The organism is Vibrio sp. Vb2131, from assembly GCF_033338535.1.
Classification (GTDB): domain Bacteria; phylum Pseudomonadota; class Gammaproteobacteria; order Enterobacterales; family Vibrionaceae; genus Vibrio; species Vibrio alginolyticus.
Map to the genome: position 1 here is coordinate 1 of NZ_JAWOSW010000005.1, position 57,671 is coordinate 57,671.

The 57,671-nt window shown below is 44.2% G+C and carries 56 protein-coding genes, 3 pseudogenes and 2 riboswitches (1 of these 61 running past the window's edge); of the genes and pseudogenes, 34 read left to right on the plus strand and 25 right to left on the minus strand.

From position 1 onward, the window contains the following. The first annotated feature begins 271 nt into the window (after window positions 1-271). The 8 genes from R7E38_RS07395 (at window position 272) to R7E38_RS07430 (ending at window position 6,921) form a co-directional block, all read left to right on the plus strand. Window positions 272-910: an HD domain-containing protein gene (locus tag R7E38_RS07395; RefSeq protein WP_065275174.1), complete on the plus strand. Its 639-nt coding sequence runs from the start codon at window positions 272-274 to the stop codon at window positions 908-910. Beyond that, window positions 911-1,669 (plus strand): helix-turn-helix domain-containing protein, encoded by a 759-nt coding sequence (locus tag R7E38_RS07400; protein ID WP_213910133.1) that lies wholly within the window; start codon window positions 911-913, stop codon window positions 1,667-1,669. Between the two features lie 146 nt (window positions 1,670-1,815). Beyond that, window positions 1,816-3,669 (plus strand): MFS transporter, encoded by a 1,854-nt coding sequence (locus tag R7E38_RS07405; protein WP_226083443.1) that lies wholly within the window; start codon window positions 1,816-1,818, stop codon window positions 3,667-3,669. A gap of 117 nt (window positions 3,670-3,786) precedes the next feature. Continuing rightward, on the plus strand, window positions 3,787-4,404 hold the full coding sequence (locus tag R7E38_RS07410) for a hypothetical protein (RefSeq protein WP_005373653.1): 618 nt from the start codon (window positions 3,787-3,789) through the stop codon (window positions 4,402-4,404). A 104-nt stretch (window positions 4,405-4,508) separates the two neighbouring features. After that, a riboswitch (FMN riboswitch) is annotated at window positions 4,509-4,649 on the plus strand. 113 nt (window positions 4,650-4,762) lie between these two features. Further along, complete coding sequence (gene ribB, locus R7E38_RS07415; RefSeq protein WP_226083442.1) at window positions 4,763-5,419, plus strand: 3,4-dihydroxy-2-butanone-4-phosphate synthase; 657 nt, start codon at window positions 4,763-4,765, stop codon at window positions 5,417-5,419. A gap of 104 nt (window positions 5,420-5,523) precedes the next feature. Then, the gene (locus tag R7E38_RS07420; protein WP_005373657.1) at window positions 5,524-6,069 is read left to right on the plus strand and encodes a glutathione peroxidase; all 546 of its coding nucleotides are present in this window, start codon (window positions 5,524-5,526) and stop codon (window positions 6,067-6,069) included. Window positions 6,070-6,079: 10 nt separating this feature from the next. Next, a complete protein-coding gene (locus R7E38_RS07425) occupies window positions 6,080-6,523 on the plus strand; it encodes a DUF3429 domain-containing protein (RefSeq protein ID WP_005396352.1) in 444 nt (147 codons plus the stop codon). Window positions 6,524-6,675: 152 nt separating this feature from the next. Then, window positions 6,676-6,921: a hypothetical protein gene (locus tag R7E38_RS07430; RefSeq protein WP_226083431.1), complete on the plus strand. Its 246-nt coding sequence runs from the start codon at window positions 6,676-6,678 to the stop codon at window positions 6,919-6,921. 70 nt (window positions 6,922-6,991) lie between these two features. Here the strand turns inward: R7E38_RS07430 and R7E38_RS07435 are convergent, their stop codons facing one another. Both R7E38_RS07435 and R7E38_RS07440 read right to left on the minus strand, forming a co-directional pair. Beyond that, window positions 6,992-7,591 carry a thiol:disulfide interchange protein DsbA/DsbL gene (locus tag R7E38_RS07435; RefSeq protein WP_005373667.1) on the minus strand — a complete coding sequence of 200 codons (600 nt, stop codon included), beginning with the start codon at window positions 7,589-7,591 and terminating at the stop codon, window positions 6,992-6,994. Window positions 7,592-7,674: 83 nt separating this feature from the next. Further along, the gene (locus R7E38_RS07440; protein WP_005373669.1) at window positions 7,675-8,055 is read right to left on the minus strand and encodes a hypothetical protein; all 381 of its coding nucleotides are present in this window, start codon (window positions 8,053-8,055) and stop codon (window positions 7,675-7,677) included. Between the two features lie 278 nt (window positions 8,056-8,333). On the opposite strand from R7E38_RS07440, the gene R7E38_RS07445 reads away from it, so the two are divergent. The 10 genes from R7E38_RS07445 to R7E38_RS07490 all read left to right on the plus strand — a co-directional run bounded on the left by R7E38_RS07445 (window position 8,334) and on the right by R7E38_RS07490 (window position 17,370). Continuing rightward, window positions 8,334-8,630 (plus strand): isoamylase early set domain-containing protein, encoded by a 297-nt coding sequence (locus R7E38_RS07445; protein WP_005373671.1) that lies wholly within the window; start codon window positions 8,334-8,336, stop codon window positions 8,628-8,630. A 213-nt stretch (window positions 8,631-8,843) separates the two neighbouring features. Beyond that, entirely contained in the window at window positions 8,844-9,557 is a 714-nt protein-coding gene (locus R7E38_RS07450; protein ID WP_005373673.1) for a response regulator, read from the plus strand. After that, window positions 9,557-10,855 (plus strand): ATP-binding protein, encoded by a 1,299-nt coding sequence (locus R7E38_RS07455; protein WP_005373675.1) that lies wholly within the window; start codon window positions 9,557-9,559, stop codon window positions 10,853-10,855. Before R7E38_RS07450 ends, R7E38_RS07455 begins: the two co-directional genes overlap by 1 nt. A 119-nt stretch (window positions 10,856-10,974) precedes the next feature. Continuing rightward, on the plus strand, window positions 10,975-11,367 hold the full coding sequence (locus R7E38_RS07460) for a hypothetical protein (protein WP_005385575.1): 393 nt from the start codon (window positions 10,975-10,977) through the stop codon (window positions 11,365-11,367). A 160-nt stretch (window positions 11,368-11,527) separates the two neighbouring features. Beyond that, complete coding sequence (locus R7E38_RS07465) at window positions 11,528-11,851, plus strand: diacylglycerol kinase (RefSeq protein ID WP_005385571.1); 324 nt, start codon at window positions 11,528-11,530, stop codon at window positions 11,849-11,851. Window positions 11,852-11,872: 21 nt separating this feature from the next. Further along, a complete protein-coding gene (locus R7E38_RS07470) occupies window positions 11,873-13,528 on the plus strand; it encodes a phosphoethanolamine transferase (RefSeq protein ID WP_170890196.1) in 1,656 nt (551 codons plus the stop codon). A 123-nt stretch (window positions 13,529-13,651) separates the two neighbouring features. Continuing rightward, window positions 13,652-14,584 carry a Gfo/Idh/MocA family protein gene (locus tag R7E38_RS07475; protein WP_042522689.1) on the plus strand — a complete coding sequence of 311 codons (933 nt, stop codon included), beginning with the start codon at window positions 13,652-13,654 and terminating at the stop codon, window positions 14,582-14,584. 218 nt (window positions 14,585-14,802) lie between these two features. After that, the gene (locus tag R7E38_RS07480; protein ID WP_005373685.1) at window positions 14,803-15,234 is read left to right on the plus strand and encodes a YccF domain-containing protein; all 432 of its coding nucleotides are present in this window, start codon (window positions 14,803-14,805) and stop codon (window positions 15,232-15,234) included. A gap of 692 nt (window positions 15,235-15,926) precedes the next feature. Then, complete coding sequence (locus tag R7E38_RS07485) at window positions 15,927-16,265, plus strand: hypothetical protein (protein WP_017635147.1); 339 nt, start codon at window positions 15,927-15,929, stop codon at window positions 16,263-16,265. 256 nt (window positions 16,266-16,521) lie between these two features. Beyond that, complete coding sequence (locus R7E38_RS07490; RefSeq protein WP_238852361.1) at window positions 16,522-17,370, plus strand: patatin family protein; 849 nt, start codon at window positions 16,522-16,524, stop codon at window positions 17,368-17,370. A 142-nt stretch (window positions 17,371-17,512) separates the two neighbouring features. Here the strand turns inward: R7E38_RS07490 and R7E38_RS07495 are convergent, their stop codons facing one another. Next, window positions 17,513-18,361 (minus strand): pirin family protein, encoded by an 849-nt coding sequence (locus R7E38_RS07495; protein ID WP_170896905.1) that lies wholly within the window; start codon window positions 18,359-18,361, stop codon window positions 17,513-17,515. 401 nt (window positions 18,362-18,762) lie between these two features. Between R7E38_RS07495 and R7E38_RS07500 the strand changes: the two genes are divergently transcribed. The 5 genes from R7E38_RS07500 (at window position 18,763) to R7E38_RS07520 (ending at window position 21,656) form a co-directional block, all read left to right on the plus strand. Next, window positions 18,763-18,972 carry a cold-shock protein gene (locus R7E38_RS07500; protein ID WP_005373691.1) on the plus strand — a complete coding sequence of 70 codons (210 nt, stop codon included), beginning with the start codon at window positions 18,763-18,765 and terminating at the stop codon, window positions 18,970-18,972. A 240-nt stretch (window positions 18,973-19,212) separates the two neighbouring features. After that, window positions 19,213-19,422, plus strand: a complete 210-nt coding sequence (locus R7E38_RS07505; protein WP_005373692.1) for a hypothetical protein — start codon at window positions 19,213-19,215, stop codon at window positions 19,420-19,422. A 50-nt stretch (window positions 19,423-19,472) separates the two neighbouring features. Beyond that, window positions 19,473-19,613: a PA3496 family putative envelope integrity protein gene (locus R7E38_RS07510; protein WP_017633782.1), complete on the plus strand. Its 141-nt coding sequence runs from the start codon at window positions 19,473-19,475 to the stop codon at window positions 19,611-19,613. A gap of 237 nt (window positions 19,614-19,850) precedes the next feature. Further along, window positions 19,851-19,950: riboswitch (purine riboswitch) on the plus strand. Between the two features lie 89 nt (window positions 19,951-20,039). Beyond that, on the plus strand, window positions 20,040-21,056 hold the full coding sequence (locus R7E38_RS07515; protein WP_017819853.1) for an adenosine deaminase: 1,017 nt from the start codon (window positions 20,040-20,042) through the stop codon (window positions 21,054-21,056). 126 nt (window positions 21,057-21,182) lie between these two features. Continuing rightward, window positions 21,183-21,656, plus strand: a complete 474-nt coding sequence (locus tag R7E38_RS07520; protein WP_054577743.1) for a peroxiredoxin — start codon at window positions 21,183-21,185, stop codon at window positions 21,654-21,656. A gap of 50 nt (window positions 21,657-21,706) precedes the next feature. Here the strand turns inward: R7E38_RS07520 and R7E38_RS07525 are convergent, their stop codons facing one another. From R7E38_RS07525 to yghU, 3 genes are all read right to left on the minus strand, one after another. After that, entirely contained in the window at window positions 21,707-22,114 is a 408-nt protein-coding gene (locus R7E38_RS07525) for an SPOR domain-containing protein (RefSeq protein ID WP_005373701.1), read from the minus strand. A 212-nt stretch (window positions 22,115-22,326) separates the two neighbouring features. After that, on the minus strand, window positions 22,327-23,496 hold the full coding sequence (locus R7E38_RS07530) for a D-alanyl-D-alanine carboxypeptidase family protein (protein ID WP_318081740.1): 1,170 nt from the start codon (window positions 23,494-23,496) through the stop codon (window positions 22,327-22,329). Between the two features lie 1,183 nt (window positions 23,497-24,679). Beyond that, the gene (gene yghU, locus R7E38_RS07535; RefSeq protein ID WP_053349291.1) at window positions 24,680-25,537 is read right to left on the minus strand and encodes a glutathione-dependent disulfide-bond oxidoreductase; all 858 of its coding nucleotides are present in this window, start codon (window positions 25,535-25,537) and stop codon (window positions 24,680-24,682) included. Between the two features lie 259 nt (window positions 25,538-25,796). On the opposite strand from yghU, the pseudogene R7E38_RS07540 reads away from it, so the two are divergent. Next, a pseudogene (locus R7E38_RS07540) lies at window positions 25,797-25,910 on the plus strand (dihydrofolate reductase); the annotation flags it as partial. A 64-nt stretch (window positions 25,911-25,974) separates the two neighbouring features. Here the strand turns inward: R7E38_RS07540 and R7E38_RS07545 are convergent. The 3 genes from R7E38_RS07545 to R7E38_RS07555 all read right to left on the minus strand — a co-directional run bounded on the left by R7E38_RS07545 (window position 25,975) and on the right by R7E38_RS07555 (window position 29,989). Next, window positions 25,975-27,429, minus strand: coding sequence for a sucrose-6-phosphate hydrolase (locus R7E38_RS07545; RefSeq protein ID WP_226083426.1), 1,455 nt, complete (start codon window positions 27,427-27,429; stop codon window positions 25,975-25,977). Between the two features lie 31 nt (window positions 27,430-27,460). Further along, window positions 27,461-28,384 (minus strand): aminoimidazole riboside kinase, encoded by a 924-nt coding sequence (locus R7E38_RS07550; protein ID WP_226083424.1) that lies wholly within the window; start codon window positions 28,382-28,384, stop codon window positions 27,461-27,463. Between the two features lie 165 nt (window positions 28,385-28,549). Then, window positions 28,550-29,989, minus strand: a complete 1,440-nt coding sequence (locus R7E38_RS07555) for a sucrose-specific PTS transporter subunit IIBC (RefSeq protein WP_226083422.1) — start codon at window positions 29,987-29,989, stop codon at window positions 28,550-28,552. Between the two features lie 235 nt (window positions 29,990-30,224). Here R7E38_RS07555 and R7E38_RS07560 point away from each other — a divergent pair, with 235 nt between their 5' ends. After that, a complete protein-coding gene (locus R7E38_RS07560) occupies window positions 30,225-31,211 on the plus strand; it encodes a LacI family DNA-binding transcriptional regulator (RefSeq protein WP_045546242.1) in 987 nt (328 codons plus the stop codon). Between the two features lie 63 nt (window positions 31,212-31,274). Here R7E38_RS07560 and R7E38_RS07565 read toward each other — a convergent pair whose 3' ends face one another. The 7 genes from R7E38_RS07565 to R7E38_RS07595 form a co-directional block, all read right to left on the minus strand. Further along, window positions 31,275-32,648 (minus strand): carbohydrate porin, encoded by a 1,374-nt coding sequence (locus R7E38_RS07565; RefSeq protein ID WP_226083446.1) that lies wholly within the window; start codon window positions 32,646-32,648, stop codon window positions 31,275-31,277. Between the two features lie 1,004 nt (window positions 32,649-33,652). Further along, on the minus strand, window positions 33,653-34,228 hold the full coding sequence (locus tag R7E38_RS07570; protein WP_053349296.1) for a hypothetical protein: 576 nt from the start codon (window positions 34,226-34,228) through the stop codon (window positions 33,653-33,655). Then, the gene (locus R7E38_RS07575) at window positions 34,225-34,776 is read right to left on the minus strand and encodes an AHH domain-containing protein (protein ID WP_198556874.1); all 552 of its coding nucleotides are present in this window, start codon (window positions 34,774-34,776) and stop codon (window positions 34,225-34,227) included. Before R7E38_RS07575 ends, R7E38_RS07570 begins: the two co-directional genes overlap by 4 nt. A gap of 440 nt (window positions 34,777-35,216) precedes the next feature. Beyond that, window positions 35,217-35,936 (minus strand): 3-oxoacyl-ACP reductase FabG, encoded by a 720-nt coding sequence (gene fabG / locus R7E38_RS07580; protein ID WP_226083419.1) that lies wholly within the window; start codon window positions 35,934-35,936, stop codon window positions 35,217-35,219. A gap of 300 nt (window positions 35,937-36,236) precedes the next feature. Continuing rightward, a complete protein-coding gene (locus tag R7E38_RS07585) occupies window positions 36,237-37,031 on the minus strand; it encodes a metal ABC transporter permease (RefSeq protein WP_206970364.1) in 795 nt (264 codons plus the stop codon). A 3-nt stretch (window positions 37,032-37,034) separates the two neighbouring features. Beyond that, window positions 37,035-37,961: a metal ABC transporter solute-binding protein, Zn/Mn family gene (locus R7E38_RS07590; protein ID WP_206970366.1), complete on the minus strand. Its 927-nt coding sequence runs from the start codon at window positions 37,959-37,961 to the stop codon at window positions 37,035-37,037. After that, window positions 37,951-39,093, minus strand: a complete 1,143-nt coding sequence (locus R7E38_RS07595; protein WP_017633595.1) for a hypothetical protein — start codon at window positions 39,091-39,093, stop codon at window positions 37,951-37,953. The genes R7E38_RS07590 and R7E38_RS07595 overlap by 11 nt, the downstream gene beginning before the upstream one ends. A 208-nt stretch (window positions 39,094-39,301) precedes the next feature. Here R7E38_RS07595 and R7E38_RS07600 point away from each other — a divergent pair, with 208 nt between their 5' ends. Continuing rightward, the gene (locus R7E38_RS07600; protein WP_226083417.1) at window positions 39,302-39,973 is read left to right on the plus strand and encodes a cupin domain-containing protein; all 672 of its coding nucleotides are present in this window, start codon (window positions 39,302-39,304) and stop codon (window positions 39,971-39,973) included. A 73-nt stretch (window positions 39,974-40,046) separates the two neighbouring features. Here the strand turns inward: R7E38_RS07600 and R7E38_RS07605 are convergent, their stop codons facing one another. After that, window positions 40,047-40,286, minus strand: a complete 240-nt coding sequence (locus R7E38_RS07605; protein ID WP_005373737.1) for a YdcH family protein — start codon at window positions 40,284-40,286, stop codon at window positions 40,047-40,049. A 228-nt stretch (window positions 40,287-40,514) separates the two neighbouring features. Between R7E38_RS07605 and R7E38_RS07610 the strand changes: the two genes are divergently transcribed. After that, a complete protein-coding gene (locus R7E38_RS07610; protein ID WP_025767963.1) occupies window positions 40,515-41,318 on the plus strand; it encodes an SDR family NAD(P)-dependent oxidoreductase in 804 nt (267 codons plus the stop codon). A gap of 77 nt (window positions 41,319-41,395) precedes the next feature. On the opposite strand, the gene R7E38_RS07615 is transcribed toward R7E38_RS07610, so the two are convergent. Both R7E38_RS07615 and R7E38_RS07620 read right to left on the minus strand, forming a co-directional pair. After that, window positions 41,396-42,298, minus strand: coding sequence for a LysR family transcriptional regulator (locus R7E38_RS07615; protein WP_206970368.1), 903 nt, complete (start codon window positions 42,296-42,298; stop codon window positions 41,396-41,398). Between the two features lie 80 nt (window positions 42,299-42,378). After that, window positions 42,379-43,248 carry an AraC family transcriptional regulator gene (locus R7E38_RS07620; protein WP_033906341.1) on the minus strand — a complete coding sequence of 290 codons (870 nt, stop codon included), beginning with the start codon at window positions 43,246-43,248 and terminating at the stop codon, window positions 42,379-42,381. 124 nt (window positions 43,249-43,372) lie between these two features. Here R7E38_RS07620 and R7E38_RS07625 point away from each other — a divergent pair, with 124 nt between their 5' ends. Further along, entirely contained in the window at window positions 43,373-44,521 is a 1,149-nt protein-coding gene (locus R7E38_RS07625) for a PLP-dependent aminotransferase family protein (protein ID WP_318081721.1), read from the plus strand. 411 nt (window positions 44,522-44,932) lie between these two features. Then, window positions 44,933-45,961: a hypothetical protein gene (locus R7E38_RS07630; RefSeq protein WP_206970369.1), complete on the plus strand. Its 1,029-nt coding sequence runs from the start codon at window positions 44,933-44,935 to the stop codon at window positions 45,959-45,961. A gap of 79 nt (window positions 45,962-46,040) precedes the next feature. Here the strand turns inward: R7E38_RS07630 and R7E38_RS07635 are convergent, their stop codons facing one another. Further along, on the minus strand, window positions 46,041-46,367 hold the full coding sequence (locus R7E38_RS07635; RefSeq protein ID WP_206970370.1) for a DUF4156 domain-containing protein: 327 nt from the start codon (window positions 46,365-46,367) through the stop codon (window positions 46,041-46,043). Between the two features lie 225 nt (window positions 46,368-46,592). On the opposite strand from R7E38_RS07635, the gene R7E38_RS07640 reads away from it, so the two are divergent. Next, entirely contained in the window at window positions 46,593-47,303 is a 711-nt protein-coding gene (locus R7E38_RS07640; RefSeq protein ID WP_226083415.1) for a biotin/lipoate A/B protein ligase family protein, read from the plus strand. A 59-nt stretch (window positions 47,304-47,362) separates the two neighbouring features. Here R7E38_RS07640 and R7E38_RS07645 read toward each other — a convergent pair. After that, window positions 47,363-47,440 (minus strand): annotated as a pseudogene (locus R7E38_RS07645) (VOC family protein); the annotation flags it as partial. A gap of 148 nt (window positions 47,441-47,588) precedes the next feature. On the opposite strand from R7E38_RS07645, the gene R7E38_RS07650 reads away from it, so the two are divergent. Then, window positions 47,589-49,157: a DEAD/DEAH box helicase gene (locus R7E38_RS07650; protein ID WP_226083413.1), complete on the plus strand. Its 1,569-nt coding sequence runs from the start codon at window positions 47,589-47,591 to the stop codon at window positions 49,155-49,157. 106 nt (window positions 49,158-49,263) lie between these two features. On the opposite strand, the pseudogene R7E38_RS07655 reads toward R7E38_RS07650, so the two are convergent. Next, window positions 49,264-52,143, minus strand: a pseudogene (locus R7E38_RS07655) (MGH1-like glycoside hydrolase domain-containing protein). A 220-nt stretch (window positions 52,144-52,363) separates the two neighbouring features. On the opposite strand from R7E38_RS07655, the gene R7E38_RS07660 reads away from it, so the two are divergent. Further along, window positions 52,364-53,275 (plus strand): LysR family transcriptional regulator, encoded by a 912-nt coding sequence (locus tag R7E38_RS07660; RefSeq protein WP_171342633.1) that lies wholly within the window; start codon window positions 52,364-52,366, stop codon window positions 53,273-53,275. On the opposite strand, the gene R7E38_RS07665 is transcribed toward R7E38_RS07660, so the two are convergent. Continuing rightward, window positions 53,228-54,163, minus strand: coding sequence for a LysR family transcriptional regulator (locus R7E38_RS07665; RefSeq protein ID WP_318081722.1), 936 nt, complete (start codon window positions 54,161-54,163; stop codon window positions 53,228-53,230). The two genes, R7E38_RS07660 and R7E38_RS07665, sit on opposite strands and share 48 nt — an antisense overlap. A gap of 198 nt (window positions 54,164-54,361) precedes the next feature. Between R7E38_RS07665 and grxB the strand changes: the two genes are divergently transcribed. Both grxB and R7E38_RS07675 read left to right on the plus strand, forming a co-directional pair. After that, a complete protein-coding gene (gene grxB / locus R7E38_RS07670) occupies window positions 54,362-54,991 on the plus strand; it encodes a glutaredoxin 2 (protein WP_226083412.1) in 630 nt (209 codons plus the stop codon). A 10-nt stretch (window positions 54,992-55,001) separates the two neighbouring features. Further along, window positions 55,002-56,126 carry an alkene reductase gene (locus R7E38_RS07675; RefSeq protein ID WP_005392746.1) on the plus strand — a complete coding sequence of 375 codons (1,125 nt, stop codon included), beginning with the start codon at window positions 55,002-55,004 and terminating at the stop codon, window positions 56,124-56,126. 83 nt (window positions 56,127-56,209) lie between these two features. Here the strand turns inward: R7E38_RS07675 and R7E38_RS07680 are convergent, their stop codons facing one another. Continuing rightward, window positions 56,210-57,268 carry a zinc-binding dehydrogenase gene (locus R7E38_RS07680; RefSeq protein WP_226083409.1) on the minus strand — a complete coding sequence of 353 codons (1,059 nt, stop codon included), beginning with the start codon at window positions 57,266-57,268 and terminating at the stop codon, window positions 56,210-56,212. Between the two features lie 4 nt (window positions 57,269-57,272). After that, window positions 57,273-57,671 carry the 3' portion of a 2,4'-dihydroxyacetophenone dioxygenase family protein gene (locus R7E38_RS07685; RefSeq protein WP_226083407.1) on the minus strand. 114 nt of this gene lie beyond the right edge of the window, so only the last 399 of its 513 coding nucleotides appear in the window; its start codon lies beyond the right edge, outside the window — the gene reads right to left on this strand; it ends in the stop codon at window positions 57,273-57,275.

The following is a 57,671-nucleotide window of genomic DNA, read 5'->3' on the forward strand; positions in this document are numbered from 1 at the left end:
CTTTAAAATACAAAACGCCCGATGAAGTACATCGAGCGTTTTAGTTAAAAAGTGTCAACCCATATCAGGACGGGTCAGGTAAACATCACTGCTCGCTCTGTCTATTCTTGTCTCATAAACCACTGAACACATTGAAAGGCCATATAAAACGGCTCAGTACCAAACGTTGCACAAGGTTCTGGTGGCTGAATCTCAATTACACCATCGCACTTGGAAATTATTCTAAGCGTTGGGCATACTTCTGACTTCATTTTAGTTGTAGATATGAACCATGACGTCATTAAACCAGATAGAACCGCAATTTTTGGAATTTATGCAGCAAGAGATGCAAGTAGATGCAGCTCATGATCTTAAACACGTAAAACGCGTGGTCAAAACAGCGAAACAGCTCTGCAAAGAAGAAAATGCAGACATCGCGATTGTATTACCGGCTGCCTATTTGCATGATTGCTTTACTTACCCGAAAGATCACCCAAATCGCAAAGAGAGCTCAATCATCGCAGCCAAAAAAGCGGTCGCATTTTTAGAGAGTATCGATTATCCGCAGCAATATCATGATGCCATTGCTCATGCGATAGAGGCACACAGCTTTAGCGCAAACATCAGGCCAAATACGTTAGAAGCCAAAATCGTCCAAGATGCCGACCGTCTGGACGCTTTAGGCGCAATTGGCGTGACGCGATGCATTCAAGTCAGCACTCAATTTAACGCGCAACTTTACAACGACAGCGATATATTTGCCGAAGAACGTGAACTTAACGATAAACAATTCACTCTGGATCACTTTCAGACCAAGTTATTCAAAATCGCCGAAACTATGAACACAGAGTCAGCAAGACGCGAAGCGCAAAAACGCAAAACCTTTATGCAAACGTACCTAGAGCAGTTACACGACGAGGTAACAGCGTAAATGTCAGAAAGCTATACGTTAATTAAAGAGCTTAAACGCCAACTAAAGTTAGCTGGGCTGCATTATGCGGATGTTGCACAACACCTTGATTTAAGTGAAGGAAGCGTCAAACGTTTACTCGCTGAAGGTCAACACATTAGTCTTGAACGCTTAGAACGCATTTGCCAATTGATTGGTTTAGAAATGGCGGACCTGTTTAAGCTTGCGGCTGCGCACAATAAAGGTCTAGAGTCGCTAACGTTAGAGCAAGAAAAGCAGTTGGTTGATGATAAAGCCCTGCTACTCGTGGCAATCTGTGTTGTAAATGGCTATCAGTTTGAGCAAATCGTTCAGCAATACACCTTCAATGAGTTGGAACTGGTGCAAAAGCTTGCTCATTTGGATCGTCTGAACATCATCGACTTGCAGCCAAATAACAAAATTCGTTTGCGTATATCTCCGACATTTAAGTGGCAGATGGGCGGCCCTATTCAACGGTTCTTCCAACAGCAAGTTCAAGACGCCTTTTTCCAAAGCTACTTTTCTGGTGAAGATGAAAAGTTCTCCATGGCAACAGGACTGATGAGTGTACCAAGCAACAAGAAGCTACAACAGAAACTGCAAAAGGTCATCGATGAGTTTTATCAGGCTTGCCAAAATGATAGCTCTCTCGATATGGACGAAAAGCACGGCACCTCTCTGATTATTGCGATGCGTCGTTGGACGTTCCCTTTGTTTGAACCATGGGAAAGAAAACCTGCTCAGAAGTCTCGGAATTAGTAACTCAATAAACGAATGAAAATGAAAGTAACGAATTTCGTTACTTTTGGTGGCATACAACGTCACTTGAAAGAGAAAGCTGGTTTAATCGTTCATTGAGCATAAAGTGCTCCCATCTCATTCGACTTTGTTTAATCGGAGCCAGCATGTTTTTCTCAAAACGCTTTTTTCCTTACTTTGTGACGCAATGCCTTGGCGCACTCAATGACAACATCTACAAAAACGTTCTGTTATTGATGGTGACATACAGCCAAATTGATAACCTACCAATATCCGTCAATCTATTCGTTAATTTGGCGGCAGGCTTATTCATCCTACCTTTCTTTCTATTCTCAGCGCATGCTGGTGCCGTCGCTGACAGCATGGACAAAGCCAAATTAATCCGACGTCTAAAGCTCATCGAACTAGCTATCATGTCTTGCGCAGCAACCGCTATTGCCACCCAAAGTGCCATGCTGATGCTGGTTCTGCTGTTTATGACAGGCACTCAATCGGCCTATTTTGGTCCCGTGAAATACGCCTTGCTACCACAAGCGCTCAAACCAAATGAGCTTGTTAAAGGAAATGCTTGGGTTGAAATGGGCACGTTTCTTTCGATTCTTATAGGTACGCTTAGCGCAGGCCTGCTGCTAGCCATTCCTAATGGTACCTTGATTGCTTCTTGTACCGTGATTGCCTTGTCTTTGCTTGGGTTCATGAGCAGCGTGAATATTCCAACGATGCCTAGCCAATCGAATGACAAAGCGAAATTTGAACCGATTTCTGGTTTAAAGAACACGTTAAAAGTGGCAAAAAAACAGAGAGGCATCTGGATGTCTATTCTTGCCATCAGTTGGTTCTGGTTCATGGGTGCGACTTACCTAACTCAATTCCCTAACTTCGCACGCGAACATTTGTTCGCAGATAGCACTGTCGTTTCTTTGCTGTTGGCATTGTTTTCCATTGGTATCGCTACAGGCTCTTGGTTGTGTGAAAAACTTTCTTTCAACCACGTTGAGCTTGGTATTTTGCCATTCGGTATCCTTGGACTGACAGTGTTTGGCGTCGACTTGCTATGGGCAGTCCCGAGTTATCCATCGCTTCCGGTGCACTTTTATGATGTGCAAAGCTTCGTTGCTGAATCCAAACATCTGCGCGTCATGATTGACCTGTTCCTTGTTGGTGTAAGCGGCGGTGTCTTTATTGTTCCTCTTTATGCGTTCATCCAATCGCGTTCAAACAAAGGGGAGTGTGCACGTGCCATTGCTGCTAACAACATCATGAATGCGTTGTTTATGGTGGTGTCTGCTTTGGTTTCGATCGTTGTACTCAGCGTACTAGAGCTTTCTATTGTGGAACTGTTTGCCATGATGGCAATAGGTAACTTCTTCGTGGCAGTCTATGTCTATCGTCAAGTACCGGAATTCACACAACGCTTTATCAGTTATTTACTCAGCCATTGTATGTATCGTGTGTCCGTAAAGGGGCGCCAACATATTCCTGAACAAGGTGCTGCGTTAATCGTGGCTAACCATGTTAGCTATGTCGATGCATTGATTTTGATGGGAACCTCTACTCGCCCGGTTCGTTTTGTGATGGACAAGTCCATCAGCGAGCTACCTGTTCTTAAATATGTATTCCGTCATGCAGGTGTTATCCCGATCTGTTCTCCACGTAAGTGTGCCGACACTTACCGACGAGCATTTGAGCAGATTGAACAAGCACTTAACGACGGTGAGGTTGTCTGTATCTTCCCTGAGGGTCGTTTAACGTCTAACGGTCAATTGGGTGAGTTTCGCCCTGGTGTAGAGAAAATCCTTGAACGTAACCCTGTTCCTGTCATCCCTATGGCGTTAAAAGGGCTTTGGGGTTCTTTTTTCAGCCACAAAGGCGGACATGCTCTCACAAAACGACCGACTCGTTTTTGGTCAAAAGTGGATGTTGTTATCGGTGAAGTGTTAAGTCCTGCGTCTTTAAATCGTCATCAATTGCAACAACAAGTACAGGATTTACTGGGCTGAGTCGCTTGCTACAGCAATCAAACTTTGCAGCAAAACGTAAATATGCACCACAAAGCACAAGTAGTTTCTTGTCAATTAGAGTAGGATATCTACGACGTCATAAATCTAGGAGGTATTATGAAAATCATCATCTTACATGGTCTTTATATGCATGGGCTGGTCATGCAGCCTCTTAGCCAAAAGCTGAGAAAACTCGGATACGAAACGCAAGTACTCAGCTATAACACTGTTGCTATCGATGAGTCTTCACTGTTTGATTCTATTGATCACTCGCTTAATCCACTGACCACAAACGTGCTCGTGGGACACAGCTTGGGAGGCTTGATGATTAAGCGCTATCTCGCCAACAGAAAACCGAGCACTAACTTAATCTCTCATGTTGTCGCTATCGGTTCGCCTCTTAAAGGCGCGTCCATTGTAGGTCGAATTCAAGATCTCGGATTGGGTGCAATTTTAGGCAATTCGCCACACCACGGATTAAACAAACATGATGACGCCTGGGATTTCCCTCAAAAACTCGGCAGTATCGCAGGAACGATGCCGATTGGCGCTCGCCCATTGTTGATCCGTAATGACAACACCATGTCGGACGGTACCGTTACCGTAGAAGAGACAAGACTGGACGGTATGCAAGATCATATCGAAGTGAAGCAAACGCATACGAGCCTGATTTACAACACCTTCGTGCCGCAGCAGATTGATCACTTTATTCGCACAGATTATTTCCGTCGATAGCACACTTTTCCATCATACAGATGGAATCGACTTTCCAAGCTATTCAGTTCGCAGTACTATCCTAGCTCCACTTCTTCACAACTTGGATGAAGTGGTACATTTTTAATTGTTCTCAGGGCGGGGCGAAATTCCCCACCGGCGGTATACTTTTTCAAGTGAGCCCGCGAGCGCTCGATTCGTCGAGGTCAGCAGATCTGGTGAGATGCCAGAGCCGACGGTTATAGTCCGGATGAAAGAGAATAAGAATACACCAGCATAGCGAGTCAGATCGCTAAGAATGCTGGTGCACTTCTTTTTGATCGTATTTTACGGCGATCTCTCATACCGCCCTGATTCTGGTGAAATTTAGGAGTTAACCATGAATCAGTCATCACTACTTGCCGAATTCGGCGGCCCAATTACTCGCGTTGAAAACGCACTTATCGCTTTAAAAGAAGGCCGTGGCGTACTGCTTCTTGATGATGAAGATCGCGAAAACGAAGGCGATATCATTTATTCAGTCGAGCACCTCACTAACGAGCAAATGGCATTGATGATCCGCGAATGTAGCGGCATCGTTTGTTTGTGCTTAACAGATGCTCAAGCAGACAAACTGGAACTGCCTCCAATGGTGGTAAACAACAACAGCGCAAACCAAACCGCATTTACGGTTTCTATTGAAGCGAAAGTTGGTGTAACAACGGGTGTTTCAGCAGCAGACCGCGTAACGACCATTAAAACGGCGGCAAACCCGCACGCAAAACCGGAAGATCTTGCTCGCCCGGGTCACGTATTCCCTCTGCGCGCACGTCCAGGTGGTGTAATGACTCGCCGTGGTCACACAGAAGGTACGATTGATCTGATGCAAATGGCAGGGCTTCAACCCGCTGGCGTACTGTGTGAAGTGACCAATCCAGATGGCACGATGGCAAAGGCACCGGAGATCGTAGCATTCGGTCGCCTGCACAACATGCCGGTACTGACGATTGAAGATATGGTAATGTACCTGAACCAGTTCGAGTTGAAACTGGCATAGTCAGATCTCAGCTCTTGAAAAAGCCGCGCATTTGTGCGGCTTTTTTGATCGATCCTCTTTGCACTTAAGTAGTTATACTTATTGAAAACAAGGGGAACAACACCATGAAAGGATTACTGAACTTCGCCGCTCTCGTTAGCTTTCTCTCCATGAATTCGCTTGCTCTTGCATCTGAGTGCCCTGATATTCTTCAAGGTAAGCAAAGGTTGTTAAACTCAACGGAAGAAGTCGATCTATGCGAAAGCTTTAAGGGAAAGACACTACTAATCGTCAATACAGCAAGCCAGTGCGGCTTCACTCCTCAGTTCGAACAGTTAGAAACCCTCTATCAAACTTACAAAGACCAAAACTTCACCGTTATCGGTTTCCCGAGCAATGACTTTCGACAAGATAGAGGAAGCGAAACGAACACTGCGAAAGTCTGTTATCTCGATTACGGGGTAACCTTTCCAATGATGGCTCGCTCTTCAGTATTAGGTGTAGATGCGAACCCAGTCTTCAACCAGATTACTAACCAAGCAGGCATAAAACCAAAATGGAACTTCTACAAGTTTCTAATTAGCTCTGAAGGTAAAGTTATTGCTACTTTTCCAAGCTCCACATCACCGACAAGTACTACGCTTACCAATATGATAGAGCAACAATTATAAGGTGACGACCATGACAACACGCTCAACCATGCTACAACTCGGTTACTTAGGCCTGGTTCCATTTGTGTTTAGTTTAGGGCTGATTTTCACTGACATCTCACTCTTCAATTTAAGTGGTCAGCAATTTTTCATCGCATATAGCGCCGTTATATTAAGTTTTTTATCCGGCATCCTTTGGGGTAATGGCATTGAGCATTACTACCATCGCCTTAGCCGAAATATATTAATTCTCAGCAACCTTTTTGTCTTACTGGCTTGGGGCGCATTACTGCAGGGCCACAAACATTACGCAGTCGCAACCCTACTCTTAGCAATTGGGTACCTTGCTGTTTGGTATGCAGAAAAGCTCGTGAGGAAAGTCGAACAAGACGCCGAGCCCAAGGGATATCAAGGAATGAGGAGCAAACTGACCTTCGGCGTAATCGTAATGCACGGATTGGCTTTAGTTTCATAACCTGGTCTGTCCAGTACTAAGATCACAAAAAAACGTCTTTTTATAAAACAATGTTCATTTCGTGAATGCACACATATTTTGAACACTGTTTTGTTTCATTTATGAATCAATCCACATATAAGTAATTCAAAGCATTCACAAAGGATATGAATATGTTTTTTCGCAAACTTTTGTTTAGCACTGCGATGATCAATGCAACGACAGGTTGCGTGTCTTACCAGGTACAGCAAGCCGCCGCTCAAACAGTAAATAATACAGGTGCTGTGCTTACCAATGTGATTAAAACTACGATTGCTCAGCCATGTAATGTTGCAATCACTGCTGCTAGCTTGTTTTATCCGCATGCCATATTTATGACTAGTGTTCCGACTCAAGCATGTACAAGCGTTCTTAGATAATACGAGTGTGATAAGCATAAAAAATGGCGACTCTACTGTCGCCATTTTTAAGTATCGATGCTATTTATAGTTACAGCGTCAATAAGTAATTAACTAATTGATTGTACTCGTCGTAAGTACGAATTTCGTTGGCCAAAACAATGTATTTATTGTTCACAACCACACCCGGAACCCCTCTTAACGTGCTGGCAGAGAATTGCTTATCAAAACCTTTCTGCATTGAGTTTACGGCGAAACTGTTGTACGCCGCATCAAACTTCTTACCTTCTACGCCATTATCAACGAAGAGTTGTTTCAGCTCAGCTTCGTCTTTTGGCGCTTGTCGCTTTTGATGAATTTGGGCAAACATGGCAGGAATCATTGTATCTTCAACACCGAGCGACACCATCGTCGCGTAGGACTTGGCCATCGGAATCGCCATATCTCCGCCCATGAACCCCACATGCACCTTTTCAAACTTTGCCTCTTTTGGCAGAGCAGGTTTTAAACGCTCAATAAGCGACTCAAACTTGTAGCAATGTGGGCAATAAAAAGAAAAGAATTCCGTCACAACAGGTTTCGATGCTTTCTTAACATCCAGAACTTTGTAGTGCTTCCCTTCTTCAAATTGCGCTGCATGAGCGGTAAAAGTCAGTAAAAGTGCACTACATAAGGCAAGTAGTTTTTTCATTGTTTATTTCCTTGTGGCATTCAAATGCCAAATCATTTCATTTGGTAAAAAAGGGTAAACCCCAAGTAATTTGAGATGAGGAATTAAACAATCGGAGGACGATAAAGCTTGGTGATCACTGTCACTACTTTTTCGACTAGAGGCCTATCAATCAAGGCAAGGCTATAAGGAAGAAGCAGTAAGTCGTTTTGAGATAAGTTGGCGGGAATTTTGACCATGCAGGAAGAGCTACAACTCGTGTGAGATTGTTGTGCCTTATTGATGGCTGACTCATCGTGATGTGATTCTACGCAGTCGTCATTGACGCCAAGTTGTTTGTGCAGAGCAGCCTGTTGAACAATAAGATCGCGTACTTCAATTGTTTTCATCGGAGCGGAAGCCTGCGCCACAGGAGCGACACTACTCAAAAGCATAGCAACTAAGCAAACTATCGCAGTCAACAATGTACGGTTAAACTTCAACATAGCTACATCAAGGAAAATGGTGATTTAAGATAATACATGATAACGGTTTGACTTCAAGATACGGACTCTCGGCTCGCTAACAAACTCTGTTCTTTGACCATTTTAGGCTAGTGAATTTTCTCTCTAACGATCCCTCAGTACACGAAACCAGCACAACGAACTATTCACCGTTCGGATACTCCCCTCATCAGATACCAGCAACAATTCGATAAAACTTGAAATCATTATGAAACACGAGTAATAGTTAGAACAGTTTTTGTACGAACAAGGAAAGATCAATGCTTAAAAAGAGATTCTTTAAGACAAAAGATGAAGTCGAAGTCACGTTCGAGCTAGATAAAGATCAGTGGGACTCGGTCCAAATTGCTGGAGACTTCAACAACTGGCAACCAGAACCGATGAAATTAGTGAAGAAAAGTCGTCAGTTTAAATTTAAAACCCGCTTACCTAAAGCGCAGAATGTTCAGTTCCGTTACTTGCTCGATGACGCGAAGTGGGAAAATGACCCACAAGCTGATGCTTACGTTCCAAATGCATTTGGCAGCGACAACAGCGTCGTATGTACCACCGAATAAGCGGTAATTTCGCTTTAAGATTCCATACCTAGGCGCAAACGTTGCGCCTTTTTACATCTCTCGAAATGTGATTGGTGATTAGATTTAAATCATTAATTGGCAATTTTATCCAGTTAACTCATCCGATAACCTTATTCTGAGAAAGCTTTATTTGAAATAATTCGTAAATTTGTTTAAGTTCCATTGATATTAAATATTGTATACATCACTTAAATGAACGCACAACAAATCAAACCATCTCTAATCATTGTGGAAGACGATCCCAAATTACAAACTATGTTGGGAGAGTATTTTGTTGAACAAGGTTTTCAGGTCAAATGTATCGACAATGGGACGGACGCACCCAATGCGATTATTGACACACAACCAGACGTGGTGCTGTTAGATTTGATGCTACCCGGGCAAGATGGTCTGAGTGTATGTCGTCAAATCCGAGAATGCTACAAAGGCAAAGTGTTGATGCTGACAGCAAGTGATGATGACTTCGATCATGTCGCCGCATTAGAAATAGGCGCAGATGACTTTGTTACTAAACCCATCAAACCTCGCGTATTGCTGGCTCGTATTCGCATGCTATTAAGAAGAAAAGAGGCGGCGCCTACCGAGTCCGAAAACGGCCTACAAATTGGTGTTCTGTGTTTAAACCGATTGCGTAAATCGTGCGTAATGAACCAAGAAGAAATTGCGCTGACAGACGGCGAGTTCGATTTGTTGTGGGTTCTTGCAACGCATGCTGAAAAAACACTATCACGCGAGTGGCTGACCAAAACACTGCGTGGTATTGAATACGATGGAACAGACCGCACCATTGATAATCGCATAGTGACACTGAGAAAGAAGCTAGGCGATGCTTCTTGCTCACCACAAAAAATCATTACCGTTCGCGGCAAAGGCTACCTATTTATGCCTGATGCATGGAATGAATAATGAGACGGATTTATCTGGAAAGCTTTGTTGGCCTTATCATTCTGTTTATGGCTAGCTTGTGGGGATACGAGTTCTTAGTTTATGAGATCAACACAGATTATGACTACCTGTTACAAGAGCATGAGGGTCAAGCTTTTCACGATCTGATCTACCCTATCTATAAAGAACACGGATTAGAATATACTCAACAACAGTTGGAACAATTTGCCACATCAAGCCATCGTTTGTTGGTGCCTCATACGCTTGAAGAGCTTCCAACAGACATCAAAAAGGCGTTTGAAAGTGATACCTCCGTTAACGTCGCTTACGATGAAGAAAGGGATATCTGGTTCCGCCTAGATGCGAGCACGCCTATCTTTAAAATGAGCGATAATCCGAATAGCCCTGTGGTTAAAGCTGCCAACTTTGATGACAATATCGTTTGGTTGTTCTTTTTAGCTGGATTTGCTCTGTATTGCATATTGTTGATCTGGTTCTTAAGCCGTCGGATTCGAGAGCTAGAGAGAGTGACCGTTGAGTTTGCCTCAGGTAACTTCAAGGCTCGAGCTAGTACCTCAAGCGCTAAGTCTGTTGGGACGTTAAACAAAAGCTTTAACACGATGGCCGATAAAGTATCTCGCTTGATCACTAGCAATAAAATGCTAACTAACGCCGTTGCACATGAATTGCGTACCCCAATCTTCCGCTTACAATGGCAAGCAGATTTGTTATCGGATTCAACCTTAACTGAACAACAGAAAAAGTATGTTTACAGTATCGTCGAAGACATTGACGAGATGGAAGAAATGGTTGAAGAATTGCTTTACTACGCAAAGATGGAGCGTCCTGACACAGCATTACAAACTCAAGAAGAAGTCGTCCTATTCAACTTAGTCAAAGAATTACGACAGAGATGGCAAAAAGAGACTACGCTCGCTATCTCGCTTCAAGAAGTAAACTCAGAAAACGTTCTCGCGTTTGCTGACCCAAAATTGTTAAAGCGAGCCTTAGATAACTTGCTGCGCAATGCAATGCGGTACGCGGATAAGCAGATTTTAGTAGAGATAAAACACGATCAGCACCGCTGCTTCATCAATGTTCATGATGATGGCATAGGTATTGAAGAAAAGCATTGGCCTCATCTATTCGAACCATTTTACAGCGCGGATGAATCTCGCAACAAAAAGACGAGCGGGTTTGGGCTCGGTTTGGCGATTGTCAGACAGATAATGGAGCTTCAACGTGGAGAAGTTTCGATTTGCCATAGCCCACTTGGAGGAGCTTGCTTCACACTTAGCCTCAAAAAATCAGACAGTTAACTTAACCTTCCTACCCCATTTACAGAAGACGACACTTCAATACACTCAAGCGACAGAGCCCAACAATAAAACAGTGTACATTTAATCCATAAGATTCACACACTAAATGGATAGTACTCATGTATAAATCTTTTATCCTGATTATGGCGCTTACTTCTACGCTTACAGCTTGCGCCTACAACCAAAAACCTGTCGTCGACATGACCAATGTCGACCCTAGTACATATGAACAAGACTTTCTTTACTGCCAAGGCTATGCAGAAAATGTCGACAAATCAGAGGCAGCGAAATCTGAAGCCACTAATGGGGCAGTTACAGGCGCATTGATCGGCGCAGCTGCTGGTGCGCTAGAAGACGGATTAGGTGGAGCGGCTGTCGGTGCTGCTGCCGGCGGTGCTGTAGGAGCTGGAGCTGGTGCTTTGAGTGGAACAAATGATTCAACCAAAACTCAATCTCTCGTATTGCGTAAATGCCTCCAGCACAAAGGCTATACCGTCTACGATCTTGATTAAATAAGCACTTTTCTTAAATTATCGCGCGATGGATTCTATTCACAAATGTTTCACGCTGTAACGATTAATCTCGTTACCTCTCTGGGATATGTGTTCCATCCCAATGCTTAAATAGTAAGGTCATATTTTGAAGCCAGGTAAAACAGGTATACGCCGTGTCATGGATGCGACCGGCTATTCATTTCAAGGATTGAAAGCCGCATGGACACACGAAGCCGCTTTTAGACAAGAACTGATTCTCGCCTTGGTGCTTTCCGTCTGTGCTTTTTTCCTTCCTGTCACCACATACGAAAGAGTGCTGATGATCAGTAGCCTGTTCTTGGTATTGATCGTCGAACTCATTAATTCCGCCGTAGAAGCGGTTGTCGACCGTGTTAGCGATGACTGGCACGAGCTCAGTGGTAGAGCCAAAGATATTGGTTCAGCAGCAGTATTTGTTGCGTTAACTCTTGCCCTTTTTATTTGGGCTTCGTTCTTGCTCTAATTTTTATTCAAGACACTCATTATGAAGACACATGATTTACAACAGAGAGGTATCTCTTACGTTACCTTTACTTTCCTGTTGGCGCTGTATTTCGCTCTCGTCGTAAATATCCCTATTTATAAAGAACTGATCGGCATCTTTACACACTTAGATAATGTCAAGATTGGATTTATTATCACAATACCAATTTTCTTTCTTGCCGCGCTCAATTTCCTTTTTAATTTATTTAGTTGGCCTTGGATCGGCAAGCCGTTCTTTATAATTTTAATCATTGTTTCAAGTATGGTGAGCTACGCAAGCTATAACTATGGCACACTTTTCGATTCTGGAATGATTGCCAATATTGTTGAAACCGATTCGAGCGAGGCGAGTTCTTACCTGAGTGCTCACTCTGTAATTTGGACGCTGATTATGGGAGTTATCCCAGCGATGATTGTCTTTAAGGTCAAGCTGCAATCTCAACGTCACCAATTACTGTACTTCTCTGTTACCAAATTAGTATCGATGCTGTCGTCGCTAGCTGTCATCGCCGTCATTGCCAGCGTGTACTATCAAGACTACGCATCTGTAGGGCGCAACAATAGCCACCTAAAAAAAATCATCATACCCACCCAGTTCGTTTACAGCGCGACCGGGTATGTGAAGGAGAAATATTTCACCACGCCACAGCCATATCGAGAAATCGGCACAGATGCAAAGCAGTCAGATAGCGCCGTACAGCAAGCACAGCACAAACCAACACTACTGGTTTTTGTCGTAGGAGAAACCGCTCGAACGCAGAACTACCAACTCAATGGCTATACACGAGAGACAAACCCTTATACTAGTAAATTGGATGTTATCTCATTTCAAGACGTCGCATCTTGTGGCACCGCGACTGCTGTATCTGTGCCTTGTATGTTTTCACAGCTCACGCGAAACGAGTTTGAACGCACCAAAGCGGATAACCAGGACAATGCTCTCGATATAATGCAGCGCGCCGGGGTTGACCTCATTTGGAAAGAAAATGACGGTGGGGATAAAGAAGTAGCCCACAAGATCAAGAAAATCGAAGTGGATCGAAAGCAAGTAAGCCCTATGTGTAATGGCCAAACTTGTTACGACATGGCGCTATTAGATCATTTTGATCAGGAAGTCGCGGATATGCACGGTAACCGAGTGGTCGCCATGCACCTTATAGGAAGCCACGGTCCGACCTACTTTCAGCGTTACCCAAGAGACAACGCCTTCTTTAAACCAGACTGTCCACGTGCAGATATCGAAAACTGTAGCATCGAACAAATAGTGAACACATATGACAATACAATACGCTACACCGATCATGTATTGGCAGAAACCATCAAAAAACTTAAAGCGTTAGAGTCTGAGTATAATACCGCGCTAATTTATATATCGGATCACGGTGAGTCACTAGGCGAAAACGGATTGTTCTTACATGGTATGCCTTATGGCCTTGCACCAGATTTCCAAAAACGCGTTCCTTTGATTATGTGGCTGTCTTCGGGCTTTAAACAAGCGAAACAGATCAATACCGACTGTTTGTATAAACAAGCACAGAATGCAGGCCAATACTCACATGATAACGTGTTCCACTCTTTATTAGGCATTATGGATGTACAAACTCAAGCCTACGATAGCAAGTTAGATATATTCAAAGCCTGCCGAGCCGTTTCCTAAATCATTCAATAAAGCCTGGCTCAAAGTGTGAATCAGGCTTTTTCTAACAAGGTATTTAAACTCATCGCCGCGCCAAGCGTTATACTGACAGTCCGCGACCCATACATCGAGATAAGGACTAGGATGAAAATTGGTATTATTGGTCTAGGGGATATCGCTCAGAAAGCATACCTTCCTGTTATCACTCAGCTTCCAAATATCGAACTTGTATTTTGTACCCGCAACCCAAACACACTTGAGAGCCTGGCTAAGCAGTATCGAATCTCAGAGATCTGCCAAGACTACCAGCAACTTCTACACTTTGGCGTCGATGCCGTCATGATTCATGCGGCAACAAGCGTACACCCTCAAATAGCGGCATTTTTTCTGCAGCATGGAATTCCAACCTTTGTCGACAAACCATTAGCGAACAGTGCTGATGACGTGGAAAAGCTGTACGACATTGCCGAAAAAGAGAGACAGCCACTCTATGTGGGCTTTAACCGTCGTCACATTCCACTTTACAACCAACATATGCCACAAGTGCAGCAAGGCAACATATATGACTTAAAGTCGCTACGCTGGGAAAAGAACCGTCACCAACTACCGGGGGATGTTCGTACCTTTATATTTGATGATTTTATTCACCCATTAGACAGCGTTAACGTCACAGCCAAAGCCGATCTAAAAGATGCTTATGTAACTCATCAACTTGAAGGTGGTCAGTTGGCGCGTTTAGATATTCAGTGGCAACATGGAGATACTTTGCTCCACGCCTCGATGAATCGCCACTTCGGTATCACTACAGAGCGCGTTCAAGCTTGTTATGCAAACAAGGCAGTTGAGTTCGACTCCTTCGTTGAAGGCAAACTATGGCAAGCTAACCAAGAGCAAAAAATCAATTTGAAAGACTGGACGCCAATGCTGACGAGTAAAGGTTTCCATTCGATGTTGCTCGATTGGTTTGGCGTCGTTGAGTCTGGAAATATTGCTGATGAAGTAGTAACACGCAACATTGCCAGCCATCGATTGGCAGAGCAAATTTGTCAATATCTCGAGAAAGTTGTCTCTAGATAATGCGATTCTTGGCTATATGCTTGATTGAGTATTACGCTCTATACTAAAAAGACTTGCATTAAGGAAGGCATTCATTCTCTGTTAAGACTACGGCGATTATTCTATCAATCAGGTGAATGAGGGCACAAAAGCACACATTGACAAAACAGACGGTTTAGATTTGTTTTACGGTGCTCTCAGGTATCTGAATCATCACATTCAAGAATAAAGGAAATAGAATGAGAACACTTGGTAACATCATTTGGTTTGTATTTGGTGGCGTATTTATGGGGTTGCTATGGTGGTTTTTTGGTATTTTGGCCTTTATTAGCATCATCGGAATACCTTGGGGGCGTGCGTGTATCGTTATGGGTAATTTTTCCTTTTTCCCATTCGGTAAAGAGGCCATCTCACGCGATGAATTGACCAATGAAATGGACATTGGCACGAGTCCGCTCGGCGTTATTGGTAACGTCCTTTGGTTTGTGTTTGCAGGCCTTTGGTTAGCTATCGGTCACGTACTTTCTGCCGCAGCATGCTTTGTCACCATAATCGGCATTCCGTTTGCGCTCCAACACCTCAAGCTAGCGGTTATTTCACTCGCACCAATTGGTAAAACGGTTGTATCGTCAGAAGAAGCTGCAATGGCTCGATACAACATCAATCGTTAGCAAAAAGCTAATGCGCTTTCTATCCTCTGGGCAGTCATGCTCAGAGGGTAACGCCCGTCAAAAGTAAGCCTATAATCGCTATCGCATATTCAATAATGGCTGATTGTATATTCATACCGTCACCTTTACGTTGAAGTTTATCCTAGCTCAGCACTGCTTTACTTTTATAATTAATCAATACACCCAAGTGAGTTCAAGATGCTAGACTCATAGCGTCGTCACTGATTCAAACTCCAAGAACGACGTAACGAAAAAGCGAGCTATCCTATGCTCGAAATATGGGTTCTTTCCCCCTCGAAGTAGAGTTCAACAACAAAAAAGACGAACTATAAGCATAGCCAAAATTAATGCTTTTCGACCTAAAATATCTCACATCAATCAAAGAAAGCTTCTAAGATTTTCTCTTTTTGAGTAAATATAGACAGTTACAGTAGCGAAATTCTTCTCGGTAAAAATCCCCACTCAATCTCATGATCAGTTTTTTAAAAAAACAACAAAAATTCGTTGTTATCTAGAGTAATTATTTTATTTGTCGCAGAGCAATTCCATCAATATCATTTGCGACATCGGAGTGCTAGAGCATTGAAATTTTTAGCATTTATCACAGGTATAGAACGTAAAAAACCTTTTATTACTTATTTTTCTTTTTTACATATGTTCTAACTCAACGTCTATTCAGACAGGAATATACCGTGGATAAATATCAAGCAGCTTATGCTAAACGTCTAGAGAAACTAAATGGGGATCCATCTCCTAAAACGATAGCCCGCCTTTCGGCTTGGGATGCGTTTTTTAACAAGGAGTACGAGCTCCAAGACTTGGAATACCAGCTATCGGACGCTGCGCACCAGCACTATGAACAGTCGCATGCGAAGAGCGACATTAGCTTCAAAGAATTCAAACGAGCGTTCTATAATGAATCCATCAAAATTTACAATTTAACTGATGGCGCTTCTATCCAGAAAGTATTCACCCCATTACTTTTGCTTACAACGCTCTGGATAGTGTTTGTATGCCTATTTAACAAGTGATCATCAAACTATTCCAACAACGATCAGTATGGGACTACAGGTATGGCTCTATGTAAGGGGGCTAATTGGCTCGGTCTCCTTCACTAAATTAGCGACTCAATTACCCGCAATTCCATAGGCTAAAAGTGACAAGGGCATCCGTTGATGCCCTTTTATTCAAAGGAACGCAACCTAGACCTTTGGCCCACTTGGGTATAAAACCATTATGCGTTAAGCTGCATGCTATTATCCGATTGATAAAGAGTGGAGCGAAGTGATGGAAAAAGTAGGCTCTCGAGCATTGATTGTCGAAGGTGGAGCCATGCGAGGCGTATTTTCATGCGGCATACTCGATCATTTTCTTGCTAGCGAGTTCTCTCCATTTGATAGCTTTTGGGGAGTGTCTGCGGGTGCTAGCAACTTGGCTGCCTACTTAGCTAAAATGCCCGGACGTAACTTAAAAATCTACCTCGATTACAGCTTAAGAAAAGAATTTATCTCTCCATCTCAACTTCTACGTGGTGGTGATATGATGAACTTAGACTGGATGTGGAATGTCACCCTCGAAGAACTTGGCATCGATAAATCTGCGCTCAAAGCTGATTCACGACCTTTCTTTTTAGGCGTGACGCGTCAAGACAATGGGCAAGCGGAGTACCACCTTCCTGATATCGACGACTTGGCAGAAACAATGAAAGCCAGCAGCGCACTGCCTGTACTTTACCGAAATGGCGTATCACTGAACGGAATTCAATACGTTGATGGTGGCGTCTCAGACGCACTTCCTGTTGCAGAAGCAATAAAGCGAGGAGCCAAAAAGATTATGGTTTTACGCAGTCAGCCCGCAAGCTATCAAAAGCCAAGAGGAAAATTCAGCGCCCTAACTAGGAGGATGTTGAAAGAAACGCCCGGATTAATTGAACCTATGTTGACACGTGAAGTTCGCTACAATCAGACCTTAGCGCTGATCAACAACCCACCACCTGGTATCGAAATCATTCAAGTGTGTCCTCCTGAAACATTCAAGTTGAAACGGCTGAGTCGATCGCCAGCGCCACTGCGTCATGCTTATGAGTTAGGAATTGAAGCAGGAAAGGAAGCCATCATACGATGGAGTCATAAGTAGAAAAAAGCCACGTGGATTAAACGTGGCTAACGCAAATTCGATGGCAGTGGATTATCGTATTTGCTTCTGGTCGAGCCCAATATCCAGGCTCAAAACTGTTTTAATTTGCTCGCTAACTGAAAAAGCGAGTAGGCTGTCAAAACTAGTAAGTTTCAAACAACCCAGAGTTGTAGTCTTGGATGGCTTGTTCTATCTCTTCCATGCTATTCATGACAAAAGGGCCATAATGCACCACGGGTTCATTAATTGGCTCACCAATAAAGATCAGTGCACCACTCTCTTTTTCGGCCTGCAATTCAACCCATTCACCTTTCGATAAAATAGCCATTTCGCCTTGATTGATCTCACGACCTTTTAATTGAATACGACCTTTATAGATATAGAGCATCATGTTGTTGTCTTGCTCCGTGTTCAAATTCAAAGCTTGACCACCCATTGCTCTCCAATCGGCTACCGTGGCGACAACACCTGTCTCTGTTAGCGGCCCCTGAATTCGTTCGTTGTTTATAGTCATATGACCCGCAATCAAACGTACAACCCCCGTATTCGGAGTATCAAACTCAGTGATCGTTTCAGGTTGAAAGTCATGATATTGAGCTGGCTGCATCTTATTTTTCGCGGGCTGGTTAATCCAAATTTGGAAACCATGCAGTTCGCCTTCCTTCATAATAGGCATTTCGCTATGGATGACGCCTCTTCCTGCCGCCATCCACTGTGCACCACCGGAACGAAGCTCACCAACATTATCCATATGATCACGATGCTGGAAATGACCTTTCAACATATAAGTAAGCGTCTCAATACCGCGGTGCGGATGCGGAGGGAAACCGCCGATATAGTCAGCGCGGTCTTCTGATTTGAGTTCATCCATCATCAAAAATGGAGAAAAGCTAGCATGATTGAAACCCGCTACACGGCGAATTTTCACTCCATCACCATCAGCAGTAGGTTGCGCAGGAATAAGCTGACGAATTTCTCTGAATGTACTCATACTAGTTCTCCTAGTTTATCTTTGTGACCGCTTGCAAATCGCATGTTCAATCTATGGCTATCGATAAGGTTCTATTTTAGGTTGATGAGCTAAAATTATGAGCCATACTATTCGTTCTACTTATTCAACTTTTTCGAACAATACAATTTATCGAGTTAATAATGAGCACATTTAATTTATCTAAAATAAATGTAGCTATTTTCTAAACAAGGTGTATAGTGTGCCTTGGCTCTTAGAAGAGAGCTGTTAATGCAACATTTAGTTTAAGTTTCCTCTCAGTAAAATCTTGAATCCCCAATTCAGACACCTGCGTACAACTTCCTCTTGATTGAACATTCAATAGCTTAGAAAAGATCCACAAAACAAATCATAATTTTAATGTTTAATTCAAAGGTATTTTTATGTCTAAAGTAACTGGTTCAGTAAAATGGTTTAACGAAACTAAAGGCTTCGGTTTTCTATCTCAAGACAACGGCGGCCAAGATGTATTCGTACACTTTAACGCTATCGTTTCTGACGGTTTCAAAACACTGACTGAAGGTCAGAAAGTAAGCTTCAATGTAGAGCAAGGTAAAAAAGGTCCTCAAGCGACTGAAGTAACTCCTCTATAAGACTGCTTTTCTTGGTGTAGCATGCCCATGCTGCACCAAACCTCTCTCCTTCAAAAATATTCTTTCATCAATCACTCAGCCTAATTTTAGGCATTGCTTTGTGCTATCTAAAATAAACTGAATAGTACTGCTTAATTTATTATTTATAGGAAAAATCATGTCCTCAAAAAGAACTGGCCGTCAAAGGCATTGGTATCAATTACTTAACAAAGAGAAAATCACTAAAAAACAGGAGAATAAATGTTAGAAATTGAATTTAATTTAGAACAACCTCAAACCTCTTGGAACGCTAAAATACATCAATTAAATGGTGATATTTTACGAAGGCACGTATTACCGAAACTTCTTTCTCATAGCTTCATGATCGATTTTGAATATTGTGAGAAAACGCAATCTGGAACTATTCTCTGTGATTCAGGTTCAAAGTTAGGAAGTTTTACTGTTAACTGATTCAGTTTTCATGCATTAATGGATAATGCAACTAATTTGGAAGGTATCCAATGGCTAGAAAAAGTAAGAAGCAGTCAGAAAAAGACAAAAAAGAGTCTGAACAAAACGCGGCGGCGGTAAAGCAGAAAACTCGACGCCGCATAGAAGACATTATGGAACAAAGAGAATTTGATAAGTTATTCGATCTATAAATGCTCTCTAGTGCTTTCTCTGCCTTTATCGTTGTGCAAGGTACCGCCACCTACCTTTGCTCAAACGAATCTCCACTCTTTTAGACTACTCTTCTAATTACACGTGCCTCTCACACACGCAAAAACAACTGGCTCCTCTATACTCAAGTGACTTGCAAATAGTCGTTTCGCTCACAGGAAAACCCGTGACTAATGACAGTTAGGTTATTTGCGTATAGCCAAAGCGATATTTTTGCGTATAATCCCTCTCGTTTGCTTCGTATAACCCCAATGATATGGTTTGGGGGTCTCTACCAGTTCCCGCAAAGTGCTGATTACGAAGAGTTGAGATCATCGTGGGTCTTACTCTTTGTGATAGCGTTCGATTTATTTCTATCTATACCTATTCTTAGAGTAACTGCATCCACAATACACATAAGGTGGAATATGAACGCATTTATTCAAGGTCTTCCAAAAGTAGAGCTGCACTTACATATCGAAGGTTCACTTGAGCCGGAACTCTTATTCAAATTAGCAAAACGAAACGGCATCGAGATCCCTTACTCTTCTCCGAGTGAACTACGCAGCGCATATCAGTTTACAGACTTACAATCATTTCTCGACCTCTATTACCAAGGAGCGGGAGTTCTGCGTACGGAGCAAGATTTTTACGATCTCACTTGGGAATACTTACTGCACTGTAAAGAAGACAACGTTATTCATACCGAAATCTTTTTTGACCCTCAAACACACACAGAACGCGGCATAGACTTTGACACTGTTATCAATGGAATCGCTCGTGCGCTAAAAGATGGTCACGAAAAACTTGGCATTACCTCGCAAATTATTGCGTGTTTTCTCCGTCACCTTTCAGAAGAGAGCGCCATAGAGACCCTACAGGCTATTCTGAAACACCGTGATAAGATCATTGGTGTTGGGCTAGATTCTTCAGAACAAGGTCATCCGCCAGCTAAATTCAAGCGCGTATTTAAACAAGCAGTAGAAGAAGGCTTACTTACCGTTGCTCACGCAGGTGAAGAAGGCCCCGCACAAAATATTAGCGATGCCATTGAAATGCTTTACGTGAGCCGCGTGGATCACGGTGTTCGCTGTGTTGATGATGAAGCATTAGTTGAATCCTTAATCGAAAGCCAAATGCCACTGACAGTGTGTCCGTTATCGAATCTTAAGCTATGTGTATTCGACGATATGAAAGATCACAATATTGTGGATTTGCTACGAAAAGGTGTCGCCGTAACGATTAACTCAGACGATCCTGTGTACTTTGGTGGCTACATGACGGATAACTTTCTGGCCGTCAACAACGCACATCCAATGAGTAAGAGTGAACTTGCCCAATTTACAATGAACGCGATTGATGCCAGCTTTATCGATAACGAGTTAAAGGCGAAATATCGTCACCTTGTTAGCCAATACGTAAACCAGCACGAAGCGTTGCAATAAAGGCATCAGTACCACGCCTTAGGTCAAACGCGTAGGTATTAAAACCCTACAAAGACTCTGTGGTTAACCGCATTTATAAACGCTAGACTGAGAAAGCTAAACTAGCACACAAAAAGGAATAGAATCATGATTCAACAAGGCCAAGCTCTACCAGTTGCAACTCTAAGTGAGTTGACGGCCGATGGTATGGTTAACCACGACGTTACAGAACTGTTTGCGAACAAGAAAGTCGTACTCTTTGCTGTACCTGGCGCATTCACCCCTACCTGTTCAGAAGCTCATCTACCAGGCTATGTAGTATTAGCTGATGAGCTAAAGGCAAAAGGTGTTGATTTAATTGCGTGCGTTTCTGTAAACGATGCATTTGTGATGCAAGCGTGGGGCGAAGCTCAAAACGCTTCTGAGATTCTGATGTTGGGTGATGGCGACGCTAGCTTTACTAAAGCATTGGGTCTTGAAATGGATACAGGCGGCTTTGGTGGTATTCGCTCACAACGTTACGCGATGGTCATTGAAAACGGCACAGTGACTAAGCTTAACGTTGAAGAGCCAAAAGAGTTTGAAGCAAGCAAAGCAGAAACGATTTTAGCGGCGCTTTAAGCTTACTCCTAAATACAAAAACGGAAGCCATCGCTTCCGTTTTTTGTTGGCTAACGCATTCTCACAACACTCGTTTGTTGCTTACGCTGCATTTCCGCAAAAGTCAGCACAAACGGGGATGACTGCTTTACACGGCTTGGTAATGAAGAAAGCGCATTGTAGGCATCCTGTTTCGTTTTAAAATCACCAACAGTTACCGTATACCAACGCGTGCCTCGGCTGTTTTTCCAGTTAACCCAAACCGGATGCTTAGGATCGATATAGCGAATATAATCTTTCACATCTTTTTCTTGCTTTAGCGCGAGTACCTGCATTGTGTAATGGTTTGGGTTTAAATAACCATATGCATCCTGAGAGGTCATGACTCCAACACATTGGCCGCTATCGACCTCCTGCTGGTAAGGCATAGCGCAGCCCATGAGCGATAAAATCAATGTCAAAGATAAAATCTTGTGCACGTGTCACTCCATTCTTGTTCTAGTTTCTTTTCTCTCGCACCCAAAAACACAAAACGCTCTTGGTCAGGTAAAAACACACCCTTACAAGAAGGCCTGCGTTTTAACGCAACGAGTATTCCAAAAACGTAAGGCGACCACGTTGGTCGCCTTAGTAAATTGATTTAATAGAACATTAACAAGATAGAGTGATATAGACAGAAGTTCGCTACTGTTTAGAACCAGCTAGCGACCAATTGTTTAAACCAGTCTAAAATTCGCTTGAATAAACTGCCTTCCTCCACGGACTCCAATGCAACGAGCTCGGCTTCATTTACGACCTTACCGTCGACTTTGTAAAGCACTTTACCAACCACTTGTTGCTCAGAAATTGGCGCAACTAAATCACCGTTGTATTCAACTTCCGCTTGCAACTTTTTTACATCTCCTTTTGGCAAAGTGAGATAAACATCGTTAGCTACGCCGACAGTAAGCTCGTCTTTTTCGCCCATCCAAACTCGAGCTTTCGCAAGTTCCGCACCCGCCTCAGTCGGCATTACCGTATCGTAAAAGCGGAAGCCATAACTTAACAGCTGCTTGCTTTCTGATTCACGAACATTCTCGCTCTTCGCTCCCATCACTACAGCAATCAGACGCATATCACCTTGTGTTGCAGAAGTCGCTAGACTATAACCCGCACCGCTTGTATATCCAGTTTTCATGCCATCGACATTCATACTACGATCACGAAGCAAGCCATTACGGTTGTATTGAGTGATGCCATTGTAAGTAAAAGAGGTTTCGCTATACAGCGGATAGATATCAGGTAAGTCACGAATAATCGCTTGGCCCAACTTGGCAATATCATAAGGTGTCGAATATAAACCGTCACTGTCTAGGCCGTGAGGGTTGGTGAATGCCGTGTTAGACAATTCAAGCTTGGCGGCCCAACTATTCATCAAACTCACAAACCCTGATTCACTTCCCGCAACATGCTCAGCAATAGCGACACTGGCATCGTTACCAGATTGAACAATCAGACCACGGTATAAGTCAGACAAAGAAACGGAAGTATTGACTTCAATAAACATTTTTGAAGAATCTGGGAAATTTTTTGCCCAAGCATTTCGGCTGATGACAACCTCATCATTCAACGTAATATTGCCTGTATTAATTTCTTGACCAGCTACATAAGCAGTCATCAACTTCGTTAAACTCGCGGGGTTTAAACGTTTGTAGGCATCACGTTCAACCAGTACTTTCCCCGTATGGAAGTCCATCAAAACATAACCACGAGAACTGAGTTCCGGCGCATTTGGCACAACTGAAGGCGCAGCATAAGCCAACGAGGATACAGCAGCGAACCCTGTAATTAACACTGTGTGTAATATAGTACTTTTTCTCATCATGACATCTTATCTTAGTAGCATTTAAGGCTTACAAACGGTACCCGAATGAATTCAAAGCGCGGGATTACCTAGTTAAAAAACGAGTATATTGAAACGGCGCTCAGTTACAGCCACCTTGTTACGATTGGTTACTTTTACTCAATGTTTGTCGAAAATAATGAGAGGTAGGTAGAGCTTTCGTCTTGAAGAATGAAACAGGAGCGAAAATAATTCCGTAACGCTATGTTTTTTTAGAGGGGAGAAAAAGCGCGCAAGCCAATTCAGGGAGTAAGTTGGTATAGGAAAAGTAGTTGAGCTTTTATCCATATCTAAATAGGAAACAACAAAAACAATCAACAATAAGCCCAGCTAATTATTTACCAAGAAAACATGTTAAAAACGCATCATAAAATCGTAATTAATTATCGATAAATTTAAAAACCTAATATTATAATTTATGCAAATTTCATTTATTATTAAACTGGAGAAAAATACAGCTTTCCTTTTTTAAAACTAAGAGACGATTTTTTCGATGTTTTTAGGTTTATCTCATCAGAGAACTTGGTATAACAGTGAGGAATAAGGCATCCGGACTTAGCGCGAAAGGATAACCCACTGTTATTTAAGTTCACACGCTGCTTTTTAATGACTAGAGACTTTAAACTGCGGTTACCTTCGGTTTGTGCGGCTATTCTTTGACGTATCCCAACCCAGTACGACTCAAACGACGACATCATACATATCCTCTTTCATGATATAAGCATTAATAATTAAACATCGCTAAAAGCTAAGCTTGTCTTAAATAAAAGTACTAGAAATTGATTTTATTTCTTCAAAACAAATCAACCCGCATATTCCACATAAATTTAGTGGTTATGTCAAATATTAATTATCATTAATTTAATTTATAATGGATATAAAATCAGTTTATAATTTTTAAATAATTTAATTATTAGAAAGCAGTATGACCAGTCCATATTTAACATGGAAATATGAGCTTTGTTTTGCATCATAATATATAAATACATTAAAGATTCATCTACGAACTAAATGCTCTTCAAGAGGTGATATAAATTAGCATTTCGAGACTAAATGAGAATAAAAATAGCGCACCGTATATGGTGCGCTATAGATTTGATTAAGGTCACTGTATAAGCATAGATAAAACTAAACTCATTTGACGTAGCTAGGCCAAGATTGCTTATGGTTTAAGTTTCAATACTTTATCAATATCTTCTGCGCTGTGGCGCTCAGGTAACTGCTCCCATTCTTCACCCCATGAACGGTTCACAATTCGACCACGTTTTACCGCTTCACGCTCATCAATTACTTTTGCCCAACGCACAACGTTTTTGTAGCTTTCTACGTCTAAGAATTCAGCCGCATCGTAAGCACGACCCAACACAAGGTTGCCATACCATGGCCATGTTGCGATATCAGCGATGCTGTACTCATCGCCACCTAGGAATTCATTGTTCGCAAGACGCTTGTCTAATACATCTAACTGACGTTTTGCTTCCATTGTAAAGCGGTTGATTGGGTACTCGAACTTCTCTGGTGCGTACGCGTAGAAGTGACCAAAACCACCGCCTAGGTATGGCGCAGAACCTTGCAGCCAGAATAACCAGTTCATTACCTCAGCACGCTTAGCGCCTTCTTTTGGTAAGAAATGATCAAATTTCTCTGCTAGATAAAACAAGATGTTGCCAGATTCAAACACGTTCACTGGCTCAGAACCCGAACGGTCAACCAATGCCGGAATTTTTGAGTTTGGGTTAACAGCTACAAAGCCAGAGCCAAACTGGTCACCATCGCCAATCTTAATCAGGTATGCATCGTATTCTGCTGCCGTTACGCCAGCCGCCAAAAGCTCTTCAAACATGATCGTCACTTTCTGACCATTTGGGGTACCCATTGAGTAAAGTTGGAATGGGTGCTCACCAATTGGAAGCTCTTGCTCATGACGTGCGCCAGAATCCGGACGGTTGATGCTCGCCCACTGACCGCCGTTTTCATTATCGTTTGTCCAAACTTTTGGTGGAATGTATTCGTTAGCCATTGTTTTCCCTTATTGTGTTTGAATGCATCTTCAAACTGACGGGTCTTACGCGCCAGCAAGCATTATTAACATCACCTCTTCGCCAACTGCGATTAGGCATACTCAAGATATTAGGTCGAATTCGCTAAATAAAAGTCCTGCAATCTCTTTTAGTTAGAACCTTTGGTTATGGGATTTTCTTTCACGCTATAAGTAAAAACGTCGCGGTAATGTGAACTAGGTTCGAGATGCCAACGATGAGTAAGCGACACTCTGCTGCGCACCTCTATTTGGGGATTTAGAACAACCGCTAAACTTCAAAGTCACCAAGAATGAAGTTGTTCTGGATACCTTAGTTCAAACCACTTACGTGCGTGATAGGCAGTTAAGTTAGATAGTTAGAAAGAAAAACGCCCTTCACTAAATCAATGAAGGGTGTTTTAATGTATTCGAAACCGTTACTTAGCTGATTCAAACAAACCAGTTATACCTTTCAAAGGGAAAAGCCTTGCTTGTTCCAACCCTATCAACGTTACTTTACTAAGATCATCAATAAAGAAACGACTGGTCATCGTGTGTTTGCCACCATTAATGAAAATCTCGATGACAGAATTGTCGATATATATATCAATCGTCTGCTTAGCGTCCAATCTTGGTGCTTTTCGAATGCTACCAAATTCTTCTGCGTACAAATGAGACATGTAACGACGGTCCAGCATAAACTCGTGCTCTGTCGCACTAAAGACGATGTTGTCACCTTTGAGGTTACTCAGCTCAAGTTCAAAGCCATCGCCCTCAAGGTCTAATTGGATCAAACAATTGGTGCTTTCCAGTGTATGGGATTGTGCAAAGACCACCTCTTCTTTTCTCAAACTCTTCAGCTCAGGGAGTGGAGTTTGAACAAGAAAACCATCTTTCAACGTTAGTTCTCTAGGAAGAGACAACATTCCTGCCCACTGGTGTGTGACCGATGGCGTGTCGATTTCTGGCAACCCTATCCATGCAATAAGAATGCGACGCCCATTCTCATCTAAATAGGTTTGTGGGGCGTAGAAATCAAACCCATAATCTGGCTGTAAAATATCTTGGTGTTTTTCTAAAGTCATCGACTCCAGGTTCAACTGATCACCCACGATATACGCGACAGAATAGATGTTTTTAAAATCATAAGGATTACTACTGCTCACACCCTGTGGAGAAAACAGCATCACCGATTGACCATTAATCTCAAAGAAATCTGGACACTCCCACATGTACCCAAGGTCAGAAAACTTGGTCTTGATAGGGCCTTTATGCTGCCACGTTTTCAAATCTTTGCTTTGATAGAGCACCATAGAACCATGCTCGGTTTTGGTTTGAGCACCCACCACCATCAAATAGTCGTCGCCTTTCTTCCAAACTTTTGGATCACGAAAGTGCTCCGTGTAATGTTCGTTCTCAATGACTACACCGTGCTTTTCAATGTTGCCGTCTGAATCCATGGTGGCAAAGCACTGTGTTGGGATTCGATTCCAGTTTTGGTCACGCTTGTTGCCAGTAAAAAACAGCAAAGCCTTGTTGTTTTCCACCAAAGCGCCGCCCGAATAGACACCATGTGAATCGTAGTCTTGGTCAGGATGAAGACCAACACCATGATCAGTAAAATGGATGAAGTCTTTAGTAGAAAGGTGATACCAATACTTCATTCCATGGACTGGTCCCACAGGCGTCCACTGGTAAAAGATGTGGTGCTCACCATTGAAATAGCACAACCCATTTGGGTCATTTAACAGCCCAAATCTAGGGGCGATATGAAAACTAGGAAAGCCTTTATCTTGCTGACGTGAAAGTGTCATTTCTTCGATATCACACTGAGGGATTTGCTCAAGGCGGCGATATCTTTGCTCTACAGTCCAACGGTTGTTTAAGCTCATAATTTTTCTCAACTGAAATTGGATCTGAAGATCATTGCCCAATAAATTGCAGCAATTCTGTCTGGGTCGGAAGCGCGGTCATTGCGCCTTTTTGCGTCGTCGCTAATGCACCACAGCCATTTGCCCATTGAATCGCAGAGCTAACAACACGATGATTTTTCCAATCGTCATGCTGAGACAGACATGCCAATAGCCCTCCGACAAAAGCATCACCCGCACCTGTGGTATCAATCGGACTAACGACTTGACCAGTGATCAGCTCACTCTGGCTTTCAAAGACACGCCAAACGCCTTTCGCACCTTGTGTCACCAAGACCAACGCAATATTCAAAGCGGCTATTTGTTGTAAACCCTGTGCCATCGAAGTTGAGTCAGTTAAGAACAAAAGCTCTTCTTCAGAGAACTTAACCACGTCAGCCATCGCTACAGCCTTCATCACGACAGCTTGGATTTCTGATTGATCTTGCCACACTTCATCGCGCAAGTTAGGGTCAAAGCTAATGAAACCACCAGCGGCTTTTGCTCTTTTGATCGCCTCAAATGTGCTGCTTCTACTTGGCTCATTTGCCAGTGAAATCGAGCAAACATGCAGCCAGTCACCTTGCTTAAAGTTTGGGATATCTTCAACAGACATAAACTGATCAGCGCTCGGTTTTACCATAAACGTAAAGCTGCGCTCACCTTGATCGTCTAAATCCACCACCACTGTTGATGTTCTTTGCTCAGGATCTTTAACGAGAAACTCCGTGCACACGCCCTCTTGATCCAGCGTTGATTGCATGAAGCGACCAAATGGGTCATCACCCACACGTCCAAAAAACGCACTCTTACCAGATAGACGAGCAATTGCTACGGCGACATTCGCTGGTGCACCACCGGGACATTTGAGTAAAGAAGTCTCAGACTCCGGTATTAGATCGACAACAGCATCACCAGTTACCCACACTTGATTCATCTTGCTTACCTTAAAATTAAAGCCCTGATAGTCCAACGTGTTGAACACATTCACTACCAAGTAAAAATTGAAAAAGGCTAGCCAAGCCATTAGTGCTTGGCTAGCACCCCAAACATTTAGGAAAAGAAGTGGATTTTGGGGGACTCCACCCTTAAGGAGTTCAGATTAAGCCGCTGCTTTTTTACCGACTTTAGCGCGGTCACGCATACCAAGAACAATGGTGAGAACAAATGCGGTCAAGAACGCGATCACCATACCCGCGATGTAGTACCCAATCTTATCTGGCGTGATGGAAATGATGCCTGGAAGACCAGCTGCACCCAATGCCTGAGCTTTCACATTAAACATTGTGATGAACGCACTTGATAACGCCGCAGCGCAAACTGCCGCAATAAATGGGTAACGTAGTTTTAAGTTAACACCAAACATGGCTGGTTCTGTAATACCCAGCAAACCCGTGACACCCGATGGAATCGCAATACCTTTCATCTTCTTATCTTTGCTCATCACGCCCACCGCCAACGCTGCCGCTCCTTGAGAAACGTTAGACATCGCCGCAATAGGAAAGATAAAGGTGCCGCCCGTCGTCGCAATATCCGCAAGAAGTTGCGTTTCAATCGCAATGAAGCTGTGGTGCATACCAGTAATAACAAATGGAGCATAGATAAGACCAAATACCGCACCACCAACAAAGCCAGCTGTGTTGTATAGCCAGTTCAGACCATCACCCAATAGGAAACCGATATCACGCGTGAACGGACCGACGACAGTAAACGTCAGCAAACCCGCTATGAAAATCGCCAGTAATGGCGTTAAAAGGTTGTCTAAAACAGAAGGTATGACTTTACGTAAGCCTAGCTCAACCTTCGCAAGAATGAATGCCGATACCAAAACCGGTAACACTGAACCTTGGTAACCCACTTTTTGAATTTCAAAGCCAAGAATATTCCAAACCGGAATGTTGCCAGATACCGCAGCCCCCCCGAAGCCCCACCCGTTAAGTAATTCTGGGTGGACCATCAACATACCTAACGCCGCCCCTAAATATGGGTTACCGCCAAACTTCTTACTGGCTGAAAATGCCAGCAGAATAGGCAGGTAAACAAACGGAGCGTTCGCAAACGTGTTGATCATGTTCGCCAAGTCTGTCAGTCCTGGGTTGGCATCAATCAAAGATTTGCCATCAATAAACAAGCCTTGGGCAGTCAGTAGGTTGTAAATACCCATCAACAAACCGCCAGCGACGATTGCTGGAATGATTGGGACGAAAATATCAGACAGCCCCTTCACTGCGCGCTGAACGATGTTTTGTTTCTCTGCGCCAGCAGACGCAACGTCGTTGGTGGACATTTCACTCATACCCGTCAACTTCGCCATTTCTGCATAAACTTGGTTTACGATGCCTGATCCAAAAATGATTTGGTACTGACCCGCAACTTTGAACTGCCCTTTTACCCCTTCAAGGTTATCAATCGCTTGTTCATCTATTTTTTGCTCATCTGCAACGGCAAGGCGTAAGCGTGTCGCACAATGTGCAAGTGCGGTGATGTTGCTTTTACCACCTAATAGAGTTAACAACTCTTTTGCTACTGCCGGATAATTCATTTCATACCCCATTGGATTATTATCTGAGCTTGCGAAATTTTCGGGAACGTTTGCAAAACGGATTTTTGCTCAATAAAACCAAATGATCAAAGATAAAGCAGAGAGAATGTGAGAATGATCGTCAAATTCTCTCCCTAACAGCAGTATAGGAGGTTAGAATCGCTACTTATCAAAGAGCTTTTCATCTTCTCTTTGCAAACAATCCCAAAAACGAAAAACAGAATGGATAGGAACAATGGCGAGTCTGCATGATGTCGCCCGTCTGGCTGGCGTATCAAAATCAACAGTGTCACGGGTTATAAACGATGAGTATGGCGTAAAAGAAGCGACAAAACAGAAAGTCCGCCAAGCAGTAGCTGAGTGTGGCTATGTTCCAAACCAAGTCGCTAAAGATCTAAAATCTCAAAAGACCAATCTGGTTGGTGTCATTGTTCCTCGGGTTTCCTCTCATGCCACATCCCAAGGCGTCGATGGATTAACCGAGGTCCTTGAAAAAGCGGGGAAACATGTTTTACTTGCTAGCACTCACCAAGTCCACGAAAAAGAACTAGAATATATTCAGATCTTTAACCAAAAACGGGTTGAAGGGATCATTCTTTACGCGACCCACCTCGATTCCAAGCTGGTAAAAGCAATTCAAAACTCAGCGGTCCCAGTTGTGCTCGTCGGTCAAGATGGTTCCATGTTTAATATTCCAAGCATCATTCATGATGACTCACGAGTAGGGTTTGAAGCGGGAAATAGACTGGTTGCAAAAGGTTGCCAAACCATGGGCTTTATTGGCGTACAAGGTGACGATATCGCGGTAGATAAGCAACGCTCTGAAGGGTTTGTTCAAGCGCTGCAACACCATGGTTTTGAGCTCGCCTTCCATGCTCGTGGTGACTTTACCATCGACTCTGGCTATTCATTGGCAAAACAACACTTAACAGAGAACCGTAAGCTAGATGGCTTGTTCTGTGCGACAGACCGTATTGCTATCGGTGCGATGAGAGCGATTCAAGAGATCGGGTTAACACCGGGTAAAGACGTTTTAGTGCTAGGAGTTGGTGATGATGAGCTCGCATCAGTGTGCACCCCAACCTTATCAACATTTAACTATGCATTTGATAAAGCAGGTGAAAATGGTGCGAAACTGTTGCTAGATAGAATTGCCAACAGAAGTTTTGAAATGAGTAAGATGGTGCTAACCTTCAAAACAATTGAGCGTCAGTCCTGTTAATGAAAAAGCGCCAACTGAAATCAGTTGGCGCTTTTCTTATTACTCTTTGTCGGTTAGAGCCCTTTAGAACCAAGTTTCCATTTGCAGTGCGAACAGAACTTCACCACCATCACCCATCGTTGCAGCGCCCGCATCCTGGCTAATCGAGTAGCCATTCAAGTCTTCGCTCCAATCAACGTAGCTAACAGCAAAACGTAGCTCCGGACGGTCAAAGAACCCTGCTGCGGTAGACATCTTAAGCGTTGGTGCAATTGTCGCTTTGTAAAAACTGCCACTTGCTTTATCAATCGCATTGTCTAGGTCCATGTATTGGTATGAGCCTTCATAAACCATCTCAAAGTTTTGCGTAAACTCTTGCGCTAAGCGGATGTTGAACGATGCCCACGTGAATTCATCATTTTTAGCAAAGCGATCTTGGCTTTGTTCTGCTAGCAACGCAGGTGCTACACGCCAATTGTCGCCGATGCGTGTTACACCATAGCTGAACAAGCGTACGGCTTTTGCGTCTTCTAACAAATCACCGTTTGAACCTATGCCTTTAAGTTCTGCCCCCAGTCCATCACCCATCAAAATACCAGTTTTAGAGAAGCCTTCACTCATGCCAAAGAAGGTATTGCCATGGTAGGCAAACATCGCATGTAAACCTTTGTCCGCTGCGCCTTCTGCGCGATTATTGTTATCAGCAGACGTCATGCCGCTCAGCATCAATTGCCAATTACCAAAGCGGTTGTCCATTGTCGAGATATAGTTTTCAACATCCGTTGACGAGCTATCAATCTCACCAAAATCACGACCATAGATCGAGAAGTTTGCTTTCCATGATTCGCTCATTTGGACGTCATACACACCAGCACCAGTGCCAGATAAGAAAACAATATCCGAGTCAAAGAAGTGAATGTCAAAGTTATCACGGTCAAATCGTTTACCAGCCCAAAACGTCGCGTCAGCAAACGCACTTGATTCAGAGAACATGCTCAACTTGTTTAGCTCAGCATATACCTGACGAACGTTTAATTGACTCTCGCTCGCCGTCCATTCGTTATTGGTTTCCGTACTATCTGCCAACATGATTCGGAACAATGCGCTGGAACCATCATCTGCAAAACGTTTGTGAATAAGGTTTGCTTCCACATAATGATCATCCTCTACCCCTAATCGCCCAACTGGAGCGCCAATAGCACCAGCTGCCGTCATGTAAGGACCAGTGCCCACTGCACCATTCAGATCGTCATTAATCAGTAGCCCGGAACGAGCGTAGCCATGAAACTCAAAGCTTGAGGCTTTCTCATTTGCTTCTGTGGATGCTTTTTCCGTCTTCTCAAGTCTCTGTTCTAATTCATTAATTCGCTTTTCAAGAGCGTCAACATCTGTTTCTGCGAATACAGGTGCAGTAACCAGTCCAAGCGCTACTGCCATCGTCAAAGTGTGTAGTTTCATTTCCATAGTCTCACGTAAATTTATACTTAGGCATATTGCAAACGTTCCCAAGAAAAATCGCAAACTTATGGTGACTTTAAATGTCCATCTAAAGCCTGAATTTGAGAGCGCTCAGACTCAGAGCGTCTCTACTACTTATATCAATGAGGGCGATAATATATAAACTTTTCGGGAACGTTACCGTTAAGAGGCCATTTTGTTACTTCTATCACGTTCAATTGTGTTACTTACAGAAAAATCATTAACCAGCGCACATTTGAGTTAATTGTTAGCCCTAAAGGAAGTAGTTTGAAGGTGACAGGCTACAAAGAAGGAGTTTAATGTTCATTTGAGAGAATACTCCCTCGCTTCCCTATGCTACTTGATGGTAACTCATCTCTATTTATTGATGAAAAGTAGCAGCTAAGGTTGAACGTAACTAAGAGCGAAGCGGATCTGGATACCTTGGTTCAAACGACATGAAAGGCAGTTAAGACGAGATAAACACCCTTCACTTTCTGTGAAGAGCGCTTTGTTGTTCTAATTCAAGCTAACGAAACACTTTTTTGGAAAGTTGAGTTATAGGCTTTACTAAATTAGCATTTAATGGATAATTATAGATGTTCTAAATCCTTTTGTCGGTTGACCAAATCAACCCACTCACTACATATTAGAAAGGAATCTCGACTTAATAGTTCTTCTCGGGCTTTCTCAGCTTCTCATTTTCATTACGCTTATTAAAACTGCGCTAATTAGTGTATTCGATATAGTCGCCTGTAAAAAGCGGCTCCCCGTCCTCTTTGATACTAGAGATAAAGACTGCTTTGCAATCCCGCCACCTGACGCCTCGACTGCATGATTTCATATTCTACTGTTACTAAAGAAAAGACAGAACTAGCAATAAATGCAACTTCTAATTTGGCTCTACTGTGAAAAACCACGAGCCGATTAACCCACTAACATTAGCTTAGGTATTGCAAATTTCTAGTGTAGTGGCTGGATTCATTAACCCCATTGGTCAACTACTAAAACGGATCCAGCAAATCTTCATCAAACTTAAGTCCTTCTAGTCCATGCTCTTCGCACAAAAGCTTGAAAGATTCTGTAGCATAGAGCACTGTACAGCCTTGTAAGCGAGATTTGAATACATAGCGTGGTTCGATATCCTCTTCATCAAATTCAATGGTTTCCAGACCATCTTCAAAGCCATCGGTATATTTCTTAAGGCACATAGACTCATCTTCAGCGCCAAAACTAAGGCAATTAAAAGCATATATGGTTTCGTCACCAACGTTTATAGGCAAGAACTCCCCCTCAGACGCTAGTACCGATTCTAGCTTATCGCATGCACCTGCAGTTAGCGCTAGATATGTGCTATACCATGTTGATATGTCCGGCATCGTAGAGTTTTTTCCTAAAACATCCTCAAAATCGCCAACCACACCATCTTTCCAAATTGGTAGTAAAGGCTCATTAGTAGAAGGCTGCAGTCGGAGTTGCCTTACTAGCTTTTTATTACCAAGCTGATTAGCAAGATTCATAATGTCCAGAGTTAGAGTTTTAAACTCCTCAGGGCGTTGCTTTAACTGGTAGATTTTCATGATTGACCGCTCCAGCTAGTGTCTTTCTTTTCAATAATTTTCTGCGGATATCCACCATGCAGAAGTTTGTGCTTTACTCTTTGTAAGCGACTAATCATTGCCTGCTCAGGCAGCATTGGAGAACTAAACGTATTCACAATCCATGATTCATAGTTATACCGATGTATCTCTCGATGAGCTGGTGCTTCACTGCCTGCCCAGTGACCTTTGTGCTTTTTATAGCGAGGTAGCCAAGCGCCATTCAACGGGTCATTGATTCCAATACCGTGAGCATGAAGGGCTAATCGTGTCACAACAAGTCTAACCTGCTGAAACCGCCCTTTACCCGGAATGATATGATGTGGATCATGGATACTACTCGGCTTAGGTTCACCAACTGCAGTGAGATTACGAGCCAGCACACGAGTCGGATGATGAGCCTCCTCGAACAACTCATCTTCATCTTTCAACTTGTTTTCAGCACGGCATGTTTCAAGATCCTGCTGTAGCATCACCTGAGAAGTGATCTTTTTTCGCTCATGCTGAAGGTGTGCCCAATCCTTTTCCAAAGCATCAATACGCTGCTTGCAAGCTTCTTTAGATTCATTGTTAAGCGCAACACTATTCTTTTTGTCGTGATATTCAGGCCGCTTGACATTCGTAGTAATAAATAACCAACTCTAATGCAGATGGGTTGCTAGGTCGAATAGGCTTTGGCGTATACTTCACAATTCCGTCCTTGTATGTTTGGTCAATTAGATGTGACTGGCACAACAGCTTTAATAAGAGCTGTAAGCTACCAGAAAACAAGTGGCTACAAAACACTCAATACAATCAGTTTCTTCGCTAATAAAAGTAAGCAATTATACCTTCCATCACGTAATATTGACTGATTCCACTGAATCATTTAGGAGCAAAAAAATACCAGCAGGTCAATTAATGTTCCTCAAACAAAAACGCCCTTCATATAAATAAAGGGCGTTTGTTATTTGACGTTTTGATTAGCGTGCTATAATACCAACCCACCGTCAATCTTGAGCACTTGGCCTGTGATGTAGGCGCTCTTGTCTGAGGTTAGGAAAGAGACGCCACTGGCAATATCTTGAACTGAGCCCATGCGCCCTAATGGGGTTTTGCCTTCCATCATTTGAATGACTTTGTCTGGCAGGTTCTTGGTCATGTCGGTGGCGATAAAGCCTGGCGCGACACAGTTGACGCGTATCTGTGCACCCTTTCTTGAAAGTTCTTTCGCCCAGCCTTTGCTCATTGAGATGACGCCGCCTTTACTTGCGCCGTAGTTGCTCTGGCCGATATTACCATCCGTTCCCACTATAGAAGAAATGCTAACAATACTGCCTGTGCCCTGCTCTAGCATGACAGGAGCAACACGTTGGGTGAGTAAGAACACCGCTTTTAGGTTCACGTCGATCACGCTGTCCCAGTCTTGCTCTAACATATCTGGCAACAATGCATCTCGAGTGATGCCCGCGTTGTTAACCAGAGCATCGATTCTTCCGTGCTTCTCTACAACACTTTCTACTACTTCACTGACGGCTTCGGCATCACACAAGTTGACTTGATAACTGCTTAGCTGCGCCGACTGACTCCATTCCACGGGCGCTATATCTAGCCCGACAACATGGAATCCATCCTCCAGTAATTGTTCACAAATCGCTTGGCCAATACCACGAGCCGCACCAGTGACTACTGCTACTTTTTCCGGTTTCATCTTGGTCTTCCTTAAATGTTGAGATTACAAATTCGCTTGTATCCCTAGCGTTTTTTGTTTTTATGCCTAGTCGCGTTACAACTGCGCTTCTCATACGCAGGGTCTTTTATATCTTATAAAAACTATAGAAACAGTCTGGGAGTCGGATGTGAACTAATCAAGGCAACTTGATGACTATGGCAAGATCAACGTAAGAAAGTGTGCTGGAGGGCGCAAAGTTAAACGATTGGAGGACTTGGATAGAAAAGTATTGGTCTGATTACTCAAATACTACTTCATCAAACCAATATTACTTGTCTCTTAATCTCTTACAAAAGCTGGTTTTGTTATTTTCACCAGAAAAGGCTGAAGCAAGAGATTAAACAACATGCCAGCAATAAACAGGGTGATCACAATACTCGCACCACTCGGTAAGTCATAGCGAGCCGATGCGGCAATACCCGATAAGATCCCAACAATACCAATGCTGATACTAGCGACAAAGAATCGAGTTCCCTTCAATGCTGCCGCACATAAAGCTGGAATCACCAACAAAGCAAATTCTAAATAAATGCCGGTTAACTTGACCGTAATGGGCATCAGAATAGCAAAGATCAGATAAAAACCACTACCGCGCATAAACGCAGGTTTTAACCAAACCAATAGCAACATCGCAGTGGTAATGAGTGCCAAAGGCCAAACGTCTGCCCAAGTCGCCCATAACAGTTGCCCATTAAGAATGCCTTGAATAAAGTCTCCGCCGTGTGGGTCTTTGCTCACCAGCAGGATTGCCAGCGATGCAGACACGACAAACAAGCTGCCAATCATGGGCTCTAAATGCTGCTGGTATCGTTTCTCCATTAAGGCGATCAAACCGCAAAGCATCAAAGACATCACCCAAGGGCCAATCATTTCGCCAAAGAATGAGCCTGAGAACAGCGCGTATTGGCTCAACCAGTAGTGGCTTAGTGCTGCCCCCAATGCCGCGACTTGCGCCACCGCCAAATCTATAAAGATGATCTGACGATTAAGAACTTGTTGCCCCAGAACGATGTTGCCAACTAACGCAATTAAACCACACAAAACCGCAGGTAAAAGCCATGCATAATCAGCCATGGCTTAGATCTTCTCAGGAACGGGCGGCACTAACACATCCAGTAAATCATCAATGACCTGATCGTACATCTCATCCAAGCTTTCACTCTCAGAAACGGTCAATGGCAGTTGAATCACAGGTTTGTCAGTATGATCTTGCAACCAGTTCGCTGGACGCTGATCCTGATGAGAGGAGTAAACAATCGCATCAAAACTGTCAGCATCTAACTTGGTGAGTGATTGCAGGTGAGATGTGGTCGGTGAAATGCCCGGTTTAGGTTCGAGATCGGCAATCTGCTTCATTCCGAGCCAATCGTACAAATAACGATACGTCGCGTGATAACCGACAACTTGCTTACCCTTTAAAGCAGCCCCTTTCTCATTCCATTCTTTAAGCTTTTTACGCCAATGAGCACGAAACTTCATACCATTCACTTGGTAACTTTGTGCGTTGTCGGGATCAATCGCTTTTAGGCGCTCCGTGACTTTACGAGATAATGGAATCATGTCATTTGCCGCAAATTGAACATGTGGGTTACCGTGAGCGTGTATATCTCCCATGCTACGGTCAACGTGAGCATGAGTATCTAACATGCGCACGAAGTCCGTCGCGTAGATCATGCTCGGCGCACCATTTTGCACCGCCGCATTGCTGCTACGAACTTGCAGCATAGGTAACCACCCCACCTCTAGCTCTGCGCCCGAACACATTGCCATGTCCGCTTGGCGCATCTTCGCAATCAAAGAAGGACGAGCTTGTACGTAATGTGGGTCTTGCTTAGCCGTTGTCGCTGAATAAATACTGGCATCTGGCGCGTGGCTTTCAAGAAAGGCTTTCCATTCTGGCTCACAAACGAAAATGTTTAGAGCCGAAGCAGGCGAAGCAATGATGGCAGCTCCTGCCGCCATCATCACCAAACTGCATTTATTTAATGTCAGCTTAGAACGCATGAGCACCGTGCGCTCCAAATGTCATCACGTATTGCAGAGTGAACACGTTGTCTGTCTCACTGTCTTGGTTATCAATGCGAGTGTATTGCGCACGGATAGTACCGAAGTGAGAAGAATCCCATGCGATCATCGCATCCATTTCTTTATCATTCAGCTCAGTAAAATGCATGTGGTCGCCATGTGCATGACCATCGTAGCTTTCTGCTTCGCCGTAACGTAGACCTGCTGACCAGCTTGGGTTGAAGCGATAAACACCCGAAACATAGTAAGCGCTTAAGTTGTCTGGTGACTCTGCATCGTTTTTATATTTGCTATCTACCACACCGTCTAACAGCATGTATTCAGCCGATAGCGTGAAGTTGCTGTATTTGTAATTACCGTCTGGTGCCCATTTCCAAACAAAATCAGCACCGTAAAGGTTCGCACCTGTCACTGCTGCGCCATGATGGTGATCGTGCTCATGCTCTTCTTCATGACCGTGGTCGTGATCTTCGAATTCTTTAACCTTGCCGTTTTCGTTACGCAGGTAACTTAAACCAAACTGCCAACTTGAAGATTCGGAGAAGTCACTACCAAGCTTCAGCGTCGTGGTGTACACGCCAACTTCAGAACCATCTTCGACAGAAGACATTTTGCTACCACTGAGCGCTTCTACACCAAGTTTTACATAAAGGTCGGTTGGCAACACGATGTTTGCACGTACACCATCATCGTAGTAGTGCGAGCCAAGGAAAGTACGATAAGCAATTGGACGCTCAACAAAGCTATCGGTGTGCATGTGTTGGTTGTTCAGGTAACCAAAGTCAGATAGGAATCGGCCAGCGCGCACGTTTACACCATATGGCAATGCCAAAGTTTCGATGAATGCCTCTTCAAGCTCTAATTCTGTCTCATCACCATGACTTTCAAGAACCGCGGTCAATGCGCCGTAAAACTTGTCGTCGATATTTGATGAGAAGTTTAATTCCGTATGGCCTAGACCAAAGCCTTCTTCGCGCTCAGAATTATGACGTTGGCCATCTTGGTAGTAGCCATCAACAACAACACCAATCTGTGGGTTCGATAGTGTGTCGGCAAAAACAGGGGATGCAAAAATGCTACCGATCACGAGAGACACCAATTTCTTATTCACTACTATTTCCTTTTTGTTATGTTATAACATTTAATTTTGCGATGTTATAATATAACAATTCTCATTACACAAGCAGAAATTTAAATTAGGCTCCGATTTCATGTTCGTACTCAATCCATGAATTGGGCTATCAACAAATGAATCAATTGATGTTTTTTATACGTATACTAATGAGAATTAGTAATTAAATAAGTAACGGAATTTCAATATGTTGAATATGGATTTTTCAAAAAGAATCGTGATAGATACTGCTCAACAGGAGTGGATCGCCAGCCCTTCCAAAGGTGTGTGGCGCAAACCTTTGGAACGAGAAGCCAAAGAATCAGGGCATACCACCAGCGTCGTTAAGTACGAGCCAAATTCGCAGTTTTCGACTCATCCTCACCCTCAAGGAGAAGAAATATTGGTGCTCGAGGGGGTATTCTCTGACGAATACGGTGACTATCCTGCCGGCACTTACCTTCGTAACCCTCCAGGAAGTCAACACGCACCATTTAGCAAAGAAGGCTGTGTGATTTTAGTTAAACTAAATCAGTTCGAATCTGAGGATCTTGAAACAGTTCGCATTAATACAAACCAAGCGAGCTGGCAGAGTGGTGTCGGTGGGTTGCAAGTCATGCCGCTGCATAATTTTGAGCACGAACATGTCGCATTGGTTAAATGGCCAAAAGGTAAGAAGTTTCAACCACACCGTCACTTTGGTGGTGAAGAAGTTTTCGTATTGTCAGGAGAGTTTAGAGACGAGCTAGGTACCTATCCCGCTCTCTCTTGGACCCGAAGCCCACATATGAGTGAGCATTTTCCTTTTGTAGAGCAAGAAACGATCATTTGGGTAAAAACTGGTCACCTGCCGCTCCAAGCTCCTGCTCAGCACTCCTAGTGTTTGCACACTTGGCATCGTCCATTGGAACTAAAATCGGCCCGCAATTTACGAGCCGATGATCATTTCGTCACTAAGAACCCATTATTCGCGAGTGGAGCCAGTCTTTGAGCTCAGCCCGGTTATGTTTTAACACGTTCATTTCGTGATCATCAATCGGGCTTCCTTGAAGTTCTAGTACGCGGATTTCCTTATCTAAAGCATTGTAGTTTTTAACGGTTTCAGCAAATGATGCATCGTTTTCGGTAAGCTGAGTAATGGTATCCAAATGTTCTGGGAATTCATGAGTTAATGAGTGATTTTCACCTAACATAGAGACCTCTTGGCTATTATTTGAGTACAAAATAGTGCCTAATTTTTGAGCACCACATGTATAACCGTAGCATCTAATGAGACGTTAATTCGTCGCACCGTCCACAAAAAGAACAACAAAGTTATTTTCAATTTTTCCTAGAAAGTGTTTTCTTTTTAGTCTCAATAGTCGAATGCAAAAGATGCCACTATGATCGTTCTATATTAACCTTCAACAATGAGAGCGATCATGCGAAAGACAATTCTAGTTACTGGATCTACTGACGGTATTGGTTTAGAAACCGCGAAAATGTTAATTAACCGTGAACAACACGTAATAATCCATGGCCGGAATATAGAGAAAGTTCAACAAGTTGAGCAAAGTTTGAGGGAGATGAAAAGTGGTAAAGTTGAAAGCCTTGTTGCTGATTTATCCTCTCCCAATGCGGTAAAACAGATAGTGATGGAGATAACAGAACGGTTCAATCATTTAGACGTCATCATTAACAATGCTGGTGTGTACGCAACACCAAATCCAAGAACTAAAGAGGGTCTTGATGTACGCTTCGCAGTCAACACCATTGCTCCCTACTTACTCACTAGAGAGCTATTGCCGTTGCTCGGAGATACGGGTCGTGTGGTTAATTTGTCTTCAGCTGCACAAACAACAGTAAACACTAGCGCTTTACTCGGTAACAAACCATTGTCAGATGGCGAAGCATATGCCCAAAGCAAATTGGCATTAACGATGTGGTCACGAGCAATCGGACTAAAGCTTAAGAACACTGGCCCTATGTTGGTATCAGTAAACCCAAAATCATTCCTAGGTAGTAAGATGGTTAAAGATGCTTATGGGGTTGCTGGTGGTGATATCCGCTTAGGAGCAGATATTCTAACTCGCGCTGCGCTATCAGAAGAGTTTGCTCAAGCGCATGGTATGTACTTCGATAATGACATTGAAGCATTCGCGCCCCCACACCCTGATGCATTAGATCAAAGCAAAACACAGCAGATAATTGATACTATTGAATTAATCTTAAGCAAACTCTATTAATAACAATTAAGAATTATCTTGAGGTTCGTTTTTATTCGGACCTTAAAAACAATGTATTCGATAAGTGAAACTTGTTATCACTTTTCCGCAAACTCCCAATAAGGTGGCGTACCATAGTATTCAGCAAAGTAATCAATAAAGGCACGCACCTTAGGCGCAATTAAACGAGAGCTTGGGTACACAGCCCAAATCCCAGCATCCATCGCTAAAGGGTGATCTTCGAGTACTTCCACTAGCTGACCACTTTGTAATTCTTGATAAACACTCCAAACCGAGTTGATAGAAATACCTAACCCGTTTACCGTCGCGTCTCTCATCGCATCACCATTATCAGTTTTAAAACGACCAGAAGTTCTTACATTGACCATTCCATCTTTTGTATTGAATGACCAATTATTCATTCCAACTAAGTTAATACACTCATGATTCGTCAAGTCTTGGGGCTTGTTGGGTCTTCCAAATTGTTCAATATAATCTGGTGATGCAACGATAATACGACGATCTGGCGCAAGCTTTCTTGCGACCAATGAAGAATCTTTCAACTCAGCGACACGAATGGCGACATCAAAACCTCCCTCAACCAGATCCATAATGGAATCAGAAAATCGGCAGTCCACGGTTAACCCTGGGTAACGCGCCATAAAACCTTTTAATGCGGGCACAATATGCAAGCGACCAAAAGTTGCAGAGGCGGTTATACGTAATACTCCCGTTGGCGCACTCTGCCCTGAGCCAACAGCTCCCCTTGCTGCCTCCACTGTTGCAAGGACCTCCTCCGCGTGAGGTAAAAAAGCCTGCCCTTCTTCAGTTAAGGAAACTTTGCGTGTGGTGCGATGAACTAAACGAACTCCTAAGCTGTCCTCAAGTTTGTTGATGTGCGCACTAGCGACAGCAGGAGAAAGTCCAAGCTCCTGACCAGCCATGCTGATGTTGTGTGTCGAAGCCAAACGGACAAATAGCTTTACATGATCGATGTTCATTTAATTTTCAATTATTTGTAAAAAATCACCATATAGAGCTTAGCATTTTCTTCCTTACGGATAGTAAATAAATACTCCAGTTAGAAAAAACTGATGGGCAGATAGAAGTCCAGCTCAAACGCCTCATCATGGCTAAGGAAATGGTTTTTATGATAGTGAACATAAGCGGGAGTAGAACGCTGCTTAAAGCCTGAATTCGGCAACCACTTTTCTAACACCATACTCAATTGAGGAAGAAGCTCTCCATATACCCCTGTTAAGCGAAAAACAGCATGCAAACCACCCGGAATCGTCATTTGATTCACGACACCGCGTACTTTAAGCGGCTTATCAATCGCCATACAAGCCACATAGCGACACTTATCGAGCTCAACCCAAGCGGGGTTGGAGTGATGCAAACCGTATTGAACCGAAAAGTCCCGATTCTCAGAGCTTGCCCACGCCTTCAAAATCAGCCACGCATTGCGAATGGAACGGCTATAACCCTCATGCCGCACATAAGCCGCAAAGCGTTGTGGAACCTCCATAATTTTAGGTTCTGGCAACTCGCGTTTAGCAACCCGATGATAACCCGCAGCCACTTCCGGATCTTTTAGATACGGCTTTTCTGCGACTTGTAAATCATGTTTTCGCCACGCGCCAGGAGACATAGCGAACGTTGCTCTAAACGCTCGGCTAAAAGAAGATACCGAGCTAAAGCCGCACTTGTTAGCAATGTCTAACACCGATGAGCTGGTATCAAACATCAGTTGATTGGCGGCGTATTCCATTCTTGTGCGACGGATATATTGATGGACAGACTCCCCTACCACATCTTTAAAAATACGATGGAAGTGCTGTTCAGAATAGGCTGCTACATCTGCTAGCTCTTTAGCCGATAAATCTCTGCTAATGTCTTGGTGAATGTAAAACAGCACGTCATTGATTCTGGAAACTTGTTGATGGCTCACGGAGTAAACTTTCGCTTAAATAGCATAAATGGACATGTTTAACAGCATAAATGGACACACCAAGCTTGGCAATTTACCTATACTATTTCTGACATAAAAAAGACATTTACGAGAAGCACAGCACATGGAAAGCGCACAGTCATTACAACAAACTAAGTCATCCTACATCCGAGAGATCCTCGCAGCAGCGAGCGATAAGAACGTCATTTCTCTTGCAGGTGGCTTGCCGGACGAAAAAACCTTCCCGATCGACTTAATGAAACCGACGCTCGAAAACCTCGCGAATATGCCAGAGGTGTTTCAATACGGCGCAACAGCAGGCTACGCCCCGCTACTTAACTTTTTGACCGATTATTACCAGCTGCCGGAATCTCATTTGGCTATGATCACAACGGGCTCTCAGCAAGGGCTAGATTTGATTGCGCGTGCGTACGTGAATCCGGGCGATAAAGTGGTGATGGAAGCACCGAGCTACCTTGGTGCTATGCAAGTATTCGGTCTAGTGCAAGCCAACATCGTGACCGTTTCACAAACCGAGTGTGGTCCAAACCTTGAAGAACTTGAACAATGCTTTGCTACACAGCAACCGAAAATGTTCTATGCTGTGCCCGATTTTCACAACCCAACGGGCGTGTGCTGGGCGCTAGAGACTCGCCAAAAAGTTGCCGAGCTTTGTATACAATACGACGTGGCATTCATTGAAGACGCACCATACCGCGAGCTACGTTTTTCTGGTGAAGCGCTTCCACTGGTTTCGGACTTCTGCCCACAGCACTCCATCGTATTGCGCTCTTTCTCCAAAATAGCTTCACCAGGCTTGCGTATTGGTGTAGTTACGGGCAAGAGTAGCTACCTTGAGCCACTCATCAAAATTAAACAAGGTGCCGATCTGCACTCTAGTATTCCTATGCAAGCTTTGCTGCATGGTCTACTGCAACATGACAACTTCGAAACGCACATTTCAACCATCTGTGCGCTTTACAAATCACGTTACGATGTCATGTTTGCTGAACTGCAAAAACAGCTGCCAGAAAGTTGCGTACTCAAACCCGTCGATGGTGGCATGTTCGTTTGGGTCGAGATTCCAGAATGCGACACCTTCGAACTGGCGAAAAACCTTCTCGCAAACTGGGTTGCCGTAGTGCCGAGCCCGGTCTTTTATCCAGAAGGTTCAAAGGTAAAAGCCGCTCTGCGTCTTAACTTTACCAATGCCACACCAGAAGAACTGACGACAGCTGTCTCTCGACTCGCGGATGTCCTCAACACGTTGTAATTGAACGCGAGTGTAAGAACCTGCCTTTGAGATTCAAAAAAAGTCTCAAAGGCAGCATCAAAAAAGTTCCCCAAAAAAATTTATATTTTTCCTTCAAATCAACTCTCTACAGTAAGTGCCTGTTTTCTCTTGAACCTCTCACTCATATAAAAATGAGAACTCAATCACGTATTTGATGGTTAGAAAAGTTACGTCTATCTTTCAGTCAAAGACATCAACTTCGCAGCGTTAATGCTCTCAATTTCAGACACTTTATCAATCGTGGCTTAGCGGTTGATAAACGACTAAAAAAGCATCTGTGGGCATACCCACTACGAAGGGTTGACCAGAACCATTCTGAATGTCGCGAGCCAATCTTTTGATTGGCAATTACGTCAGTGAATCGCACCAAATGACAGAGGGGTTATCAGGATGAATACTCGAATCACGACAGGACTTGTCACCATCGGCTGGTCCGTTACACTTTCACTTTTTACCGCATTCGCCGCATATGCCAATACGTCGCCAAACTGTAGTGACGTATTAGCGGGCAACACAACCGCCGCATCGCAAAAAATGATGGTTTTATTGGGCGAAGACATCACCAAATCCAACCGTATCACTACGGTGATTCCTGCCGAAAACAATCCATTTGTGACCGAAGAACTGGTTTCGGTTTCTAACGACGTATCGCCAAACGGTCGTCTTTCACAAAAGAGTTTGGAAGAGATTCGGAAAGTCCGCTCAAATCTAGAGAAAGCAGCACAGGAAGTAAGCCGATTACAGGGCACTTTTGAAGTGGCTTTCATCAGTTTGATTGATGGTTACTGCCAATTTTCTAATCATAAACGTACTCAACATGCCAAAATCGACTTTGACCATTTGGAAGGCCTCACTTTGTATTCAATCCCCGCTTTAATAGCAATGGTCGATCAGTCGTACTACATGGCAAAGAATCGAATCGCTAATGAGCAGAAACAGTTAAGCGACATTGAAAAAGAGAAACAGAGGCAGAAACATCAAGCAACTGCGGCGGCAGCCGCTCGTTACCAAGACAGTAACGTACTTGTAAGAGTCGAGAACTTTGATGGCGCTAATGTGACATTTTCCGTTACTAACATTGGATCACAAGGATCATTACAACCAAATTTCAACACGTTTAATGCATATCGCACAGAAAGTGGAGAATTAATCTACAAGTCAGAATCTTTACTACACCTGGCGGATACTGCAGGTAACACACTTGAAACAATGGGTATCGCTGAGCTCTCATCACAAGGTGGAAGTGACATATCGATCTCTCCTGGAGAAACCCGAAAATTCGTTACTAGCATTGCTTCAGAAGTCGCGCCACATACGCAGTTGAGCTTAGAGTTTCCAGCCAAAGTGCTTAATACCGAGCGAGACTTTACATTGTTGTTTTCTGATACATCAGCGGTGGCGACAGCAAACGTCAATTAACGCAAAGTCGCCAGTATTTGTAGAACGCATCAAAGACAGGCGAGCAGCGCCTGTCTTTCAATGATGAGCAAGCAAATCGCTACTGTTTGCACTTGTAAGCATTTGCAAACATCGTCACTGACGTAGAAAAGCTCAACGGTTGATATAAGTACAAGGTATCCGCGCCTAAATCCGCCGCCTTGATGCGCATTTGGTTTAGCGTACCCCAAACCATGTCTTTATCTGTGTGAAGCCAGTAGTCGTAAAAGTGTCCTTCTGAGCCGATCACGGTACCCATTAGTTCACAGTTTTCAATCGCATTCACATTGTCCCAAAGCACCTGTACTTGCTCAGATTCTTGAGTTGGGAACGTCACACATCCCGTTAATGATGCCGCTAACGCGAGACACATCACTCGCTTTTTCATACTTATATCGCCAAAATTTTTCATAGATGGCAGATTTTATGAATGGCTTATGTGATGACTAGCAAAAACTTTTTATCGCGTGTTCAAGCAGAATTAATGGACAACGGAAAAGATCCAAAAGGTGATCATGCAGCTAGCGAGCAAAAACCTAATAATCACAGACCTAGCAATCAAGCTGTATCTGAGATACAACAGTAATGATTAAATAGCCGCGAGGGATAGAGTTTGGTTGCTAAAAATAAGCTAATTCGCTACACAGCTACGGAAGTCGCTGATGCATTTGACAAAGAAGATGAGCTCATTAAACAAGTTCAGTCCAACCAACTCTCGCAAGTGCTATTGCTTTGGCAAGTAAAAAGTCCAACGCTCGTGCTTCCCGCTGGTAAGAAATGGCCAGTGTCTAATGAGTTAGAACATGCGTTAAATACGTCTGGCTGGAAGCTCTTTTCTCGTAAAACCGGTGGTGCCCCAGTCCCTCAGGTGCCAGGTATTATCAATCTATCTCACATTTACCACTGGCCAGAAGGCGAGCCTTACAACATCAAAAAAGCGTATCTCGATTTATGTGCGATATTAACGGTTTTCTTTAAACAGCTCGGCGTGAAAGTGGATGTTCATGCTACGCCTTATTCCTACTGCGATGGCGAGTACAACCTCAACATTGGCGGGCAAAAAGTCGTGGGAACCGCGCAGCGCGTTTTACTGAAAAAAGGCGGTGGGCAAGTGGTGTTATCACAAGCATGCATTCTGATTGATGCCGACGTCGAGAAGATTGTCGAACCAGTACGAATGTGTAATCAGCTCTGCGGTCACAGCGATGATATTCGTGGTGATGTCCACACACCGCTCTTCCATCATATATCCGACCGCCCATCGGTAGATTCGCTCTTTCAGCAATTGACGAGTGCGTTTTTAACGCATGCAAAAGCGAAGTAATGAAAGGAGCAATCCTCCCCCACACTCCGAACATCATTCGATAAACTAAAACTGCATACCGTGATAGCGATGTAAGAATGGGCATCGCCAACGTAAAACCATTCAATCGATCGACCAAACCAGTTATCAGTTTTGCCTGCCCAAAAGAAATGAGATCCAGTTCAAATATTTATCCATGACGGAATTAGTTGAAGCCTGCGCGTAAAAGCCTCAGAATGTCGCACTTTTCGCACCGATTTGTTTTCGGCGCGTTGTTATCTAACTCTACAATTGAGAATCATACATATGGGTTTTACCTCGTTAGGTCTATCTGCTTCAATCCTTAAAGCTATTCAAGAGAAAGGCTACGACACCCCTTCGCCAATTCAGGCAAAAGCAATTCCTGCTATTTTGGAAGGGAAAGACGTAATGGCAGCAGCGCAGACTGGTACAGGTAAAACCGCAGGCTTTACGCTACCGATTCTTGAGCGTTTATCGAACGGCCCTCGCGTTCGTGCTAACCAAGTTCGTGCACTTATCCTGACGCCAACGCGTGAACTTGCGGCTCAGGTGCAAGAAAACGTGTTTATGTACGGCCGTCACCTTCCACTAAGCAGTACGGTGGTTTTTGGTGGTGTGAAGATCAACCCGCAAATGCAGCGTCTTCGCAAAGGTGCGGATGTGCTGGTAGCAACACCAGGGCGCCTGATGGATTTGTACAACCAAAATGCGGTGAAGTTCGACCAACTGGAAGTGCTAGTGCTCGATGAAGCAGACCGTATGTTGGATATGGGCTTTATCCGTGACATTCGTAAGATCCTAGCTCTGCTACCAAAACAGCGTCAGAACCTACTTTTCTCGGCGACTTTCTCGGATGAAATCCGTGACCTTGCGAAAGGCTTGGTGAACAACCCGGTTGAGATTTCAGTGAACCCGGCAAACTCGACGGCGAGAACGGTTGAGCAAAGCATCTACCCAGCAGACGTGAAAAAGAAAGCACCGATGTTGGTTAAATTGATCAAAGATGGCGATTGGAAGCAAGTGCTGGTGTTTACGAAAACGAAACACGGCGCAAACCGTCTGACGAAGTTCCTTATCGAACAAAACCTACCGGCTGCTGCCATCCACGGCAACAAGAGCCAAGGCGCGCGTACCAAAGCACTGGCGGATTTCAAATCGGGTGAAATTCGTGTGTTGGTCGCGACGGACATTGCTGCGCGCGGTATCGATATTCCGCAATTACCGCAAGTGGTGAACTTTGAGCTACCGAAAGTGGCAGAAGACTACGTTCACCGTATTGGTCGTACTGGCCGCGCGGGCGAAGTAGGTAAAGCGATTTCACTCGTGTGTGCGCTAGAAGCATCTGAGTTGTTTGCGATTGAACGTTTGATTCAAGAAATACTACCACGTAAAGAGTTGGAAGGTTTTGCGCCAACCAATGTGGTGCCAGAATCTAAACTGGATACGCGCCCAATCAAACCGAAAAAACCTAAGAAGCCGAAAAAACCAAAAGCGCCAAATGCTGCAAGTGAAAATGCCCCAGCAACCGAAAAGAAAGCAGGCAATGGTGCAAACAAACCTAAACGTCGCTTCAACGGTGGTAGCAACGGCAACAAAAACAGCACCAACCAAGGCGGTGCAGGCAAGCCTAAAGGCAACCGTGAAGGCCAAAGTCGTGCAAACAGTAAACCAGATGACCGCAAACCTAACGGCAACAAGCCAAATGGTAATAAACCGAATGGAAATAAACCAAACGGTAATAAGAGTGGCAACGCTGGTAAACCGTCTGGTAACCGCAAGCCAAACAATGCTAAGCCTGCAGGAAACAAACCGTCAGGTCAGCGCCGTAAGCCTCGTCCGCAAGCTGCAAACTAACCTGTAAACGGCCCCCGATAGCAAATACAACAAAGCCGCTGATAATCTCAGCGGCTTTGTCTTTCTTAGAACACAGTTTTCTAGAACACTGCTTTGTTAAAACAGCCTACATTAAAGGTGTGATTCGAATATCTGCGATTTGCGCTTCGTTCTTTTCACCCTCAATACCACCTGCGTAGATGTAGGTTTCATTCGATTTGAGGTAACTCATATTGAAGTGGTCCTTCAGCGCGACCTGATAGGTTTTTCCCTGCTCCAACGTCACCTCAATTGGCGTTGAGTAACGCATATCTTGGTTTTCACCAATATGGCCCATCTGCAAGTAACCTTGACCAACCACTTTACCTGCATCATCCAATACCTCTAACAATTTCACGGTGTTCGTGATGCCAGTATTAAGTTGCCCTAGGTTATTGTTGTACCAAGCATCGAACTGGTAAGTGCCCGTTACAGGGGCTGTAAACGACTCTGCACCTTTTACGATGCCACTGTCTTTACTCACCGTAACCACTGAGACATTGTCTTTGAGTGGCTGATATTCGCCATCAAGTTTGATGCGGATCTCTTCACCGACACAAACAGGTTGGCTTGGGTTAGAACGGAAGCCTTTATCGTTAATGCTTTCAGCCAAATAACAAGCAAAACCTGTTGGCGTATCGGAATAAGATTGAGCAATCACGTTCTTTTGAATCAGCTCGCCATTGCGATACAAGTTCACGTTGTACTTACTCGTCACGTCAATCGAAACCGAATTATCAACGCTTTTTACCACCAATGTTGGCTCTTGCGGAGAATAAACGCGACTATCTTCACTTGCGTACGGTTTCACACCAGAAACTAAAGTAATGCTGCTATCTACATTCACAAGCGCGCCCAATGTCACGTGGAAATGCCCCTCATCGTCCATCGTGACATTTTCAACTGGGTAGTAACCTGTGTCATCTTTGCTTACTTCAGGCAAGTCAATCGTTACCGAGTAGTTCTTTCCTTTGAAGGCAAAGTTTTCCAACGTGATTTGTTCAGACTGAGCCAACAAGTTATTGCGCACCCAACTTGTGATAAACGGCTTCACTTCCAACTTGCCCGTTTCGGTATGGATGCCGAATAGGGTCTCTACCACCATGTTCAAGTAGCCACCCACAGACCAAAGCTGACGCTGAGAGTTAATAACTGGGCCATCCATGCTTGGATCTTCACCATGATCACTATGGATGATGAATGACTTACCAGAAAGCCACTCTAAGTTTTCCATGTTGGATAAATTAGTTGCCGTACCACGAACCAACGATTGAATGGCATTGTTCGCTGCTGCCACATTTTGTGTTTGATGCGCGGCGCGCAAGCTGTACGCGGTAACAAATGGCCAAATTGCGCGGTTATGGTACACAGGCACATCCGGTTGTTGAGGGAAGTAAACCGGCACGCCAAACTCACTGTGTGGGTAATTGGCCATGATTTGTTTCGCCTGCGCATCACTTGCCACGCCACTGATGATCGCAAGTGCTTCGCCCAACATGTCGTATTTGTCGACCGCGATGTCTTTGCCATTGTCAAACAAATAGCTTACGTACATACCGCGTTCGGCATTCCAAAACTGCTCGTTGATAGCGGTTTTTAACTGCTCAGCCCAATCGGTGTATTTGACCGCGCTGGTTGAGTCGTACTTCTCTGCCAACTTAGCCGCGAGATGAATCGCGCGGTAGTGAACCACGTTTGTCGATAACGCTTTGCTGCTCCCAATCGTATTGACATCGTTTGGCGTCCACGTTGAATACGTTTGCTCACGCCAATCGAGGAATGATTGTTCGCCAGTGTATAAACCGGATTTAGAATCAAAAGCCGCCAAGCGATCGGCTTCAAGTGTATTACTGATGGCTTTATATGCGCGCTCAGCAAATTGGTTGTACTCTTCCCCATCTAATGCCGAAAGTAAGCGTTCAGCACCAAGCGCCCAAGTCGTGCGATCGGTACTGATTGGCCAACTGCCGCCAGTGCCCGTGTCTTACACAATCTGCTCGCCATCGTATTGCTGATCGGTCGTGTCGCGGAAAGCAGACAATTTGAAATTCAAACCATTTTGCACCCGAGTTGGATTCATCAATGCAAGCGAAAGGTCTGCTGCGTACGCTAAATCACGCGTCCATACGTAATGCCACTTCGCGCCCGTCTCAAAAACTTCCGCTTTGATTGGGTTGTTGTAGTTGTAATTGCCGTCTTTGATTTCAGAAACGGCAAGCTGGTCTAGCTCTTTCATCGTCAACGCAAACAACGCGTCAAACGCGACATCACCCGACACCACTCGCGGCCCTGTTTGCTCATTAATCACTAAGCCTTGGTCGAGCGCATCACGCAATTCTGTCGTCGTTGAAATACCAAATTCACGCAGTTCAGCTTTAGGATCTTTCACCGAAAAAATCACGGTATCACTCGAGTCATCGTAATTGGCGAACAGTTTCACTTCTTTGCTCTGATGCCCTTCATGCACCATTGCAGGGTCGAGAATCGCATCAGAGTAGTATTTTTCCGCTTCTTCTTGCGTTGCTTTCGTCACAGTCATTGTCGCGCGACTTTCATCGGCAAAGCTCACAGAAAACTTGTAATACCCTTTGTCTTCAAACGTGATCTCAGAGTTGCAATCATCGTTCATACACGCTTCATTCGTGTCCGGTTTTGGCTGGTACTCCTGAGCTTTATCGAACGCCGCGGGCTCCTCAAAATAGGTGTATTGGATCTGCCAACCCGGATCAGCAATCTTGAACTGATTACTACCTCGAGCGACGCGCAGTACGGTTTCGTACTCGTTATTACCCAAATAGTTTAGCTTGGCATGCTCTGCCGTGCCCCAATCCCCATTTAAACCACGTAAATATAAGTCGGCTGAAATAATTGGTTTGTCGACCGGCACTGGCGCATCAGAAGAATCTGACCCACATCCAGCAAGACCAATACAAGACGCGACAGCAAGCGCAATAAAACTCGGTTTCATGTTCATCCCTTAGATTGTTGTTTTGGCGACAGTCTAAAGAACACCTTTTTGAGGGGAAAATAGGAAGTCAGGAGCGAGCTATAGATAACATCTATACGTTAGACCCCAACAGTGATGTAGATCTATGAAATGCGCATAATTTCAATCAAATGAGATTATAGATTTGTGATTTATAAATGAAATTGTGCAAAATGCCCCTCGTTCTTAGAGGGGAAAGAAAATGGACAAATCTCTGCAGCAATTTTTACTGGTTGCACGCTGCCAAAGCATCAGTGCTGCGGCAAGAATGGCAGGGTTAAGCCAGCCAACGGTAACAAGCAATTTAAAGAAGCTGGAAGAGAATCTCGGCGTGACGCTGTTTGAACGTCACCCTAATGGCATGGTATTGACCGAATACGGACGCATCCTCTATCGCCATAGCAACGCGATGCAGCATGAATACAACCAAATGATGCAAAGCATTGATGAACGGAAACAATACCAAGTCGGAAAAATTAAAATGGGTACTGGCGATGCGTGGTGGCCGCTGTTCGTCCAAAAAGCACTCAATGAACATCTGACCAAGCAGCCTTCGGCATCTACGCACGTCGAATTTGGCAACCACTTAGGCTTGATGGATTCATTAATCAACGAACAGATTGAATTCTTCATCGGCCACGAGATTGTCGGATTGTCGTCTAAATGCGATGTTACGTTTATTCCGCTATTTCAAACGGTTGATGCCTATTTTGTTTCCCCAAACCACCCACTTCTAGGGAAAACCGTCACCGAAGATATGCTGCACGAATACCCCGCTCTTTCGGTCACTTATGACGCTAAGAAATTCGCTCACGTCATCGATAACCCAATCCCGAAGCAAAATGAACGCGAAAGGCAGCAACTGGATGACAGACCGACTTACGAAGTGGATTCTCTGCTCGCCAGTATTGATGTACTGAAAGAAAGCGTCGCGGTGATGTCTTATACCGGCCACCTGAAACCGTATTTGGAATCCTTTGGCTTACGATGCTTAACCATGGAAAACGAACCAAACCCTGGTACCGTCGGGATTTATCGCCACCGCCGAGAAACCTCTGAATCGCATCTAGATCTGATTGCTGGTATCACTCAGCGCGCTAAATTGCTCAACTAGAAAGTCCAAAAACAGGCGAACTCTTTTCGGTTGATATTGGCGGCTTTGATAAATGACATGCAGATCCGCTTCAGCGCCTTGCGAAAAGGCGCTGAAGTTTTTCATATACCTATCCAAAACCGTAACTAAACGTTGTTGTTTTAGGTCTTGCTGAATATCTAAAATCGATTTCAACGCAATCCCCGCACCGTCCAACGCCCATTGTCGAATCACTTCACCATCATCAGAAAAGCGCTTTGGCGTGACCGTGATCGTTTGGTGAGACTCTTCATCTTTAAAGTGCCACGTTTTTAATTCTTCATTGCTGCGCACCATGGCTAAGCAGCGATGAACCGCGAGATCTTGAGGACAGTTTGGGACACCTTGCTTCGCCAAATAATCAGGTGACGCGCACAGTACGCGTTGACTCGATGCCAGCTTGCGCGAGATGAGATTGCTGTCCGCTAACTCACCGTAACGAATCACCAAATCGAGCCCCGATTCAGCCAAGTTTGATAAATTGTCATTAAGATAAAGATAAGGTGTCACATCCGGATATCGCTCAGAAAAAGCCGACACCATCGACGAAACAATTTGTTTGCCAATATCTCGTGGAGCTGAAATTTTCAACGTTCCGCGCACTTGCGAAATACCCGTTTGCAGCAAGTTTTCCGTCTCTTTCACGCTATCAATGATGTTCAGACAAGCTTGATGGTACATTGCCCCTGCGTCCGTGAGTGATACATGGCGTGTGCTTCGGTTGAGAAGCTTTACGCCATAGCGTTCTTCTATCGCTTGCAGCCTTGCCGTTACCGTCGCCGGAGACAAACCTAACTCCCTTCCCGCCGCTGCCAGACCTTGATGTTTAACGATGCTGACAAACAACGTCATATCCGAAAACTTATCCACCTTCGCGCCCTTATTATTTGGAAAAACTGAATAATCAATTCAGATATAACCCAATTATCAAATTAAGTCGAATCCATATACTGACCCTATCGACATTGTTTAGACCCAGAACGTTATGTGACAGGGCAAAGTTAAACGCCGTAACGCTGTTCAACGCACAACAACACGCCCTGCCCAGCCAGAGATAGGAAACAAAAAATGAAACTGTACATTTATGAACATTGCCCCTTTAGCGCCCGCGTCCGTTTTGTTGCAGGCATACTGAATATTCAGCTCGACGTCATCAACATTGCTTATGACGACGAGATCATCACCACAAACATCATCGGCGCAAAACAAGTTCCTCTTTTGATCAAAGACGATGGTGAAGCGATGGCGGAAAGCTTAGACATCATCAACTACTTCCTTGAATTGGCATCTTCCAGCGAAAAAAGCCAACCCTCAACACCGGTTTTAGACTGGCAAAAACAAGCGTTTTTACCGCTACAAAAAGTCGGGTATCCGCGTTGGTCAAACGTGACGTTACCGGAATTTGCAACAGAAACCGCTAAACAAGCATGGCGTGCAAAAAAAGAAACCGAAGCGTTAAATTTTGAAGCTTTGATTAACGATACACCTGCGATTGCGAAAGAAGTCGCCGCTTTGATAGAACAAACTAAACCCTTGCTCAACCTAAGTTCAGAAAAGCAAACGTCACTGGTTGATCAAGCCATTATGTTTTCCATTCTACGCGGCTTTTTCAGTGCGCCCGAAGTGCAATGGGATCCAGCCGTACTTCACTGGATGGCAACCGCTCGTAAAGCGACCAACGTGCCAGTACTTATCTAAGGAGCGCATCATGAAACAAAGAACAAATAAGCTGTTTGAACCAGCTCAACTGAAAGCGTTGTCACTACAAAACCGCATTGTCATGGCACCAATGACTCGCGCACGCACCACTCAGCCGGGCAACATCCCGAATGAGATGATGGCAACGTATTATCAACAACGCGCTTCTGCCGGGCTGATCATTTCCGAAGCCACACAAATTTCGGACGATTCTCAAGGCTATTCGTTCACCCCTGGCGTTTACACCGATGCTCAAGTGGCGGGCTGGCAGGGTGTGACCCAAGCGGTCAAATCACAAGGCGCAGCGATGTTTTGTCAGCTATGGCATGTGGGCAGAGTGTCTCACCCAACATTCCAAAATGGTGAACAGCCTATCGCGCCATCTGCGCTCGCTCCGGTAGAGACGCAAGTTTGGATTGCAGATGAACAAGGCAACGGCAATATGGTCGATTGTGTTGAGCCTCGCGCCATGACACAAGCGGATATCAACCGAGTTGTCGGTGATTTCGCGAACGCAGCCAAACGCGCTATTGAATCGGGTTTTGATGGTGTAGAAATCCATGGCGGGAATGGGTATCTGATCGATCAGTTCTTAAGAACCAACTCAAACCATCGAACAGACAACTACGGTGGTTCACGAGAAAATCGTATCCGTTTTCTTATCGAAGTAGTGGATGCAGTTATCGCCGCTGTTGGTGCGCATCGAGTTGGGGTGAGATTGGCACCATTCATTACGTTTAAAGATATGGACTGCCCAGATATCGTGCCAACGATCCTAGAGGCATCAAAACAGCTACAGGAGCGCGACATTGCCTACTTGCACTTGTCCGAGGCCGATTGGGCCGATGCACCAACGATTCCCGAGACGTTTCGAATCGAACTTAGAAAGCGCTTTCGCAACGCTATCATTGTCGCAGGTCGCTACGATCCTCAACGAGCAAACGAAGTGTTAGAGAAAGGCTACGCGGATCTTGTCGCATTCGGACGACCATTCGTAGCAAACCCAGACTTGGTCTCTCGATTGCAACATCACCATCCGTTGGCAGAACTCGATGGCTCAACGTTGTTTGGCGGAAACGAACGAGGCTACACCGATTACCCTGCTCTGCAACAGGAATGCGCAGAACAGGCCTAACAAAAAAAGCCCCAACCTAGCTGCTACGGTTGGGGCTGTCACCAAACTAAAATTGGTTTTAGCTAGCTTAATCTGGCTAAGAGTTAAATCACTTCTAACGCGCCGCAGCGCCAAGGTTCAATAACGACTTTGATGTGGTCATTTGGCGTCATTAACTGTCTAAACGCATCTTCCACACCATCGATTCCCACTTTGGCGGTGAGCATTTTCTGCCAAGGCAACGTGTGTTCGGCAATCGCTTGTAGGCATTGCTCAAACTCGTGCGGTTGGTAGTAGTAAGAGAATCTCAAATCGAGCTCTTTTACCGTCGCGTACGCGTAGTTAATGATTGCGGGTGTAGTATGGATACCCGAGATAACGATTCGCGCTCGGGCAGGGGCGCGGCGCAGAAAATCGTCAATCAAAGTATGCTTGCCAACACACTCGTAAATGACCAGACGTGAGTTCATCGCGTACTGCTCACCAACGGCGATCTCGTCTTCCCTGGTCGGGTTGATCAATCGATTTGCGCCAAACTCACTAGCAAGTTGCAGTTTCTCTTCCTGAAAATCGACCGCAAGAATATTGCTCACGCCACGTTGTTTCAGTGCAGCAATCACCGCCAGCCCTATAGGGCCGCAACCGACAACCAGCGCGGTTTCTTCCGTTTCGATTTCACTGCGATTGACCGCGTGCAAACCGACTGCCAGTGGTTCGGTCAATGCCGCCGCCTCAGACGGCATTCCGTCTGGGACAGGTAGCAATAACGCTTCATCAAGCAGGAAGTACTCAGAGTAAGCACCATAAGTACCTGGAGTGACACCAACGCCCGCGCCATTTTGACTGAGCAACATCGGCACTGAGGTGACTCGGCGACCAACAGCCAACGTCTGCTGAGTGTCAGCACCGTATTCGACAATTTCCGCACAGAACTCGTGCCCTAACATCACTTGAGCGTGCTCACCGGCTTCATCAGGCATCAACCCGAGCTGGTGGAATACATCAAATACCTCATCCGCGTGTCGAGTAATGTGAAGGTCGGAGCCACAAATACCGCAAGCTAGACTACGAACCAACACTTGTCCCGCTGAGGGTTTGGGGATTCCGACTTGCTTCAGGCGGACACTACCATTCTGCATTACGATACTGTTCATCTGTTGCATGGGGTTACTCCGCTAGCTCATCGCTGAGGCCAGCAATGGCACCCGGTTTGATGTAGCGCGCGGTGAAGCCTTGTGCTTTCGCTGTTGCAATAACAACCTGCTCAATCCAACCCGCATCCATGATATTGATGAAGTTACCTTCTTCGTCAAAGTTAATGTTTGCACCTTGGATCACCATAAATCCGTCGGCACCGCCTGAGCTTTCAGGGCAGTGGAAGGTATGAATCGAACCGCCTGGCTCATATAAGTAGCTGCCTGCGGTTTGGAGTTGGTCTGGGTACTCGATGTAGTGCCAAGCGCCACTTAGGGTGTAGAAGTGCACCACACCAGTGTGGTAGTGCTTAGGCAGAGTGATACCCGGTTTGAATTTGGCGCGAACCACCCAAGTACCGTTTTCTGGGTC

Excerpts from the sequence above, each read along its gene's own strand:
- grxB (WP_226083412.1), top strand. The coding sequence starts at position 54,362 with ATGAAACTGTACATTTATGAACATTGCCCCTTTAGCGCCCGCGTCCGT.
- R7E38_RS07545 (WP_226083426.1), bottom strand. The coding sequence starts at position 27,429 with ATGAGCTTAAACAACCGTTGGACTGTAGAGCAAAGATATCGCCGCCTT.
- R7E38_RS07470 (WP_170890196.1), top strand. The coding sequence starts at position 11,873 with ATGAAGACACATGATTTACAACAGAGAGGTATCTCTTACGTTACCTTT.
- R7E38_RS07520 (WP_054577743.1), top strand. The coding sequence starts at position 21,183 with ATGATTCAACAAGGCCAAGCTCTACCAGTTGCAACTCTAAGTGAGTTG.
- R7E38_RS07555 (WP_226083422.1), bottom strand. The coding sequence starts at position 29,989 with ATGAATTATCCGGCAGTAGCAAAAGAGTTGTTAACTCTATTAGGTGGT.
- R7E38_RS07475 (WP_042522689.1), top strand. The coding sequence starts at position 13,652 with ATGAAAATTGGTATTATTGGTCTAGGGGATATCGCTCAGAAAGCATAC.
- R7E38_RS07585 (WP_206970364.1), bottom strand. The coding sequence starts at position 37,031 with ATGGCTGATTATGCATGGCTTTTACCTGCGGTTTTGTGTGGTTTAATT.
- R7E38_RS07605 (WP_005373737.1), bottom strand. The coding sequence starts at position 40,286 with ATGTTAGGTGAAAATCACTCATTAACTCATGAATTCCCAGAACATTTG.
- R7E38_RS07600 (WP_226083417.1), top strand. The coding sequence starts at position 39,302 with ATGTTGAATATGGATTTTTCAAAAAGAATCGTGATAGATACTGCTCAA.
- R7E38_RS07565 (WP_226083446.1), bottom strand. The coding sequence starts at position 32,648 with ATGAAACTACACACTTTGACGATGGCAGTAGCGCTTGGACTGGTTACT.
- R7E38_RS07480 (WP_005373685.1), top strand. The coding sequence starts at position 14,803 with ATGAGAACACTTGGTAACATCATTTGGTTTGTATTTGGTGGCGTATTT.
- ribB (WP_226083442.1), top strand. The coding sequence starts at position 4,763 with ATGAATCAGTCATCACTACTTGCCGAATTCGGCGGCCCAATTACTCGC.
- R7E38_RS07435 (WP_005373667.1), bottom strand. The coding sequence starts at position 7,591 with ATGAAAAAACTACTTGCCTTATGTAGTGCACTTTTACTGACTTTTACC.
- R7E38_RS07515 (WP_017819853.1), top strand. The coding sequence starts at position 20,040 with ATGAACGCATTTATTCAAGGTCTTCCAAAAGTAGAGCTGCACTTACAT.
- R7E38_RS07450 (WP_005373673.1), top strand. The coding sequence starts at position 8,844 with ATGAACGCACAACAAATCAAACCATCTCTAATCATTGTGGAAGACGAT.
- R7E38_RS07550 (WP_226083424.1), bottom strand. The coding sequence starts at position 28,384 with ATGAATCAAGTGTGGGTAACTGGTGATGCTGTTGTCGATCTAATACCG.
- yghU (WP_053349291.1), bottom strand. The coding sequence starts at position 25,537 with ATGGCTAACGAATACATTCCACCAAAAGTTTGGACAAACGATAATGAA.
- R7E38_RS07680 (WP_226083409.1), bottom strand. The coding sequence starts at position 57,268 with ATGCAACAGATGAACAGTATCGTAATGCAGAATGGTAGTGTCCGCCTG.
- R7E38_RS07590 (WP_206970366.1), bottom strand. The coding sequence starts at position 37,961 with ATGCGTTCTAAGCTGACATTAAATAAATGCAGTTTGGTGATGATGGCG.
- R7E38_RS07675 (WP_005392746.1), top strand. The coding sequence starts at position 55,002 with ATGAAACAAAGAACAAATAAGCTGTTTGAACCAGCTCAACTGAAAGCG.
- R7E38_RS07630 (WP_206970369.1), top strand. The coding sequence starts at position 44,933 with ATGAATACTCGAATCACGACAGGACTTGTCACCATCGGCTGGTCCGTT.
- R7E38_RS07460 (WP_005385575.1), top strand. The coding sequence starts at position 10,975 with ATGTATAAATCTTTTATCCTGATTATGGCGCTTACTTCTACGCTTACA.
- fabG (WP_226083419.1), bottom strand. The coding sequence starts at position 35,936 with ATGAAACCGGAAAAAGTAGCAGTAGTCACTGGTGCGGCTCGTGGTATT.
- R7E38_RS07570 (WP_053349296.1), bottom strand. The coding sequence starts at position 34,228 with ATGAAAATCTACCAGTTAAAGCAACGCCCTGAGGAGTTTAAAACTCTA.
- R7E38_RS07510 (WP_017633782.1), top strand. The coding sequence starts at position 19,473 with ATGGCTAGAAAAAGTAAGAAGCAGTCAGAAAAAGACAAAAAAGAGTCT.
- R7E38_RS07530 (WP_318081740.1), bottom strand. The coding sequence starts at position 23,496 with ATGAGAAAAAGTACTATATTACACACAGTGTTAATTACAGGGTTCGCT.
- R7E38_RS07500 (WP_005373691.1), top strand. The coding sequence starts at position 18,763 with ATGTCTAAAGTAACTGGTTCAGTAAAATGGTTTAACGAAACTAAAGGC.
- R7E38_RS07650 (WP_226083413.1), top strand. The coding sequence starts at position 47,589 with ATGGGTTTTACCTCGTTAGGTCTATCTGCTTCAATCCTTAAAGCTATT.
- R7E38_RS07615 (WP_206970368.1), bottom strand. The coding sequence starts at position 42,298 with ATGAACATCGATCATGTAAAGCTATTTGTCCGTTTGGCTTCGACACAC.
- R7E38_RS07445 (WP_005373671.1), top strand. The coding sequence starts at position 8,334 with ATGCTTAAAAAGAGATTCTTTAAGACAAAAGATGAAGTCGAAGTCACG.
- R7E38_RS07560 (WP_045546242.1), top strand. The coding sequence starts at position 30,225 with ATGGCGAGTCTGCATGATGTCGCCCGTCTGGCTGGCGTATCAAAATCA.
- R7E38_RS07455 (WP_005373675.1), top strand. The coding sequence starts at position 9,557 with ATGAGACGGATTTATCTGGAAAGCTTTGTTGGCCTTATCATTCTGTTT.
- R7E38_RS07495 (WP_170896905.1), bottom strand. The coding sequence starts at position 18,361 with ATGAGTACATTCAGAGAAATTCGTCAGCTTATTCCTGCGCAACCTACT.
- R7E38_RS07430 (WP_226083431.1), top strand. The coding sequence starts at position 6,676 with ATGTTTTTTCGCAAACTTTTGTTTAGCACTGCGATGATCAATGCAACG.
- R7E38_RS07395 (WP_065275174.1), top strand. The coding sequence starts at position 272 with ATGACGTCATTAAACCAGATAGAACCGCAATTTTTGGAATTTATGCAG.
- R7E38_RS07400 (WP_213910133.1), top strand. The coding sequence starts at position 911 with ATGTCAGAAAGCTATACGTTAATTAAAGAGCTTAAACGCCAACTAAAG.
- R7E38_RS07410 (WP_005373653.1), top strand. The coding sequence starts at position 3,787 with ATGAAAATCATCATCTTACATGGTCTTTATATGCATGGGCTGGTCATG.
- R7E38_RS07465 (WP_005385571.1), top strand. The coding sequence starts at position 11,528 with ATGGATGCGACCGGCTATTCATTTCAAGGATTGAAAGCCGCATGGACA.
- R7E38_RS07635 (WP_206970370.1), bottom strand. The coding sequence starts at position 46,367 with ATGAAAAAGCGAGTGATGTGTCTCGCGTTAGCGGCATCATTAACGGGA.
- R7E38_RS07660 (WP_171342633.1), top strand. The coding sequence starts at position 52,364 with ATGGACAAATCTCTGCAGCAATTTTTACTGGTTGCACGCTGCCAAAGC.
- R7E38_RS07440 (WP_005373669.1), bottom strand. The coding sequence starts at position 8,055 with ATGTTGAAGTTTAACCGTACATTGTTGACTGCGATAGTTTGCTTAGTT.
- R7E38_RS07420 (WP_005373657.1), top strand. The coding sequence starts at position 5,524 with ATGAAAGGATTACTGAACTTCGCCGCTCTCGTTAGCTTTCTCTCCATG.
- R7E38_RS07610 (WP_025767963.1), top strand. The coding sequence starts at position 40,515 with ATGCGAAAGACAATTCTAGTTACTGGATCTACTGACGGTATTGGTTTA.
- R7E38_RS07425 (WP_005396352.1), top strand. The coding sequence starts at position 6,080 with ATGACAACACGCTCAACCATGCTACAACTCGGTTACTTAGGCCTGGTT.
- R7E38_RS07490 (WP_238852361.1), top strand. The coding sequence starts at position 16,522 with ATGGAAAAAGTAGGCTCTCGAGCATTGATTGTCGAAGGTGGAGCCATG.
- R7E38_RS07405 (WP_226083443.1), top strand. The coding sequence starts at position 1,816 with ATGTTTTTCTCAAAACGCTTTTTTCCTTACTTTGTGACGCAATGCCTT.
- R7E38_RS07505 (WP_005373692.1), top strand. The coding sequence starts at position 19,213 with ATGTTAGAAATTGAATTTAATTTAGAACAACCTCAAACCTCTTGGAAC.
- R7E38_RS07625 (WP_318081721.1), top strand. The coding sequence starts at position 43,373 with ATGGAAAGCGCACAGTCATTACAACAAACTAAGTCATCCTACATCCGA.